General features: G+C 43.5%; 44 protein-coding genes and 1 tRNA gene (2 of these 45 cut by a window edge). 6 read left to right on the top strand and 39 right to left on the bottom strand.

Annotation, left to right across the window (positions count from 1 at the left end; genetic code table 11):
• The 10 genes from rdgB to HMPREF9625_RS07575 all read right to left on the bottom strand — a co-directional run.
• Positions 1 to 901: the 5' portion of an RdgB/HAM1 family non-canonical purine NTP pyrophosphatase gene (rdgB, locus tag HMPREF9625_RS07620; protein WP_009534119.1), read on the bottom strand. Its footprint begins 296 nt before the window's first position; only the first 901 of its 1,197 coding nucleotides appear in the window; its start codon is at positions 899 to 901; the stop codon falls past the left edge of the window.
• 9 nt (positions 902 to 910) lie between these two features.
• Complete coding sequence (locus tag HMPREF9625_RS07615) at positions 911 to 2,065, bottom strand: THUMP domain-containing class I SAM-dependent RNA methyltransferase (protein ID WP_009534118.1); 1,155 nt, start codon at positions 2,063 to 2,065, stop codon at positions 911 to 913.
• 73 nt (positions 2,066 to 2,138) lie between these two features.
• A complete protein-coding gene (locus HMPREF9625_RS07610) occupies positions 2,139 to 2,735 on the bottom strand; it encodes a DUF1700 domain-containing protein (protein ID WP_009534117.1) in 597 nt (198 codons plus the stop codon).
• Entirely contained in the window at positions 2,728 to 4,533 is a 1,806-nt protein-coding gene (aspS, locus tag HMPREF9625_RS07605; protein WP_009534116.1) for an aspartate--tRNA ligase, read from the bottom strand. The genes HMPREF9625_RS07610 and aspS overlap by 8 nt, the downstream gene beginning before the upstream one ends.
• A gap of 177 nt (positions 4,534 to 4,710) precedes the next feature.
• Positions 4,711 to 6,051 carry a histidine--tRNA ligase gene (gene hisS, locus HMPREF9625_RS07600; protein ID WP_009538263.1) on the bottom strand — a complete coding sequence of 447 codons (1,341 nt, stop codon included), beginning with the start codon at positions 6,049 to 6,051 and terminating at the stop codon, positions 4,711 to 4,713.
• Between the two features lie 18 nt (positions 6,052 to 6,069).
• Positions 6,070 to 7,347 carry a diaminopimelate decarboxylase gene (locus HMPREF9625_RS07595; RefSeq protein ID WP_009534114.1) on the bottom strand — a complete coding sequence of 426 codons (1,278 nt, stop codon included), beginning with the start codon at positions 7,345 to 7,347 and terminating at the stop codon, positions 6,070 to 6,072.
• A gap of 156 nt (positions 7,348 to 7,503) precedes the next feature.
• Positions 7,504 to 8,937: a pyruvate kinase gene (gene pyk / locus HMPREF9625_RS07590; RefSeq protein WP_009534113.1), complete on the bottom strand. Its 1,434-nt coding sequence runs from the start codon at positions 8,935 to 8,937 to the stop codon at positions 7,504 to 7,506.
• Between the two features lie 112 nt (positions 8,938 to 9,049).
• On the bottom strand, positions 9,050 to 9,706 hold the full coding sequence (locus HMPREF9625_RS07585; protein ID WP_009534112.1) for a DUF1751 domain-containing protein: 657 nt from the start codon (positions 9,704 to 9,706) through the stop codon (positions 9,050 to 9,052).
• Positions 9,707 to 9,924: 218 nt separating this feature from the next.
• Positions 9,925 to 10,320 carry a helix-turn-helix domain-containing protein gene (locus tag HMPREF9625_RS07580; protein WP_009534111.1) on the bottom strand — a complete coding sequence of 132 codons (396 nt, stop codon included), beginning with the start codon at positions 10,318 to 10,320 and terminating at the stop codon, positions 9,925 to 9,927.
• 167 nt (positions 10,321 to 10,487) lie between these two features.
• Positions 10,488 to 10,865 carry a hypothetical protein gene (locus HMPREF9625_RS07575; protein WP_009534110.1) on the bottom strand — a complete coding sequence of 126 codons (378 nt, stop codon included), beginning with the start codon at positions 10,863 to 10,865 and terminating at the stop codon, positions 10,488 to 10,490.
• A 291-nt stretch (positions 10,866 to 11,156) separates the two neighbouring features.
• Between HMPREF9625_RS07575 and HMPREF9625_RS07570 the strand changes: the two genes are divergently transcribed.
• A complete protein-coding gene (locus HMPREF9625_RS07570) occupies positions 11,157 to 15,542 on the top strand; it encodes a 2-hydroxyacyl-CoA dehydratase (protein WP_051019841.1) in 4,386 nt (1,461 codons plus the stop codon).
• A gap of 381 nt (positions 15,543 to 15,923) precedes the next feature.
• Positions 15,924 to 16,559 (top strand): deoxyribose-phosphate aldolase, encoded by a 636-nt coding sequence (gene deoC, locus HMPREF9625_RS07565; protein WP_009534108.1) that lies wholly within the window; start codon positions 15,924 to 15,926, stop codon positions 16,557 to 16,559.
• A 254-nt stretch (positions 16,560 to 16,813) separates the two neighbouring features.
• On the opposite strand, the gene dapF is transcribed toward deoC, so the two are convergent.
• From dapF to HMPREF9625_RS07490, 15 genes are all read right to left on the bottom strand, one after another.
• Positions 16,814 to 17,641, bottom strand: a complete 828-nt coding sequence (dapF, locus tag HMPREF9625_RS07560; RefSeq protein ID WP_009534107.1) for a diaminopimelate epimerase — start codon at positions 17,639 to 17,641, stop codon at positions 16,814 to 16,816.
• A 125-nt stretch (positions 17,642 to 17,766) separates the two neighbouring features.
• Positions 17,767 to 19,146 carry a type 1 periplasmic-binding domain-containing protein gene (locus HMPREF9625_RS07555; protein ID WP_242822692.1) on the bottom strand — a complete coding sequence of 460 codons (1,380 nt, stop codon included), beginning with the start codon at positions 19,144 to 19,146 and terminating at the stop codon, positions 17,767 to 17,769.
• On the bottom strand, positions 19,047 to 20,534 hold the full coding sequence (locus tag HMPREF9625_RS07550) for a D-alanyl-D-alanine carboxypeptidase family protein (RefSeq protein WP_009534105.1): 1,488 nt from the start codon (positions 20,532 to 20,534) through the stop codon (positions 19,047 to 19,049). The genes HMPREF9625_RS07555 and HMPREF9625_RS07550 overlap by 100 nt, the downstream gene beginning before the upstream one ends.
• 51 nt (positions 20,535 to 20,585) lie before the next feature.
• Positions 20,586 to 21,362: a hypothetical protein gene (locus HMPREF9625_RS07545; RefSeq protein ID WP_009538262.1), complete on the bottom strand. Its 777-nt coding sequence runs from the start codon at positions 21,360 to 21,362 to the stop codon at positions 20,586 to 20,588.
• Positions 21,363 to 21,428: 66 nt separating this feature from the next.
• A complete protein-coding gene (locus HMPREF9625_RS07540; RefSeq protein WP_009534101.1) occupies positions 21,429 to 21,749 on the bottom strand; it encodes a hypothetical protein in 321 nt (106 codons plus the stop codon).
• A gap of 28 nt (positions 21,750 to 21,777) precedes the next feature.
• The gene (locus tag HMPREF9625_RS07535; RefSeq protein ID WP_009534100.1) at positions 21,778 to 22,257 is read right to left on the bottom strand and encodes a VanZ family protein; all 480 of its coding nucleotides are present in this window, start codon (positions 22,255 to 22,257) and stop codon (positions 21,778 to 21,780) included.
• A 12-nt stretch (positions 22,258 to 22,269) separates the two neighbouring features.
• Complete coding sequence (locus tag HMPREF9625_RS11375; protein WP_009534099.1) at positions 22,270 to 22,419, bottom strand: hypothetical protein; 150 nt, start codon at positions 22,417 to 22,419, stop codon at positions 22,270 to 22,272.
• Positions 22,403 to 23,131 carry a GNAT family N-acetyltransferase gene (locus tag HMPREF9625_RS07525; RefSeq protein WP_009534098.1) on the bottom strand — a complete coding sequence of 243 codons (729 nt, stop codon included), beginning with the start codon at positions 23,129 to 23,131 and terminating at the stop codon, positions 22,403 to 22,405. The genes HMPREF9625_RS11375 and HMPREF9625_RS07525 overlap by 17 nt, the downstream gene beginning before the upstream one ends.
• A gap of 139 nt (positions 23,132 to 23,270) precedes the next feature.
• A complete protein-coding gene (locus HMPREF9625_RS07520) occupies positions 23,271 to 25,724 on the bottom strand; it encodes a glycogen/starch/alpha-glucan phosphorylase (protein ID WP_009534097.1) in 2,454 nt (817 codons plus the stop codon).
• Positions 25,725 to 25,893: 169 nt separating this feature from the next.
• Complete coding sequence (ileS, locus tag HMPREF9625_RS07515) at positions 25,894 to 29,142, bottom strand: isoleucine--tRNA ligase (protein ID WP_009534096.1); 3,249 nt, start codon at positions 29,140 to 29,142, stop codon at positions 25,894 to 25,896.
• A 149-nt stretch (positions 29,143 to 29,291) separates the two neighbouring features.
• Complete coding sequence (locus tag HMPREF9625_RS07510; protein ID WP_009534095.1) at positions 29,292 to 30,734, bottom strand: nicotinate phosphoribosyltransferase; 1,443 nt, start codon at positions 30,732 to 30,734, stop codon at positions 29,292 to 29,294.
• 182 nt (positions 30,735 to 30,916) lie between these two features.
• On the bottom strand, positions 30,917 to 32,320 hold the full coding sequence (locus HMPREF9625_RS07505; protein ID WP_009534094.1) for an MATE family efflux transporter: 1,404 nt from the start codon (positions 32,318 to 32,320) through the stop codon (positions 30,917 to 30,919).
• A gap of 153 nt (positions 32,321 to 32,473) precedes the next feature.
• Positions 32,474 to 32,971 (bottom strand): PTS sugar transporter subunit IIB, encoded by a 498-nt coding sequence (locus HMPREF9625_RS07500; RefSeq protein WP_009534093.1) that lies wholly within the window; start codon positions 32,969 to 32,971, stop codon positions 32,474 to 32,476.
• Positions 32,972 to 33,072: 101 nt separating this feature from the next.
• Positions 33,073 to 34,011 (bottom strand): LysR family transcriptional regulator, encoded by a 939-nt coding sequence (locus HMPREF9625_RS07495; RefSeq protein WP_009534092.1) that lies wholly within the window; start codon positions 34,009 to 34,011, stop codon positions 33,073 to 33,075.
• On the bottom strand, positions 34,008 to 34,820 hold the full coding sequence (locus HMPREF9625_RS07490; RefSeq protein ID WP_009534091.1) for a hypothetical protein: 813 nt from the start codon (positions 34,818 to 34,820) through the stop codon (positions 34,008 to 34,010). The genes HMPREF9625_RS07495 and HMPREF9625_RS07490 overlap by 4 nt, the downstream gene beginning before the upstream one ends.
• Positions 34,821 to 35,107: 287 nt before the next feature.
• Between HMPREF9625_RS07490 and nagB the strand changes: the two genes are divergently transcribed.
• Positions 35,108 to 35,845 carry a glucosamine-6-phosphate deaminase gene (gene nagB, locus HMPREF9625_RS07485; RefSeq protein ID WP_009534090.1) on the top strand — a complete coding sequence of 246 codons (738 nt, stop codon included), beginning with the start codon at positions 35,108 to 35,110 and terminating at the stop codon, positions 35,843 to 35,845.
• A gap of 44 nt (positions 35,846 to 35,889) precedes the next feature.
• Here the strand turns inward: nagB and HMPREF9625_RS07480 are convergent.
• From HMPREF9625_RS07480 to mtaB, 9 genes are all read right to left on the bottom strand, one after another.
• Positions 35,890 to 35,961 (bottom strand) — tRNA-Gln (locus tag HMPREF9625_RS07480).
• Between the two features lie 59 nt (positions 35,962 to 36,020).
• Positions 36,021 to 37,493, bottom strand: coding sequence for an LCP family protein (locus HMPREF9625_RS07475; RefSeq protein ID WP_009534089.1), 1,473 nt, complete (start codon positions 37,491 to 37,493; stop codon positions 36,021 to 36,023).
• Between the two features lie 304 nt (positions 37,494 to 37,797).
• Positions 37,798 to 39,402 (bottom strand): phosphoenolpyruvate carboxykinase (ATP), encoded by a 1,605-nt coding sequence (gene pckA / locus HMPREF9625_RS07465; protein ID WP_009534088.1) that lies wholly within the window; start codon positions 39,400 to 39,402, stop codon positions 37,798 to 37,800.
• Positions 39,403 to 39,676: 274 nt separating this feature from the next.
• Positions 39,677 to 41,908: a methyl-accepting chemotaxis protein gene (locus tag HMPREF9625_RS07460; protein ID WP_009534087.1), complete on the bottom strand. Its 2,232-nt coding sequence runs from the start codon at positions 41,906 to 41,908 to the stop codon at positions 39,677 to 39,679.
• A 213-nt stretch (positions 41,909 to 42,121) separates the two neighbouring features.
• Positions 42,122 to 43,249, bottom strand: coding sequence for a molecular chaperone DnaJ (gene dnaJ / locus HMPREF9625_RS07455; RefSeq protein ID WP_009534086.1), 1,128 nt, complete (start codon positions 43,247 to 43,249; stop codon positions 42,122 to 42,124).
• 175 nt (positions 43,250 to 43,424) lie between these two features.
• A complete protein-coding gene (dnaK, locus tag HMPREF9625_RS07450) occupies positions 43,425 to 45,305 on the bottom strand; it encodes a molecular chaperone DnaK (RefSeq protein WP_009534085.1) in 1,881 nt (626 codons plus the stop codon).
• Positions 45,306 to 45,465: 160 nt separating this feature from the next.
• A complete protein-coding gene (grpE, locus tag HMPREF9625_RS07445; protein WP_009534084.1) occupies positions 45,466 to 46,089 on the bottom strand; it encodes a nucleotide exchange factor GrpE in 624 nt (207 codons plus the stop codon).
• A 15-nt stretch (positions 46,090 to 46,104) separates the two neighbouring features.
• On the bottom strand, positions 46,105 to 47,160 hold the full coding sequence (gene hrcA / locus HMPREF9625_RS07440) for a heat-inducible transcriptional repressor HrcA (protein ID WP_051019840.1): 1,056 nt from the start codon (positions 47,158 to 47,160) through the stop codon (positions 46,105 to 46,107).
• A gap of 98 nt (positions 47,161 to 47,258) precedes the next feature.
• A complete protein-coding gene (gene mtaB, locus HMPREF9625_RS07435; protein ID WP_009534082.1) occupies positions 47,259 to 48,740 on the bottom strand; it encodes a tRNA (N(6)-L-threonylcarbamoyladenosine(37)-C(2))-methylthiotransferase MtaB in 1,482 nt (493 codons plus the stop codon).
• A gap of 126 nt (positions 48,741 to 48,866) precedes the next feature.
• Between mtaB and HMPREF9625_RS07430 the strand changes: the two genes are divergently transcribed.
• From HMPREF9625_RS07430 to HMPREF9625_RS07420, 3 genes are all read left to right on the top strand, one after another.
• Entirely contained in the window at positions 48,867 to 49,109 is a 243-nt protein-coding gene (locus tag HMPREF9625_RS07430) for an HPr family phosphocarrier protein (protein WP_009534081.1), read from the top strand.
• 255 nt (positions 49,110 to 49,364) lie between these two features.
• Entirely contained in the window at positions 49,365 to 50,567 is a 1,203-nt protein-coding gene (thiI, locus tag HMPREF9625_RS07425) for a tRNA uracil 4-sulfurtransferase ThiI (RefSeq protein ID WP_009534080.1), read from the top strand.
• A 145-nt stretch (positions 50,568 to 50,712) separates the two neighbouring features.
• Positions 50,713 to 51,990, top strand: a complete 1,278-nt coding sequence (locus HMPREF9625_RS07420) for an ATP-binding protein (protein WP_009534079.1) — start codon at positions 50,713 to 50,715, stop codon at positions 51,988 to 51,990.
• 27 nt (positions 51,991 to 52,017) lie between these two features.
• Here the strand turns inward: HMPREF9625_RS07420 and prmA are convergent, their stop codons facing one another.
• The 5 genes from prmA to HMPREF9625_RS07395 form a co-directional block, all read right to left on the bottom strand.
• The gene (gene prmA / locus HMPREF9625_RS07415; RefSeq protein ID WP_009534078.1) at positions 52,018 to 53,091 is read right to left on the bottom strand and encodes a 50S ribosomal protein L11 methyltransferase; all 1,074 of its coding nucleotides are present in this window, start codon (positions 53,089 to 53,091) and stop codon (positions 52,018 to 52,020) included.
• Between the two features lie 336 nt (positions 53,092 to 53,427).
• On the bottom strand, positions 53,428 to 54,585 hold the full coding sequence (locus HMPREF9625_RS07410) for a cysteine desulfurase family protein (RefSeq protein ID WP_009534077.1): 1,158 nt from the start codon (positions 54,583 to 54,585) through the stop codon (positions 53,428 to 53,430).
• A 102-nt stretch (positions 54,586 to 54,687) separates the two neighbouring features.
• Complete coding sequence (locus HMPREF9625_RS07405; RefSeq protein WP_009534076.1) at positions 54,688 to 55,458, bottom strand: 16S rRNA (uracil(1498)-N(3))-methyltransferase; 771 nt, start codon at positions 55,456 to 55,458, stop codon at positions 54,688 to 54,690.
• A gap of 314 nt (positions 55,459 to 55,772) precedes the next feature.
• Positions 55,773 to 56,183, bottom strand: a complete 411-nt coding sequence (locus HMPREF9625_RS07400) for a hypothetical protein (RefSeq protein ID WP_009534075.1) — start codon at positions 56,181 to 56,183, stop codon at positions 55,773 to 55,775.
• A gap of 333 nt (positions 56,184 to 56,516) precedes the next feature.
• Positions 56,517 to 57,671, bottom strand: partial view of an O-acetylhomoserine aminocarboxypropyltransferase/cysteine synthase family protein gene (locus HMPREF9625_RS07395; protein ID WP_009534074.1) — the 3' portion only. It continues 150 nt past the right edge of the window; only the last 1,155 of its 1,305 coding nucleotides appear in the window; the start codon falls outside the window, past its right edge; it ends in the stop codon at positions 56,517 to 56,519.

The following is a 57,671-nucleotide window of genomic DNA, read 5'->3' as shown; positions in this document are numbered from 1 at the left end:
AAGCAAAGAAATCATTATTTCCCTGCACAAAGTAGCTTTCACAGCCCTTTGGAAGATGGGTCCGAATTGCATCCTCAGATCCTTCGCTATCACCCAAATGAATAAAATAGGAAATATCCGGATTCTCTTCCAAGAGCTGATAAATATTATCCAGCTTTCTATGATTATCGGAAACCACAAGTATTTTTTTCTCTCCTTTAAAATCACTTGCCGAATGTTCTTCTTTTTTCCGTTCAGCAGAATTTTTTGATTTCGATTTTTTCTCCTCTGCTGTCTTTTTAGACTTGGCTATCTCTTCTTTCAGGATGCGTTCCATCTTGCGGAGTGCCTTTCCTCTATGAGATACCTTGTTCTTCTCTTCTTCAGAAAGCTCTGCCGCAGTTTTGCCGCATTCCGGAATAAAAAAGATCGGATCATAGCCAAAACCCGCCTCACCTCTTATTTCCTTCGCGATTTCCCCCTCACAGCGAGCTTCCGTTTTTAAAGATCTGCCGTCGGAAAGAACCGCAACAATGGCACAGGTAAAATAAGCATAACGGCTTTTGCTGGAAGCTTCCTTCATCATTTCAAGAATTCGCTTGTTTTTCTCAGGGTAAGGTGTGTTTTCCCCTAAAAAGCGCGCGGAATAAATCCCCGGGCCAAAGGAAAGTGCCTCAATAGACAGACCGGAATCATCTGCCATAATGATGTCTCCATCCTGCAAAAGTTCCTTCTTTTTCAGTCTTACATATAAGTCATAGGCCTTTATTTCGGCATTTTCCAAAAAGGAGCTGCCGTCTTCCACGGCATCCTCCCATTCTCCTATTTCTTTTTTACTTATGATTTCTCCGGGAAACTCCCGCAGTATCTCTCGAATTTCCCGTAATTTATCTTCATTATGCGTTGCAAATATAATTCGCATCTCACGCTCCTATTTACCTTTATACTGGTAAAAATATGTCTTCATCATTCCGTTGTAGATTTTTCTATTCTTATCCGCCTTACCGAGGTACTTTTCCGCCTGTTCATAGGCCGTAATCAGGCAAAGCTGCCACTCGGAAAGTCCTTCGAAAGCCTCTCTTAGCTCCGTATAGAGCAGGGGAAGATTTCGCTTGTCCTCGATTCTCTCTCCATAGGGCGGATTCGTAAGAATATAGCCATGCTTCTTGCTATGGGACATTTTCGCCACTTCCCTTTCCTGAAAATGGATAATGTTTGCAACGCCCGCTCTTTCCGCATTCTCTCTACATACGGGAATCATCGCGGGATCAATGTCATAGCCTTGGATATCCACCATTTTTCCAAATCTGTTTTCCTTTGTTTCCAGTAGATGTCGGTCAATGTTGTCTTCCGCTTCTTCCAGCGCGCTGTACCATTCTTTCTTCGGGATGAGATTCACCCATTCCTCCGCCGTGAAGCTTCGTTCCATCCCCGGTGCAATATTTGCCGCAATCATGGCAGCCTCAATCGGAAAGGTTCCTGCACCGCACATCGGGTCCACGAGAGGGGCATCGTCTCTCCACTTACTGAGGAGAATGAGGGCTGCGGCAAGTGTTTCTTTAATGGGCGCCTTTCCCATTTTCAAACGATATCCTCTCTTATGAAGAGACTCTCCGCTAGTATCCAGGCAGACCAAAACTTCATCCTTATAGAGCGAAACACGGAAGGGATACTTTGCTCCGTGCTCCGAAAAAGTACTCTGATGATAAACCGAGGAAAGCCTGTCTACCATTGCTTTCTTCATCACCGCCTGAATATCTCTCGGAGAAAAGAGCTTGGACTTTACGGAGCTGGCCTTTGTTACCCAAAAGGAGGCATCGACAGGAAGGTAGTCCTCTAGGGGAAGCGCCATTGTTCCTTGAAATAAATCCTCATAGCTTTCCGCATGAAAGGAGCCGACTTTCAAAAGTACCCTTTCTCCGGTGCGCAGGAAAATATTGGCCCGCACGATAGCTTCCGCATCCCCGATAAATTGTACCTTCCCATCGCTCACGGAAGAAACCTCATAGCCGAGGTCGTGAATTTCTTTTTTGCAAATAGACTCCAAGCCGAAGTGGCAGGGCACAATCAATTCAAATCTTTGCATTTTTCTCCTTTATTGCTTCACACCGACAAAACCTGCCGGGCAAAAACATTTTTTCCATGAATTGAAGAGAGCTTTATCGATTGAATATTCCGGAAAGCAACCATAATATCACGGCAATACTGAGAACGGGAAAAAGCACAGGGGCAAGGAAGGATAGAATCCCTACGAACACCAAGGCCACCAGTACCAAAAGTGCAATCACAACAATGGCAAAAAGTAGACATCCGGCACTGCTTACCGGGACATAAGGTCTGTAGCCGCGGTTTTCCCCGCTATTTCCATAAGTACCATTACCGCTTCCGCTCGAACTACTCTCTCGTCTTTCGTAACGAGGGCTTTCCGCTCTATCATAAGAAGCTCTTTCCTCCGAAGATGTTCCCTTGTACTTAAGGTCTTCTTCATCGGAAGCATAATTAATGTCCTTCTCCTCATAACGGAAGGGTGTGGTTCTTGCCACACGGTCCCCTCCTGCCTCTGCCGCTTCAATAATACTTCGCGCTAAAAGGTTCGGAGCGGAGAGCTCGGCTACTACCTCCTCCTCTCTTCTTCCTTTAGCTATTTCCGTGTTAATGTAGTCGCTATAAAAACGGAGCTGTTCCTCTATTACTTCTCCTGAAACGGAGTTTGTGAGTTCTCCTTTTAAGGCCTGTAAAAATTCGTTTTTATTCACTCTTTTCTTCCTCGGCTATCACAGCAATATTCAAATCCAGAAGCTGCTGCGGGTCAAATACTTCTGCAGGGGCATCCATCATGGCATCCGATCCGTCTTTCCCCTTCGGGAAGGCAATCACATCACGAATCGTTTCCGCACCGACCATCCACATCGCCAATCTGTCCAAGCCGTAGGCAAGACCTGCGTGTGGAGGAACTCCGTAGCGGAAAGCCTGCATTAAGAATCCAAACTGCTCATTCGCTCTCTCCGGTGTAAAACCAAGCTTCTCGAGCATCTTCTCCTGCACATCACTCTGATGAATACGCACGGACCCGCCTCCAAGCTCTGTTCCGTTTAAAACAATGTCATAAGCCTTGGCGCGAACACGGGAAAGGTCAGTATCTAAATAGTGCAAGTCTTCTTCCATCGGCATGGTGAAGGGATGGTGCATAGCCTGATAGCGTCCCAGCTCCTCGGAATACTCGAACATCGGGAACTCCGTAATCCAAAGGAACTTCCACTGTGTCTTATCGATTAAGTCGAGTTCCTTTCCAAGCGCAAGCCTCAGTGCTCCCAAAGAATCCCAAACCACATTTCTCTTTAAGTCGGAAACGAGGAGAAGAATGTCTCCCTTTTCCAGTCCCGATACTTCCACAAGTCTCTTTGCATCTTCTTCCGAAAGAAACTTTGCAAAAGAGGACTTTACCGTACCGTCCTCATTTAAACCGTACCAGGCAAGCCCCTTTGCATGATAGCCCTTAACCAGCTCCACATAGGAATCGAGCTTCTTTCTCGGCATCTCCGCCTGTCCTTTAACTAACAGTCCTTTCACGGTTCCGCCTGCTTTTGCACAGTCGGAAAACACGGAAAATCCGCAGTCCCTTACGGCATCCGTAAGTTCAATAAGAGGCATGTCAAAGCGAAGATCCGGTTTGTCAGATCCGTAGTGATTCATCGCATAGTCCCAGGTCATCCTCTGTAAGGGAAGGGCAATATCCACATTGCAAACTTCCTTAAAGACATACTTTAACAGACGCTCATTTACGGTAAGAACATCCTCGATATCCACGAAAGAAAGCTCCATATCCACCTGGGTGAACTCCGGCTGTCTGTCCGCTCTTAAATCCTCATCTCTATAGCATCTTGCGAGCTGAAAATAACGGTCCATACCGGAAACCATAAGAAGCTGCTTTAAAAGCTGCGGAGACTGGGGAAGCGCATAGAAAGCGCCTCTATGGAGTCTCGACGGCACAAGGAAGTCTCTTGCTCCCTCCGGTGTGGACTTAATGAGTGTCGGAGTTTCAATCTCCAAAAATCCTTCCTCGGAAAGAAAATGACGAATCAACTGGGAAAGTCTGGCACGCGTCATGATTTTCTTCGCAAGATCCGGTCTTCTTAAGTCCAGATAACGATACTTTAAGCGAAGATCCTCTTTTGTCTTGGAATCCGCCTCAATCGGGAAGGGAGGGGTCTCCGCTTCGGCAAGGATACGAAGGCTTTTTGCCACAAGCTCAATGGAGCCGGTAGAAAGTGCCGCATTACTGTCTTTGCCGCGGCTTCTCACTTCTCCTTCTACGGCAATGACATACTCCTGCTTTAACTCGCTTGCCTTCTGAAAGACCTCGGTACCGCATTCCTGCTCTTCAAAAAGAATCTGCAGAATACCGGAACGGTCACGAAGGTCTGTAAAAATAAGACCGCCCTTATTTCTGGACTTCTGTACCCAGCCCATCATGCAAACCGTTTTTCCGATATAGCTTTCTCCCAGCTCGGCACATCTGGCCGTTCTATGTAAACCCTTCATTGACTCTGCCATAATTTCCCTCTTTTCTTTTCCGTTTTATATTGTCTTTTTATTCTAAAATTCTATTTTATTCTTTTGTCAATAATAAAGTAGCGCTTGCTTATCTTTGGCTTTTTCTTAAGCTAAGCACTTGCTTATCGTGCACAGTTCTTTCACTCTCTATTTACTGAAGGAATTTGTAATGCAGCTTTAGTCTCCGTAGATTTCTACAAATTCCTTATAGCCTTCCACACTGAGCTTTTCCTTTTGGAACTTCTTATTCTTATTCATCTGCGTAAGAAGCACGGTTTCTCCCTTGGCTCTTCTTTCCATAACTTCGGAAAGACAGACGGAAAGCTTCTCTTCGGAAACTTTCTTCTCTACCAAATAAGCAATCTTTCCTTCCGACTGCTCCTCCTCTTCTCCCTCCAAAAGGATGCCGATGATTCTTTCAAAACCTATGGAAAATCCTACTGCAGGAGTATCCACACCGATAAACTTTCCTACCATCTTATCATATCGCCCTCCACCTCCGATAGAGCCGGAGAACAGGGTGGAACACACTTCGAAGATGGGGCCCGTGTAGTATCCCATTCCGCGAACCAAAGTGGGATCAAAGCGAAGGGGGATAGAACCCTTTCCACTCTCCTCCACCATTTTCATAATCCGATACAGATTCTTTCCGACCTCTTCGTGAAGATGCGCGCCGAGCTTTTCCTGCAATTTCAGAATATCTTCCTTATCGCCCTTCACGAGATTTAAGCAGTCCTCATATCGGGAAATCTGCTCCTCCGTGTAGGAAAGGGAAAGCAATTCCTCGCGAACGCCCTCTCTTCCGATTTTATCCTCTTTATCTAGAACGATGGAAATCTCCGAAAAATCCTTCTCCGGAAAGCCCGCATAGCTCTGCATGGCCTTTAAGATAGCGCGGTCATTTAATACGATATAAAAGGGATACTTTTCTCCGAAACCGATTTCCTGTAAGACAGTCCCCATAGCAAGAAGCAGATCAATCTCTGAAAGATAGCTTGCGTCCCCGAAAATATCGATGTCACACTGCCAAAACTCTCGAAAGCGTCCCTTCTGCGGACGATCCGCACGGAAAACCGGTCCGATTTGTAAAGCCTTAAAGGGGGAAGGAAGATTCCCTTGATTTTCCGCATAAAAACGGGAAAGCGGAAGGGTTAGGTCATAGCGCAGTCCGGAATCGGAAAGATTCTCAAAATCGCCTTTTTCCAAAGCCTCTTTCAGCTTCTCTCCTCTTTTTTCCACCTTGAAAATGAGCTTCTCATTATCTCCTCCCTGCTTACTGAGGAGATTGGAAAGATGCTCCACAATGGGAGTCTCAATCTCGGTAAAACCAAAGCCCCCGTACACCCTTCGAATTGTGGATAATACCCTTTGTCTCACTGCCATTTCTCTCGGTAAAATGTCCTTCATGCCGGTAACGGCCTTTTTCTTTAATGCCATACTGCCTCTCTTTACTTTTTCAATATCACTTTTATTAACCGAATAACATGCATAAAGCCACAGCATTTCTTCTGAAAACAAATTGCAATCTTCCGGATTCTATTTCCTGCTTTGTAAATACTTGCTCAGTCCTTCGTCAATATCCAAGGTGGCAAAGTAATCCGTATCCCTCTCTGCCCGGCGAATCATCTTCACGCTTCCATCCCTTTGCAGGAGAAGCTCGGAAGACCAAAGTTTTCCGTTATAGTTGTAGCCCATAGCAAAGCCGTGTGCCCCGGTATCATGAATAAAGAGCAGGTCTCCCTTTTCCAGCTTCGGAAGCTCCCTTTCTTTCGCAAACTTATCATTGTTTTCACAAAGAGAACCGACAACGTCGTAAACTTCCTTCTCCTTCGCATCTTCCTTTCCAAGAACCGTAATATGATGATATGCATTGTACATAGCCGGGCGCATAAGATTCGCTGCGCAGGCATCCACTCCTGCATAATGCCGATAGGTATTCTTAAAATGAATAACCTTCGTAATCAATGCCCCGTGCGGCCCTAAAACATAGCGCCCCAGCTCCGAGCAAAGACGAATATGACCGAGTCCATTCTTTACAAGGATTTCCTCATAAACCTCTCTCACCTTTTCTCCGATCAGGAAAATGTCGGTCGCCTCCTGCTCCGGACGGTAAGGAATTCCCACGCCGCCGGAAAGGTTCACAAATTCGAGAGCAATACCGCATTCTTCCTTGATTTTCACAACCAAGGAAAATAGCTGTCTTGCAAGCTCCGGATAATAGCCATTGCTAATGGTATTGGATGCAAGGAAAGCATGAATACCGAAATGCTCTACCCCTCTCTCCTTTAAAATACGGTAGCCTTCCAAAATCTGTGCCTCAGTCATCCCGTATTTAGCTTCCTCGGGATTGTCCATAATGGTGTTTCCGATGCTGAAATAACCGCCCGGATTAAAGCGAAGACTCATGGTCTTTGGAAGAGTGGTAAGAATCTCCGTTACTTCATCAATATTTGTAAAATCATCAAGATTGATGATTCCGCCTAAGCGATTCGCAAATCCATACTCTTCATCCGGTGTATCATTGGAAGAAAACATGATTTCCGATCCGGAGAAACCGCAAGCCTCTGCAAGACTGAGTTCCGCTGCGGAAGAGCAATCCACCCCGCAGCCCTCTTCCTTCAGTATCCTAAGAATAGCCGGATTCGGTGTGGCCTTAATCGCAAAATACTCTCTGTAGCCTTCATTCCAAGAAAAGGCCTTATAGAGATTTCTAACCGTCTCCCGAATTCCCTCCTCATCGTAAAGATAGAAGGGAGTCGGATAATTTTCTGCAATTTCCTTTGCTTTCCGATAATCCACAAATGCTTTCTTCATTTCTTCTCCTTCGATTTTATCACCTTATAAACCCACTCTACAGTTTTTAAAAATATTAAAAAAAGTCCACTCTATCTTAAACAAGCCAGAGGGACTTTTCAAGTAAAATCCTAGTCTACTTCAATAACAATTCCTAATCCACTTCTATCACAAATCTTAATCTACTTCGATAACACGCATGATGTTTGTGCCGGTCGGAGCCTGTTTTCTCTGTAAACGAGACAAAACGCCTGCCGTAATGACGCAGATATCCTTACTTTTCACCAATTTCCGGTCCTTTAACTCCTCAATGGAGCTTTCAAAAAGCTCATCCGTGGTCTCCGCCCTTCTTGCCCAAATAGGAGTCACACCCCAGAACAGCATCATCTGTCTCGTCACAACCTGACTCGGAGAAAGTGCATAGATCGGAGTAATCGGACGGTACTTCGAAATCATGGATGCCGTAATCCCGGAAAGAGTGGATGCCACAATCGCTGCCGCCTTCAGTTCGGAAGCCGTTGTTACGGAAGCCGCACACATGGCATTTCCGATGCTCTCGTAAACAGTCTTCTCCACCATTCTGGTCTTGAACTGCTTATAGTCCAAGAACTGCTCCGTATACTCCACAATAGAAGCCATGGTCTTTGCCGCTTCCACCGGATATTTTCCGTTTGCGGATTCTCCGGAAAGCATCACTGCATCCGTTCCGTTATACACTGCATTCGCCACATCGGTCACCTCCGCCCTTGTCGGACGGGGATTTCTAATCATGGAATCCAGCATCTGTGTTGCAGTAATAACCAGTTTTCCATGATAATTACACTTATGAATGATTTCCTTCTGCAACTGCGGAATCCGCTTTGCCTCGATTTCCACACCGAGGTCTCCTCTTGCCAGCATAATTCCGTCGGAAGCCTCTATAATCGCATCAATATTGTCAAGTGCTTCCTGAGACTCAATCTTGGAGATAATCTTCATTTGAGAACCGGCTTCATCAATAATGGCCCGAATCTGTCTTACCGCATCTGCGGAACGAATGAAGGAAGCCGCCACAAAGTCAAAGTCCTCCGTGATACCGAACTTGATGTCCTCAATATCCTTGTCGGTAATGGACGGAAGCTGAATGGGCACACCGGGTACATTCACACCCTTTCTCTCTCCAAGCTCTCCTCCATTTGTTACCTTACATAAAATCTCTACACCCTTTACAGTTTCTACCTCTAAACCAATAAGACCGTCATCAATCAAAATAACATTACCGGGTTTTACATCCTCATGAAGCTTATCATAATTGATGAAAATCTTATCCTTTGTACCGACAACTTCTTCCGTAGTCAGGATAATCTTCTCTCCCTCTACTAGGGTAATCTTCTGTCCGCCCTCTAAAAGGCCTGTTCTGATTTCCGGTCCCTTGGTGTCAAGAAGCGCTGCAATCGGTCTTCCCACTTCTTTTCTCGCCTTTCGAAGAAGCTCCAATCTTCCAAGGTGCTCCTCATGGTCTCCGTGAGAAAAATTAAAGCGGGCAACATCCATAATCTCCGCCAAAGTCTTCATTAACTCATAATCATTCTCATTCGGTCCCATTGTGCATACCATTTTTGTTCTTCTCATATTCATCTCCTTAAATCATCTAAACTCTGTATTAAACCATATAAAACATCGTCCCAAAAAATCTATCGAATTAACTATCACAAGTACCCTTACTCTTATGAAGTGCTCATTCTTACCTGTAATTTCTGATATTGAAAATGTTCTTTCTCTTCCCCTGGTTCATCAGGATGAAAAACAGGAGAACATTCGCAAAAGACAAAACAATCGACAGCTTTCCACCCAAACTCGGGCTCACCACTAATAAGTAGAGATACAGTAAAGTCTCCAAAACTGCCAGATATTTTGCCTTAATCGGAATAAAGAAATAGAGGTAAAATACCGTATCCGGCAGAGTCAACGCATAAGCTAGGAATATACTGAAGCCCATATAGGTGGGATTCAACTGAAGAGAAACTCCCGTTACAAGGTAAATGAGGATTCCTGCCACATTGTAAAGAAGCACACCGGAGAAAAAGAAGAAATTATAACGAAAATTCCCCCAAAGGTACTCCAAGGTCCTTCCTATACTATAGTAAACCATGATTCCGATAACTGCCCAGAAAATAGAGCCGAAGCCAGTTGACGCGGGATAAAAAATAAGGAAGGTCAAAATCCTCCAAATATGCCCGTGGAGAATCGCTTCCGGATCCAAATCAAGATAGTAATAGTAAAACTCCGGTGCGGAAATCTGAATCATAAAGCCCAAAGCATACATCACACAGATATATTTCATTAAATTTGGAACAGCAAAACGTCCCAGCTTTCTTTCCAATCGTTCTAAAATGCTCATTTTCCACCTTTCTTAATATCCGACTATTAAGATAAAATCACAGTGTATTTTCTTGCAAACACGCTGAAAGTATACTTGTACTCTCCTTGTTTTTCAAGAGTTGCCCCGGGGTTTTTATTCTTGTTTAAGGATTTTTTATTCTGTTTTCGACATAAAAAAGACCGCCGATACATTTCAAAACTATCGGCGGTCCGCATTTCCCTATTCCGTTTCAAACTTTAGTCTTTGGATCTAAGTTGGTAAATCCCCATAGAAGTAAGACCGATGCCAAGCATGGTAAAAGCGGATTTCCGGTCAAGTTCGCCCAATATAGAAATTACAACAACAGCAATACCCATTGCCGTAGGTAATGCTTTTAAGATGATATTGATCAAGAAAGAAGCACCCTTGTGTCCGGTTTCGGGAATGGACTTCGCGTTCATCAGTTCTTCGACGGATATACCAAGCATTTCAGCCAGCTTAGGGATCGTTGCCGTGTCCGGGAAAGCAAGATTTCGTTCCCATTTGGAAACAGCTTTATCGGTTATATTTAGTCTATCCGCCAAGTCTTTTTGGGTCATTCCTTTTTCTTTTCTTAGTGTACTGATCATATCACCCATCGATTGATTATTCATAGCCTAATCTCCTTTTTTAATTAATTCTTGCCTATATTATAGCTATGTTCTGAAAAAGAGGGAACCGAAGCGTGGTAGAGTTTAGTAAACCGGAGGTTTACAGAGAATTATTTACACCTACTAAGGTGAGAAGAGAAGACTTTAAATAAAATGAGGAAATAACCATGTTATTTTTGATCATTCTTAATTAACGAGATAATATACCGTACGCAAAATCGTTCAATAAGTGTGCAAATACCCAGTAAAATGACTATGATAATACCAGTTCGCCAATCTCTCGAAAAAAAGAACGCAGACATTCCGGCAATAAAACCACTATTTACAATACCGTATCCATTCCAATTCTCTGCATAGCCATAGAAAAAATCGAGACCTTTCATAATCTCAAATACAGTCAAAGCTACACTAATGAGACATAACCCAACACCAACCGCAAGTCCTAATATCTGGGGGAACGAAGGTGATGTTGCCATTCTGAAAACTATACAAGCACAGCCAACCACTAATACATATAAAGTCATCTTATAATCAATTGAAAATCTCATAAATTCTCTCCTCCTTCTGGAAATCTTCAATAACTTTCTATGTGGATTTGCTGAGCTGTATATCCCTATTTTAATGCTTAGTCTTTGGATCTAAGTTGGTAAATCCCCATAGATTGACGTTCATAGCGTAATATCCTTTTTTAGCGGTAATGTAGCTCAAGTAAACTTTTATTCTTTTTTTAGAAAGCCTTTCTTGTTGCTCCCCCCTATCTGTGCTAGAGTTACAAACTGTTGGTTATTAAAATTATACAGTATTTGTTAAGACTTAGAAAGTATATATTGGGTGTATTTATGACAGAAACTTACAGACTGGGCATTGACATCGGTTCTACTACCGTAAAGGTAGCTATCCTTGATCAGGATAATCATCTTATTTTTTCAGACTATCGCAGGCATTTCGCCAATATCCAAGAAACCTTAGCAGATCTTTTAGAAGAAGCCAGAGAGGCACATGGTGAGCTCTCTTGTCGTATTGTTGTGACCGGTTCCGGCGGTTTAACCCTCGCAAAGCACATGGGACAGCCCTTCTGTCAGGAAGTGGTTGCCGTGGCGGCGGCCTTAAAGGAAAACTATCCCATGACGGATGTTGCCATTGAGCTTGGCGGAGAAGATGCAAAAATTATTTATTTTAAGGGCGGAATCGACCAGAGAATGAACGGCATCTGTGCCGGCGGTACAGGTTCTTTTATCGACCAGATGGCATCTCTTCTCGATACCGATGCAGCCGGCTTAAATGAGCTCGCAAAGAACTACCAGATGATTTATCCTATCGCAGCGCGTTGCGGTGTTTTTGCGAAGACCGACATTCAGCCTTTGATTAACGAGGGTGCGGCTCGTGAAGACCTTGCCGCTTCCATTTTCCAGGCAGTATGCAACCAGACCATTTCCGGTTTGGCACAAGGAAAGCCCATCCGCGGTCATGTTGCCTTCCTCGGCGGTCCGCTTCACTTCATGCCTGAGCTTCGGAACAGCTTTATCCGCACCTTAAAGCTCACAGACGAGGAAATTATCAATCCGGAAAATTCCCACCTCTACGCAGCTATGGGATCCGCCTTGAATGCAGAGGAAAAAAATGCGCCTATCCGCCTCTCCGAAATGATTCCCCGCCTTCGAGCAGGAATTCAGATGGATAGTGAGATTAAAAGAATGCACTCTCTCTTCTCTTCCGAAGAGGAATATGCGGAATTTGTAAAAAGGCACGAAAAAGCAAAGGTTAAGAGAAGAGATTTAAAGGATTATCATGGAAAAGCCTTCTTCGGAATCGATGCAGGCTCTACCACTACAAAGCTCGCTTTAATCTCCGAAGACGGAGAACTGCTCTATACCTTTTATTCCGGAAATGAGGGTTCTCCCATTAAGACAGCCATGAGAGCGGTAGCCGAGATTAAGGAACAGCTTCCCCCCGATGCGGAAATTGCTTACTCCTGCTCCACCGGTTATGGAGAAGCTCTTCTTAAGTCCGCCTTTCAGCTGGATGAGGGTGAGGTAGAGACCATTGCCCACTACTATGCGGCTTCGTTCTTTGAGCCCGATGTGGACTGTATCCTGGACATCGGCGGACAGGACATGAAGTGCATTCATATTAAGGACGGCACGGTAGACAATGTGCAGTTAAATGAGGCCTGCTCCTCCGGATGCGGTTCTTTCTTAGAGACCTTTGCCAAGTCCTTAAGCTATTCCGTAGAAGACTTTGCCAAAGAGGCACTCTTTGCGGAAAATCCGACAGACCTCGGATCCCGCTGTACCGTTTTCATGAATTCCAATGTAAAGCAGGCCCAAAAGGAAGGTGCTACCGTTGCCGACATTTCCTCCGGTCTTGCTTACTCCGTGATTAAGAATGCCTTATATAAGGTCATTAAGGTGACCAATCCCAAGGACCTCGGAAAGCATATCGTGGTACAGGGCGGAACCTTCTACAATAATGCCGTGCTTCGTGCCTTGGAGGAAACCCTCGGGCAGGATGTAATCCGTCCGGATATTGCCGGTATCATGGGGGCCTTCGGTGCCGCTCTTATTGCAAGAGAGCGTTACTATATCGAAACGGAAAAGCTGGAAGACGAGATTCTTGCCGGTGAAGAAGATAAGGCTCTTCTTGATGCGGCAGGCTACAAAAAAACTTCCATGCTTCCTTTGGATGAAATCTTAGACTTACAGTATGAGAACACCATGAGTCGCTGCGGGCTTTGCAGTAACAAGTGTGTGCTGACAATAAACGATTTCGGTCACGGCAGAAAGTTTATCTCCGGAAACCGCTGTGAACGCGGTGCGGGACTTCCGAAAGCAAAGTCCGAAATTCCAAATCTCTTTAAGTATAAGGTAAAGAGAATCTTCGGTTATGAGCCGCTTTCTCCGGAAGAAGCCAAAAGAGGCGAGGTCGGCATTCCGAGAGTATTAAACATGTACGAAAATTATCCCTTCTGGGCCATTTTCTTTAAGGAACTCGGCTTCCGTACAGTGCTCTCCCCCTCTTCCAACAAGAAGATTTACGAAATGGGTATCGAGTCCATTCCCTCCGAGTCCGAGTGTTATCCCGCAAAGCTTGTTCACGGACATATCGAGTGGCTGATTAACAAGGGACAGAAGTTCATTTTCTATCCCTGTATTCCTTATGAAAGAAACGAAACTCCAAGTGCGGGCAATCACTACAACTGCCCCATGGTGACTTCCTATGCGGAGAATATTAAGAATAATGTGGAAAACCTTGAGGAAAAGAGCATTTTCTTTATGAAGCCCTTCCTCGCCTTTACCAATGAGAAGATTCTAACAGATCAGCTGACCAAGGTTTTTGTTCACCCGAAGCAGATTAAAGATTCCGTGAAACCTGCCGGAGACTGGACGATGGAGAAAATCGGCGAACAGTTTAAGGAATGGAATTTTACGGAAAAGGAAATCCGAAATGCCGCTCACCTTGCTTGGGAAGAGCTTCTTCAATCGAGAAGAGATATAGAGGAAAAGGGAGAAGAAACCCTACTATGGATGGAGCAGACCGGGCACAGAGGGATTGTCCTTGCCGGTCGTCCTTATCACGCCGATCCGGAAATTCACCACGGTATCCCGGAGCTGATTAGCTCCTACAATTTTGCCGTGCTGACAGAAGATTCCATTTCCCACCTTGCGGAAGTGGAGCGTCCGATTATTGTAACCGACCAGTGGATGTATCACTCCCGTCTTTACCGCGCGGCAGCCTTTACGAAAACACAGGAAAATCTGGACTTTATCCAGTTAAACTCCTTCGGCTGCGGCTTGGACGCCGTAACAGTGGATCAGGCAAAAGACATCTTGAACGGCTCCGATAAGATTTTCACCGTATTAAAGATTGACGAGGTCAATAACCTCGGTGCCGCAAGAATCCGTATCCGTTCTCTCCTCGCCGCTATCCGCGTGCGTTCCGAGAAGAAATACAGAAGAAAGATTCGTTCCGAGCAATATAAGAGAACCCTCTTTACCAAGGATATGAAGGAAGAAGGCTACACCATCCTTTGTCCGCAGATGTCTCCGCTGCACTTCGAGCTTATTGAGCCGGCAATTCGTGCGGAGGGCTACAATCTTGTGGTGCTGGATAACGATAACCGCTCCGCTATCGACACGGGACTGCAGTATGTAAACAACGATTCCTGCTACCCTTCCATCATTGTGGTAGGACAGGTTATGGAAGCGCTTCTTTCCGGAAAATATGACTTAAATAAGACTGCTGTCATCATGTCGCAAACCGGAGGCGGTTGCCGTGCCTCAAACTATATCGGCTTTATTCGTAGAGCCTTGGATAAGGCGGAAATGGGACAAATCCCCGTTATTTCCTTAAATGCCAACGGCATGGAATCCACTCCGGGCTTTAAAATGACGATTCCGCTTCTTACAAGAGCTTTGCAAGGTGTAGTTTACGGAGACCTCTTTATGCGTCTTCTCTATGCCACAAGACCTTATGAATTGCAGGCCGGTGCCGCGGAAGCGGTACATCAGAAATGGAAGAAAATCTGTCAGGAAAGCCTTTCCAAGAAGAGCATCCCGCTCTTCGAGTTTGGTAAAAATGTAAAGGGCATTATCCGTGACTTTGACAATATTCCGCTCTCCTCGGAAGAAAAGCCGAAGGTTGGAATCGTAGGAGAAATCCTTGTAAAATTCTCTCCGCTTGCCAACAACCATATTGTGGAGCTTCTGGAAAAAGAGGGGGCTGAAGCCGTGATGCCGGATCTTATGGACTTCCTACTCTACTGCTTCTATAACCAGAACTTTAAGCACGAGAACTTAGGGGCTTCCTGGAAGGGAAAAACCCTTTGCAATATTGCAATCAGCTTACTGGAGTCTTTCCGAAAGACGGCGAAGAAGGAATTACAGAAATCCAAGCACTTTACCGCACCAAGCGATATCCGAGAGCTTGCTTCCCTTGCCAGAGAATATGTCTCTCTCGGAAACCAGACCGGAGAAGGTTGGTTCTTAACCGGAGAAATGCTTGAACTTTTGTCTGAAGGGGTAGATAATATCGTATGTACCCAGCCTTTCGGATGTCTCCCGAACCACATTGTCGGAAAGGGTGTCATCAAAGAGCTGAAGCGGCATAATCCCACAGCGAACATCATTGCCGTGGACTATGATGCCGGCGCATCGGAAGTAAACCAGTTAAATCGAATCAAGTTAATGCTGACCGTAGCCCAAAACAAGATACGGGATAAGGCCTAAGGACGAACTTTCCATCAGGAAAGTCGTCCTGTACAAGACCAAGGCCTGCAGGGACTTGCTTTGCGGAGCAAAGTGAGCGGTGGACTACAAGTCCACGCTCAGTCAACGAAGTGAAAAGGACGAACCTTCCATCAGGAAAGTCGTCCTCATTCAATTGAATATAGTTAAATTCTCCCGATATTGACTCTTCCAAAGGCGCTCTCGCTCGGTTACGACGCAGCGGTACTAAGCATCTTTCTTCGCTTTGCTCGAAAGCTGCAAGTGCCGGCGTCTCCACACGCTTTGTCTGAGTTAATATCGGGAGAATTTTTCTTTAGGAAATATTGCTTTCATTTTTACTGCATTTTGTTAAAACAAAAGTATCATTTATAAGGAGGAGCTATGGATATTGCAAAAAAAATTGACCACACGATGTTAAAGGCGGAGGCAGGGAAAGACAGTATTCTCCGCTACTGCGAGGAAGCAAAGGCAAATCATTTTGCTTCGGTTTGCGTTAACACTTCTTATGTTCCGCTCGTTGCGAAGGCTCTTTCCGGCTCCGGTGTAAAGACCTGCTGTGTGGTGGGCTTTCCTTTGGGAGCGATGTCTACAAAGGCAAAGGCTTTTGAAGCAAAACAGGCTGTAGCGGACGGTGCCGACGAAGTGGATATGGTTATTCAGATTGGAGCCTTGAAGGACAAGGACTATGACTATGTAAGAGAAGATATCAAAGCTGTGGTAGAAGCTTCCAAGCCGGCTATCGTAAAGGTTATTATCGAAACCTGCCTCCTTACAAAAGAAGAAATCAAAAAAGCCTCCGCGCTTTCCGAAGAAGCCGGTGCAGACTTTGTAAAAACCTCTACCGGATTTTCTACAGGAGGAGCCACTGTGGAAGATGTGAAGCTCATGAAAGAATCCGTTTCAGATAAGATGCAGATTAAGGCAAGCGGTGGAATCAGAAGCAGGGAGTTTGCGGAAGAACTTCTCGCTGCCGGTGCGGACAGACTGGGAGTCGGAAACGGACTGCTTCTGCTCTAAGCTTGAAATATGTATGAAATTTAATTCAAGCGAGACTCTTACATAGAAAAAGGGCGTTAGCAGAAAAGGGGCTGTAAAAAAATCAAAGATACCATTTTTATACTGTGGAGGTCCGTTGCAGGGTAATCTGAGCCCGTGGGTACTTGCGAAAAACAAATGAAATGCTGTTTTTCGCTTAGTATCCCCTACGTGGCGAGGTTAGCGAGAGCGTGCCCTGCAACGGACCTTCACAGTATAAAGAAGTTTTGATTTTATTATTCCTCCCAAATTCCGCTAAAAACCTCTCTCGCTTCTCCGGTCATAAAGGCGTGTTTACTTTCTTTATCGTAGAAAATCTTGAGCTCACCGCCTAAAAGGTGCACAAGTACCTCTTCATCCAGTTTTCCTAAGAGATTTCCCGCAACAACCGCGGCAGTCGCTCCCGTTCCGCAGGCAAATGTTTCTCCTGAACCTCTTTCATAAACCCGGAAATTGATTTCCTTTCTATTCTTTATCTCAATAAACTCGCTGTTTACTCTGTTCGGAAAGCGGGAATGGGTTTCAAAGTCCTTTCCGTAGCGTGCAAAATCAATTTCATAAATACTCTCACCCAACACGGCATTATCCTCTAAGAAATAGACTGCATGCGGATTTCCGACATCGATTCCCACAAAGGATAATTTAAAATCAGCAATCTCAATCATCTCCGGTAAAGTACTATCCAACTTTACCTCGCCCATATCGACAGTTGCCTTAAAGAGCTTCCCGTCTTTTACTTCATAACGGATTTCTTTTACTCCGGACTTTGTTTCTATTTTCATCATAGGAATATCCGGTTTCACCATACCATGGTCATAAATATACTTTGCTGTGCAGCGAATACCGTTGCCACACATGGCTCCCTCGGAACCGTCCGCATTGAACATATGCATAAAGGCATCCGCTTTATCACTCGGCTCAATCAGGATAATGCCATCTCCTCCGACACCAAAATGACGGTCGGACATTTTCATTGCCAGCTCTTCCGGATTCTCTACCTTCTCTTTAAAACAATTGATGTAAATATAGTCGTTTCCTGCACCTTCCATCTTGGTAAATTGCATATCCTCTCCTTCTTTTTATATCCAGTCTACTCTAAGCTAGAAGTAGATTTTCACTAGATTTGCAAACGATTTCGGATTCCAAAGTGACGCCTGTAAAAGTAAATCTACTTATAGAAATCCAAGCTTTAAGATAGTTCTACTCGCTTATTGTCTATAATCTCATAGAATACAGCCTTTCCTTTCAGAGCGTAGTCTCCGGCTTTTAACTCATATGTTCCGTCTATTCCCTGATACTGTAAATCGGAAAGCTTTTCCATCAGACTTTTTCCTTTGTTTTTTAAGGCTATCTGGAGGATTGCTATGGCATCCTTTTCTCTTCCGACTTGCTCATCTTCCACAATCGATAAAACAGAATCTGCACTGCTTGTTGCTTCCGACTCTTCCTCCACTTGTGTCGAGCTTATGCTTTCCTGTTCGGGAGAAGATGTTTCCATCTCACTTATTTCACTATCTGAAACTGTTTCATTCTTTGTATTCTTTCCATACAAAAGACAATTGGTCTTCCGTTCCGTATCTCCCGGAAAATCAGCCCTATCCCAGTCATTCCCAAGTAAAGCGGTAAAATTATGTTCTTCTGCCAGAATAGTATTTGCTTCTTCATTGTAATATTCCAAAAAAAGAATATCGATTCCTGCCGTTTCCAGCTCACTCAACTTTGCCCTAAAATCATCTTCGGAAGTATAGCTATAAACTGTCACAACTCCTCCCAACTCCTGAAAGGCTTCCGTTATTTCCTTTGATAAGAGATCCGCCTTCCCTTCAGGCAGCAAAATTCCCATGGAACGAAATGCCTCGTTGTAGGCAAAGAAGGAGAGATCCACCGCTTGATCCTCCGCCGACCTGCTTAAACAAAAACTGTGCTCCCGCAAAGAATCTTTGGGAACAAATGTAGTAGCAAGGTAAGGAATCTTCTCTTCTTCACTTAACTTAGAAAGGAAGTTCACGTTTTGCTCTTCCCCTCCAAGAATCAAGTCCGTTTTCAGGCTTAGAATCTCGCTTTTTATTTTTTCCTCTCCTATTTCCGGATTTAAGAAATGCAGTTCTATCCCGCCCTCTTCTTTTGCATAGCTTTCAAGCTTTGTCTTCTCTTCTTCGGACAATTGCTTTACGAGGGTAAGCTGTACACTTTCTGCTGTAGTATTCTCATTCTGTTTCAGAATACGATTTGGAGAAGCGGCTTTGAAACGAATTAGGCACAATAAAGAGAGTAGAAGAATGGCTATTCCTCCACAGGCAATATAGAGCTTTTTCCGAAATTCTTTTTTTCTCTTTTCCAGTCGTTTTGTAGAACGATCCTTTCTTTCCTTACGAAGCCTCTCCCTTTCCTTCATAAGTTCCGCATCATCATCGGATAGTTCCGTTTTTTCAAAGTTGTTTTGGATTTTTTTCTGTGCGGCTTCTTTTTTTAATGTTTCTTTCTCTTCTTTCGTTCTTCCATGAGCTTTCGGAATTCTTCCTCCGAAATCTTCATCTCTTCCAATCTCTTCTTTCTCCGTTCCTTCCACTTCTTTCTCCTTTTTCGTTCATCCACGATATTCTTTGCACCGTAGAGAGCTCCCCCTCCAAAAAGAAAGGCCAGAATTGCAATAATCACAGTAACTCCACTAATCGTCACTGCAAAAAAAGCAGCTTTTGTTTTAGGACTCGCCTCTTCGAACATCACACGAATATTTTGTTCCTTATATAGACTCGCCTTACCAACCATTCTTCCGTCTAGAAGAAATACCAGTTCGGGTAAAGCATTTTCCTTTAGACGACGTATAGAGCTGCCGCTACTTACGGAAGCATCCGCTCCCGTAGTTGGACTTTCTTCATTGGCAGTCATATCATCCGCAGACGTATCTTCCGTTTCTTCCGTCTTAGGCAATAAAAATTGAAATTCAAGCCCCTCCTGACTTGCCTCCTTCGGTAAAGAAAGAAGTACCTTTCCGGAAAAATGCAACTTATCCTCGACCGTAATATAGCCCTGCTTCACTGCTTCCAGACGGATTCTTTCCAGATAATTAGCGGAATCTTCCAATTCCTGCTGTTCTGTTTCCAAAAATCCCAAATCCAAAAGCGCTTTTGTGTCTATATAATGATAAGGTGTTTTATCCCCTAACACAACCGTAACCAGTCTTCTGTCGCCCTCTTTTGCAAGAGTAAGGAGAGTATTTCCGCTATTCTTCGTAAATCCTGTTTTCCCTGCTACGACACGCTTATCATAAAAACGGGAATCAGGAAGCATCATCTTATGCTCCATATAAATGGTATTTCCCTCGGGAAGTCTCTGGAGTCCGTTTAAAGTATGGCGAAGATTCTTTTCTATATCCAAAAACTTTTCATTGTGAAAGGCGGCTACTGCGATAAGAGCCATATCCTTTGCCGTAGTGTAATGATTTTCCGAAAAAAGTCCGGAGGGATTATCAAAATGACTTCCTGTGCATCCCAGCTCCTTTGCTTTATCATTCATCATTTCCGCAAAGGCTTCTCTTGAGCCTGCCACATGTTCTGCCAGAGCATTTGCAGACTCATTTGCAGACTTTAGCAGTAAAGCATGCAAGCAATCATTGACCGTTAGTACATCTCCTGCCTCAATCTGCGCATTGGATGAACCTGCGTCCACATTGTAGACAGCATCATGAGAAAAAGTTACTTTCTCATCTAGATTACAATGATCCAGTACCACAAGTGCCGTTAGCACTTTGGTAATACTCGCAGGGTATCCCTTCTCTTCCCCATTTTTAGAAAAGAGGATTGCTCCTGTATCGGCATCCATCAGAACAGCCGATTCTCCGGTAAGTTCTACACTTCCCCATGTAGCTGCATAAACTTTTATGCTGTCAGAAAGTGGAAGCAAGAAAAATAGAAGGAAGCAAAGGATGCTATATACTATTCTTCCCTTATTACGCAAACTTTCCTCCTAGTCTAAACAAATACATAATAAACATCTCGTTTTATTACTCTATAGTTCTTTCAAAAAAATCTTTAAAATTTTTTTCTGATGCTCATGAAAGGACAACGCATGTGGAGAAGACTTCCACGTCACTTCTCCCGTCTCTCTTTCTTTTTCCGACTCACCCAAGCCTTCCGACACCGGAGAATGATTTCCAAAAAGACAGTGCTTTTTACTGTCCAGACGTCTCCACTCCCGTTCTATATGAGAAAGTAAGCGATTCCCCAAAATGAGCGCAATATCGTTTCGATGTGCATCTTCGTACTCCTCCGAGAAATAAGAAGAAGCCGGGCTTCCTAAAAAGAAAAGGGGGAAAAGCAAATTATGCCTTCCGGGAATATCGCTTTCTTTGCAGGATACTCCTTGAATATAGTCCTTCCATTCCTCCAAGAACTCTCCGGTATAATCATAAAAATGAGCGTAGAGAATATCTTTTAGGCACTTCCTGTCCGGTGCGGAACTGTTTTTAAACTGTAAATACAGCTCGATAAAAAGCTCCAACACCCGACAGATTGCTCTTTCTTCCTGCTCATATACTAGTCCAAGGGAAGTATACAGTAGAACAGAAAGAATATCTCCCAGCTCATCCTTTTCCAACGCTTCCTTTGGAAATAAATATTTATCACAGAACTCCATACATTCCTGAAGAAGCGAAGGCATTTCTCTTTTATTTCCGCAAAAAAACTTACTTAAGGACGCAAAAAAAATGCCGTAAGAGCTGTTTTGATCCACTTCATCCGGAATCGCTTTGATTCGTTCTAATGAAAGCTGTAATCTCTCTCCCATATGCTCCTCATTATAGCAAAATCACATTAAACAAGCCTTACGAAAAAAAGTTTTTTTTCGTAAGAATCAGCCTCTGATTCCCAAAAATAAGAAAAACAGCCAACAGAACAGAAGAAGGATATCCAATCCTATCGCAAGATATATCGGTCGTTTTTCTAAAAATTTTCCCCTCTCCAAAGGAATAGCAAAGCGAAGTGAAAAGGCGGAAAAATGAACAGAAAGGAGCGCAATCGCAGCAATCACCATACCTGCCTCTCCATGTCTGTAAAAAGAATAGGAAATACAGAATAAAAAAAGAAGGAGAGCCAATCCGGAAAGGATACAAGCTCCCACAGTACCTCTTGCCAATTTCTTTCTGATATAGGAATATCTCTTTTCTTTCTCCAATGTCTTTCTCCCGATTGTGAAGTCCGGACTACAGTTCTCTTTTCTGCCTTCTCTTCTTCCTTTTTCTTTGCACCAAACGGAAGCAACAATACCCGAGCAAGGTTCCCGTTGTGTTCAAGATAACGTCATCTATATCACAGCTGCCCGCTCTTAAAAGCAGTTGAACCAGCTCTACCCCAAAAGATAAGAGATATCCTGCCATAACCGTATTATACCAATACTTCCTGCAACGTCCGGAGAAGGATGGAAGCAAAAAGCCCAAAGGCGCAAAACCGATGATATTTCCAAAAAGATTCAAAAACGAGCTGAGCAAACCAATCTGCTTCCAGTGAAAAATATAACGTTTGATTTCTCGAAACGGATAGAGATTATAGCTCATGTGCTCCCTGTTTAAGAGACCTCTTCCATTCAACTCGGAAAAGAACAGCAAATAAAAAAGGAGAAGAATATAGAGCGCAAAAAACAACACAGCTGCCCATCTGTTCCTGGTCATTTCCCTTGCACGCATACTCTCTTCTTCCTAAAATGTCAAATCTTCTTTTCTTCTAAGGAGAATTGCTCCTTCAATAATAGACAAAATACCGGTAACAAGTCCGATTGTGATAAGCACCACACCCATAGCAATAGAAGCTCCACCTGCATTTCTCATAACCTTATATATCTTTTCCATCTCTTCTCCTCTTTCTTTCCACGCTGTAATAAGATAGACAATCCTGCACAGCAAAGCCCATTTTTGTATAAAGCTTCATAGCCGGCATATTCCGGGAATCAACCTGTAAAATGACCTTCTCGTACTGCCCGTACTCTCCCTGTTCCAGGCAATCTCTAAGTATTTCTTCTCCCTTTCCCTGTCCTCTGAACCTATTCTCTACCATAAGCCCGTAAAGGTAAAGTGTTTTTTCATTGTAAGCAGAAAAAAATACCTCTCCAAAAGGATAACTCTTTCTCTCTCCCGGAAAAACAACAGGATGCTCCAGCGTTTTTTCCAGAAAATATTCAGAATAGAGGTAAGGAAAATGAAGAAAGGACTCTTCTTTGGTCTTCCTAATAAAACGAATTCTCTTCTCCCGAAAGTCATCGTAAAGACTTTCGCTAAGCATGGTAAAAAGTCCTTGCCCTCGCATAAAGGGATGTATAAACACAGTACAAAGCAGAATATCCTTCCCCTCCTCCTGTTCCCCAAGCTTATATCCCATGAGGATTGCAAGATAGTCTTCCTTTAAGCCGCTTTCCTTCTTCTCTTCATTCCGAATACTATAGAAAAAGTCATAATCCAGCGCTGTATCATAGTTTGTTTTATCTTCTTGATTACAGAGGAGAATCAGGTCTTTAAATCCCCTTTCCTCCTCTTCGTTTAAATCCAGTTGCAGCTGAACATCCATACCTTCTCCATTGTGAAACGAGCTACTTTCTCATTTTGCATATAAGACTGTAGGCAAAGTCATATTTCCGCTTTCAAAAAACTGCCCCTTTTCTTTTGTAAAAGAAAACAACTTCGGATTGCAAACTTATATTTCCACCTTACATTTCAATCTTATCCAGATGCCAAATATCCTTAACATACTCTTCAATCGTTCTGTCCGAAGAGAACTTTCCGGCATGTGCGGTGTTTAGGATGGCGGCTCTTGCCCACCATTCTCTATCTTGGAAATGCTTTACCGCCTCTTCTTGCGCCTGCATATACGCGCGAAGATCCTTTAAGATGAAATAACGATCTGCCACGTCAGACTCCTTGGTATTCAGTAAGGAATCGTAAAGAGGGCGGAAAAGCTCCGGATCCTCCGGACTGTAGAAGCCGTTCACAAGCTGCATAAGTACTCTTCTGATTTCCTGGTCATTGTTGAAAATGTCCATGGGCTTATAGCTTCTGTTGTGCTCCAGCTCTATTACTTCATCACTGCTCATTCCGAAGATAAAGGCATTTTCCACGCCGACTTCTTTGACAATCTCCACATTCGCCCCATCCATCGTACCGATGGTTAAAGCACCGTTTAACATCAGCTTCATGTTGGAAGTACCGGAAGCCTCTTTCGAGGCGGTGGAAATCTGCTCGGAGAAGTCCGCTGCCGGGATGATAACCTCTGCGGAAGAAACCTTGTAATCCTCAATAAATACGACCTTAATCTTGTCCTTAATCGAAGCATCGTTATTGATGACCTCGGCTACACTATTGATCAACTTAATCGTAAGCTTCGCCGTCTTATATCCTGCTGCCGCCTTTGCTCCGAAGATAAAGGTATGCGGATAGAACTCTCTCTCCGGGTGATCCTTGATCTGGTTGTAAAGGTACATCACATGCAGGATATTCATAAGCTGTCTCTTATACTCGTGGAGACGCTTTACCATTACATCAAAGACAGAGTCTACATTCACCTTAATGCCGTTATGCTCAAAGATATAACGAGCAAGCCTTTCCTTGTTATGGCGCTTAATCGCCATAAACTCCGACTGCGCCTTTTTATCCTCTGCATAGACTGCGAGTTTCTCAATTTGAGATAAGTCGGTAATCCACCGGTCTCCGATTTTCTCCGTTACCCACTCGGCAAGCTCCGGATTCGCATGAAGCAGCCATCTTCTCTGGGTAATACCGTTGGTCTTATTGGAGAACTTCTCCGGGTACATTTCATAAAAATCCTTCAATTCCTGCTTTTTCAGAATTTCCGTATGAAGGGCTGCAACACCGTTTACCGCATGGCTCCCGATAATCGCAAGATGCGCCATCTTAACCTGTCCATCGTAGATGATTGCCATCTTGGCAATCTTTGCTTCGGCGTTTCCTTCATACTTCTTTCGTACATCTTCACAGAAACGACGATTAATCTCTTCCACAATCTGATAGATTCGGGGAAGAAGCTTGGAGAACAGCTCAATCGGCCACTTCTCTAAAGCCTCCGCCATAATGGTATGGTTCGTGTAAGCACAGGTATTTACAGTAATCTCCCATGCCTCATCCCAAGTCAGATGATAATCGTCCATCAAAACACGCATAAGCTCTGCAACCGCCACAGTGGGATGGGTGTCATTTAACTGGAAAGCAAGCTTATCCGCAAGATGCTTGACATCACCGTCGTGCTTTTTCACATAGGAATCCACCGCAGTCTGGACGGACGCGGAAATAAAGAAATACTGCTGACGAAGTCTTAATTCCTTACCCGCATAGTGGTTGTCGTTCGGATAAAGCACTTCTACGATATTTCTTGCCATATTGGCGGATTCCACCGCCTTCTGATAATTTCCCTTATCAAACTCATCGAGGCTAAAGGTTTCCTTTGCCTTGGCATCCCATACGCGAAGAGTGTCTACAATATGATTGTCATAGCCGACTACCGGTGTATCATAAGGTATAGCTTCTACAGACTGATAGCCCTTATGTACGAAGCGAAGTCTTCCGTCCGCCTCCTGTACGGTTTCTACCCATCCGCCAAAGCGCACTTCCTTGGCAAGCTCCGCTCTACGGATTTCAAAGGGATTTCCGTCCTTTAACCAGTCATCGGCAACTTCCTTCTGGTATCCGTCTACGATTTGCTGTTTAAAAAAACCGTACTTATAACGGATACCGCAGCCACACGCCCAATATCCGAGAGTTGCAAGACTATCTAAGAAGCAGGCAGCCAGTCTTCCAAGGCCTCCATTTCCAAGAGCCCAGTCCGGCTCCGCATCTTCCAATGCGGAAAGATTCAATCCAAGCTCCTCAATGACCTCCTTTATTTCTTCGTGAGCGGAAAGATTTAAGATATTATTTCCAAGAGCTCTTCCCATCAAAAACTCCATCGAAAGATAGTAAACTCTTTTTCGATCTTCCTCTTCCGCACGCTTTGTGGTAAGAATCCAGTCATCAATAATCTGATTCTGTATTGCTGCAGCTACAGCATGAAAAGCTTCTTTCTCATTTAGTTCTGTAAGTTCTCGTCTGAAAAGCTTTCTGGCATTGTTTTCTATTTCCTTTTTCAACATGGCTTTATCAAACTTTTGCATTGCGCCTCCTTAAACTCCCTCTACCATTTTTTATAGCTGTTTTTATATGCCTTCCTCGGTCCCCAACTTTTTTCTGTTATGTTTTTCTTTTTTCTAAGACCCATCAACAAAACAGCTTCTTCTTTATAAAGCGACAAAATGTCTCTTTAAATTATATTAAAAAAGCGTTTTAGCATTTTTCCACGGAAAGACTTAAAGTTTCTCCGTTAATATCCCAGTCCTTTACATAGCCCTTTAATTCCTCAAAGGAAAGCGCATCAGCAAGAACAGTCTTGCAAAGCTCCTTCTCAAACTTCTGCATAAGAGCAATCAGCTTTTCATTGCCCTTCGCAGAAAGATGAATACGGTCCATAACCTCGAAACCGGCTTCCTTTCTCATGGTCTGTACCTTGGAAATAATTTCTCTTAAGAAGCCCTCTTCCTTCAGTTCATCACTAAGGTTTGTATCCAATACCACGGTATGCTTTCCGTCCTCTTCCGTGATAAAACCGTCCTTCTTCGTGGACTCAATCAATAAATCCTCTCTGGAAAGTTCTATCGCAGTACCGTCCTTTGCTGTAAAGCGGATAGCCCCTTCTTCGAGAGCCTTGACTCCCGCCTTGCTGTCCAGCTCTGAAAGATAAGTACGAATTTCCTGTAAATGCTTACCGTACTTCGGTCCTACCGTCTTTAACTGCGGCTTAAAGATATAAGCAGTAAAGTCGGATAAGTCTTCCTTAAATGCAATGGACTTTAAGTTAAGCTCTTCCCTAACAATACTCTCATACTGTTTTTCCAGCGCCTTTCCACCGGAAATATACATTACGGAAAGCGGCTGACGGTTCTTTACCTGTGCCTTTTCTCTCGCTGCTCTTCCAAGCTTTACAAGAGCCAGCACTTCGTCCATATTTTCCTCCAAATCCTGAATGATGTAAGCAGGATTCGAAACAGGGTATTTACAAAGGTGTACCGACTTTGGAGCAGATGCATCCACGGAGCAAACAAGGTTACGATAGATGGACTCCGTAATAAAGGGCACTAGCGGTGCCGCAAGCTTTGTGAAAGTCACCAGTGTTTCATAAAGCGTCATATAGGCATTGACCTTATCTTCTTCCATGCCCTTTGCCCAGAAACGCTCTCTGGAACGTCTTACATACCAGTTGGACAGCTCATCACAGAACTCCTCAAGAGCATTGGCCGCCTCAGGAATCTTAAACTGCGCTAAATTATTGTCTACCGTAGCAATCAAAGTATTCAACTTACTGAGCAGCCACTTATCCATCGGAGACAGACTCTCGTAATTTAAGCTGTATTTTGTCGGATCAAAATCATCAATATTGGCATATAAAACGAAGAAAGCATAGCTGTTCCAAAGAGTGGAAAGGAACTTTCTCTGTCCCTCCACTACCGCTCCGTCATGGAAACGGTTCGGAAGCCAGGGCGCGGAGTTCGTATAGAAGAACCAGCGAATCGCATCGGCACCGTGCTTCTGTAAAGCCTCCATCGGGTCTACGGCATTGCCCTTTGATTTACTCATCTTCTGCCCGTTTTCGTCCTGCACATGGCCGAGAACAAGAACATTTTCAAAAGGAGCCTTATGGAACAGTAAGGTAGACTCCGCAAGTAGGGAATAGAACCAACCTCTGGTCTGGTCTACCGCTTCACAGATAAACTGCGCCGGGAATTGAGACTCAAAGAGCTCCTTGTTTTCAAAAGGATAATGGTGCTGCGCATAAGGCATGGCACCGCTGTCAAACCAGCAGTCAATTACTTCCGGTACTCTCTTCATCCTCTTTCCGCAGTGCGGGCAAGGAATCGTAAGCATATCCACATAGGGCTTATGGAGCTCAATATGCTCATAGCCGACATAGTCGGAAGAATAGCCCTTATCGCCCTCCGCCTTTAACTTGTTTAAAACGTCCTGATAATTTTCTGCTCTTTCCTGTAATTCGGAAATGGAACCGACTGCATCCTGGTGTCCGCAACCCTCGCACTCCCAGATATTTAACGGAGTTCCCCAATAACGGTCACGGGAAAGGCTCCAGTCCTGCACGTTCTCAATCCAGTCACCGAATCGTCCCTTTCCGATAGACTCCGGAATCCAGTTGATTGTGTTGTTATTGGCAACCAGTTCATCCTTTACGGCAGACATCTTGATGAACCAGCTCTCTCTTGCGTAGTAAATAAGCGGTGTTCCGCAGCGCCAGCAATGCGGGTAGCTGTGCGTCATCTTCGGTGCATCAAAAAGCAGGCCTCTCTTATCAAGGTCCTTTAAAACCTCGGGATCGGCACTGATTGCTCCCTCTTCCACTTCCTTCTCCGTCGGCTTACAACGCATACCGAAGAAAGGCGTTTCCTCCGTGAGTTTTCCTTCACTGTCTACGAACTTCACGAGAGCCAAATCATTCTCTCTTCCGATACGACCGTCGTCTTCACCGAATGCAGGTGCAATATGCACGATACCGGTACCGTCTTCCGCACTGACATAGTGGTCGGAAACCACAATGCAAGCCTTCTTGTGCTGCTTCTCCGCTTCTTTCTCTGCACCGGCGTAAAGAGGCTCATAGCTAAGTCCTACAAGGTCTTTCCCCTTACAGGTTTCCAAAACGGAGTAGGCTTCTTCGCCCTCTTTCGAAAGGCCGGAAAGTACAGCGTCAAGACGTGCTACGGCAAGGATATAGAGATTCCCGTCCGAAGCCTTGACCTTCGCATAGTCCAGGTCCGGATGCACACAAAGTGCCACATTGGAGGGAAGTGTCCAAGGCGTAGTTGTCCAAGCCAGGAAATAGCCCTCTTCACCCTTTATTTTAAAACGCACCACAGCGGAGCGCTCTGTAAGCTCCTTATAGCCCTGCGCTACCTCATGGGAGGAAAGCGGGGTTCCGCAACGGGGACAGTAGGGCACAACCTTAAAGCCCTTATATAAGAGCTTTCTCTTCCAAATCTCCTTTAAGGCCCACCACTCCGACTCTATAAAGTCGTCGTGATAAGTCACATAAGGATCTTCCATATTTGCCCAGAATCCTACCTTGTAGGAGAAGTCCTCCCACATTCCCTTGTACTTCCAAACATTTTTCTTACATAAATCAATGAAAGGAGCGACACCGTAGGCCTCAATCTGCTCTTTCCCGTTGATGCCGATTTCCTTCTCGATTTCCAGCTCTACCGGAAGTCCGTGGGTATCCCAACCGGCTTTTCTCGGAACCATATTTCCCTTCATGGCATGGTAACGGGGAATCATGTCCTTAAATGCTCTGGTCTCCACGTGACCGATATGCGGTTTTCCGTTTGCAGTAGGAGGACCGTCATAGAAGACATAGGACTGATCGCCCTTATGCTCCTCGATGGATTTTTCGAAAATATCTTCCCTTTTCCAAAACTCCTCGACTTCTTTCTCCCTTTCCACAAAGTTCATATTGGTATCTACTTTTTTAAACATGATTCACTCCTTCGTTAAGCATTATCCGTCCTATTATAATAATTTAGAACATATAAAGCAAGAAATCCTAAGATGCATTACGCAGCAATAAGAGAAAGTTAAAACACTTTCTCTTATTCTTCTAAGCTCTATGCATATTTAAATAGCGTCTATCTATACTCATTTAAAAGCTTAATCTTCATATCGTATAGCTTATCCGATAAATCCACATGCACATTATGCGGATTCTTCAGACGCTTACACTCATCCCAGAGTCTGTTCAGCTCCTCTTTGGCATGTTTTGTAATTTCTTCCACACTCGGGCAACTGTATACAAGCTTTCCTCCCTCGAAAATAGGCTTGAGCAGAGGCTCCATCGTATAGCTTCCGCCTTCCAGGGTGCTCTTCTTCCAGGTTTCCACCGGATCAAACAAAGTTAAATCCTCATCAGTGGAAAACTTCTCCTCCGCGAGGCAAATATAATCCGCAAAAACCTTTCCGCTATCTTTCTGCACAATACGATAAATCTGCTTGTCTCCCGGGTTGGTAATCTTCTCGGAATTCTCGGAAAGCTTAATCTTCGGAATCCACTCTCCATGCTCACCCATAATCGCCGCAAGCTTATACACACCGCCAAAGCTGGGCTGGTTTTCGGAAGTAATGAGCTTCGTTCCGACACCCCATGCATTGATGGTCGCACCTTGCAGTTTCAAAGAGCTGATTAAGTCTTCATCGAGATCATTGGACGCAGAGATAATCGCATCCGTATAGCCTGCATCATCCAGCATTTTTTTTGCCTTCTTGGAAAGATAAGCCAAGTCCCCCGAATCCATACGGATTCCATAACGCTTTAACTTAATCCCTTCCGCCTTTAAAGTATCAAAACAGCGAATGGCATTTTTCACTCCGCTCTTTAAGGTATCATAAGTGTCTACCAAAAGAATACAGCTTTCCGGATAAAGCCTTCCGTAAGTGATAAAGGCCTCCAGCTCTGTCGGAAAAGACATAATCCAGGAGTGCGCATGAGTCCCCATCACAGGTACTCCGAATTTCTTTCCGGAAAATACATTGGACGTCCCTATACAGCCGGCAATAATGGCAGCTCTCGCCCCGTAAATTCCGGCATCAGGCCCCTGTGCTCTCCGAAGTCCGAACTCCATGACCGTATCTCCATTTGCCGCATGGACTACACGGCTTGCCTTCGTTGCAATAAGAGACTGGTGATTGATAATATTCAGTAAAGCACTCTCGATAAGCTGCGCCTCTATAACCGGCGCAATGACCTTGACGAGAGGCTCCCTCGGAAATACCACGGTTCCCTCCGTAATGGCATATACATCTCCCGTAAAGTGAAAACCGCGGAGATAGTCAATGAAATCCTCATCAAAAATTTTCAAGCTTCTGAGATAATCAATGTCCTCTTCATTGAAGTTTAAATTTCGGATATACTCCACCACCTGTTCCAGTCCACAGCAAATAGAAAAGCCGTTTCCACAGGGGTTTTGCCGATAAAACATATCAAAAATCACTCTTTCCTGTGCTTTTCCGCTTTTAAAATATCCCTGCATCATCGTCAGTTCATAAAAGTCTGTTAGTAAAGTTAAATTTCTCATGCTACTCCTTTTCTTCTGGATACGATTTCGTATTCTTGTGTATTAGATGTTGTTTATAAAATGTTGTTTGTTCAATGCTATTTGTTCAATGCTGTTTGTTCAATGCTATTTGTTCAATATTATTTATTCAATATTATTTATTCAATTTTATTTATTCAATGTTGTTTATTCAATTTTATTTTTTATTTTAATCCTATCTCTCCTATCCTACTGTTTTCCACAGGATGCAAAACTTCATTGCCATCGGGAAATTGACTTCTAATCTTTTTATACATTATCCCCAAGCATAGAACGCTCAGTGTCCAGCTTACCGGATAACTGATATAAAGCTGCTTCAGTCCGTGAAAGGCAGGAATCGGGAAAAGTACAAAAACATAAAAAACTCTGGTGAGGCAGATTCCGATTAAACTGATAATCATTGGCTGAAAACTATATCCAAATCCACGTAAGCCTCCCACAAAAATATCCATTAGTCCAAAGAGACAATAGGGTACCACAATGATAAACAGCCTTTCTCTTGCAAAACGCACAACTTCTTCCGAATCCGTAAAAAGGAAAGCAAGATTTTTGGAGAACAGGAAAACCAAGATATTGCTGATTACCGCAATCATAGCCAAGGCCAAAATGCAGTTCTTCAGTATCTCATTAATTCTTTTATACTGCTTTGCACCCAAATTTTGACTGGTAAAGGAAAGCATAGCCTGAGAAATCGAGTTCATGGCGATGTAAACAAATCCTTCAATATTTCCGGAAATGGTCGCTCCCGCCATGGCTGTGGATCCAAAGGAATTTAACGCCGATTGAATCACCAAATTGGAAATGGAAAAGAGTATCCCCTGTACTCCTGCAGGAATACCAATCTGAAAAATCCGGTACAACTTCTTCGGATAAATCTTTAATTTACTCAATCTTAACTTTAGAGCTCCCTCTTCTTTTAAAAGTAAAACAAAAAGCACTACAGCAGAAAAGCTCTCGGAAATGCTGGTTGCAATCGCGACTCCCTTTACCCCAAGCCCCAATTGAATCACAAAAAGTAGATTTAAAATAACATTGATAACACCGGCTACAATCTGGGTATAAAGCGGTCTTTTTGTATCTCCCACAGCCCGAAAAACAGCCGCCAAAAAATCATAGAGAATGAGAAAAGGAACTCCCCAAAAATAGTAGCGGAGATAAGTCTCCGCGTCCAAAAAAACATCGTCCGGAATCTTTATCATGACGAGTAAGGGACGAATGACAATATTTCCCAAAAGCAAAACAAAAATACCGGATAGAATTGCGGCTGAAAACGCAGTAGACAGAACCTCTTCCGTATCCTTCCGCTTTCCCGCTCCGATGCTTTGGGCAATACAAACATTTACCCCAAGAGCCAATCCCAAAAACAGGTTCACCAAAAGATAAACAATTGTCCCTGTAGATCCCACCGCAGCCATTGCCTTAGGACCGACAAAACGTCCCACCACAACTACATCAGCAGCATTAAAAAGCAGCTGAAGCATTCCGGTAAACATAAGAGGCAGGCTAAAGCTTAAGATTTTAGGAAAAATAACGCCACGCGTCATATCAATTTCATAGCTTTTTTTCATTCCGCCTCCTATTCTTTCTGGATTTTCAGTCCTTCGAAAAAGCCGAGCAGAATACTGCTCGTTTTATGCAGGACATCTACTTATTGAATGCCTTTATTGAATGCCTTTATTGAATGCCTGTATTGAATCTCCACCTGAATCTGTTTTTTCTTACTACAAGTTTAAATTCTGCAATGCCTCACAAAGCCCTCCTGCCTCGTCTCCGACAAGAAGATGTACTTCATCCTTACTGGGGCGAACAATACCGGGAAAACCCGCCATACGTAAAATATTTTCCTGTACTAACGCATACTCCACAATTTTTACCTTGAGCTTTTTTGCATCGAAACGGACAGACTTTATATTGTCTTTTCCTCCAAGTCCCTCTATAAGAAGGGAAACAAGGCTCGATAAATCTTTTTTTTCCATACTGATATGATACTTATCCTTTTCCTCAATATGGTATTCCAAAGCCTTCTTTTGTTTTACCTTCTTGATTCTTCCTCTTATAAAAAGAAGGAAAAGCAAGACAAGGATAAAAAGAGCAAGCAGCACAATTTCCTCTCTACCACCGCTAAGCTCCGAAAGCTTTTCAAGTATTCGATCTATAAAAGGAATATTCGTCTGCAAACGTAAAAAAAAGATTGTCAGTATAATATTATCCAATACCATAGTACTCCTATCTTTAAAGAAGAATCATTCCATCTTCGACCGTCTTATGCAATTTCGTCCCAATCGGAATGATTTATAAAAGGATACAGCCTTTTCACAATCTAGATTCGATCCGAACTGCTAATCGGTCCGGGCTCCTGCATCTCGTATTTCTTCAGTTCCTCTACATATTTCTTTCCAAGCTCCGAAAGACGCATTTTTTTGTGTTTAATATAGCCTATACGCATCATTTCCTTCGTATCCAGAGGAATCGCAATATACTCCGGACCGTTTAACTCCTGACAGATGATACCGGAGCAAAGTGTATAACCATTTAAGCCGACCATGAGATTTAAAATCGTGGCACGATCGTTTACTTTGATGAATTTCCTGTATGAATAAGTGCTGAGAACCTCCTCTGCAAAATAGAAGGAATTTCGTTCTCCTTGATCAAAGGTACAGCAGGGATAGTCCATAAGGTCTTCCATTTTGATTATTTCTTTCTTTGCCAAAGGGTTCGACTTTGCCATAAATACATAAATATTACAGGAGAAAAGAGGGATGAATTCCAGATCCCCCTCTCGCAAAATCTTTCCAATCACATTTTCATTGAAATCATTTTCATAGATAATGCCCAGCTCGCTGACCTGCTTTCGCACATTCTCTATAACATCTATGGTCCTTCCTTCAAAAATGGAAAACTCATAGAGATTGTCTTCTTCGTATTGCCGAATCAGGTGAATAAAGGCCTCTACCGCAAAGGTATAATGCTGCATGGAGACACCGAATTTCTTCTTATACGGTGTTCCTGTAAGATATTTATCCTCCATAAGCTGATACTGCTCGGATACCTGCCTTGCATAGCCTAAAAATTCCTCTCCCTCCGCTGTCGCAATAATCCCTCTGTTGGAACGATTAAAGATTTCGATTCCGGTCTCATTTTCCACTGTTTTTATGGTTGCGCTTAAACTCGGTTGTGTAATAAAAAGACGCTTTGCGGCCTCATTAATAGAACCGGAATCAGCCACCATGATAATCTGCCTAAGTTGTTGTAAGGTCATCGTTTATCCCCCGCAACATAGGTTATAAAGCCTGCAGGATCAATAAATACCTGCTTTCCGGAGATACTTCGAATCTGCATCAAATCCATTGCCCGAATATAGTCCGTTGTCGTTCCGTTGTAATACTCCAGCACAGCATAATTATGAAATCCGGCATCTCCTTCATAAAGAAGGGCAGAGGTTTTCGGATCATAGAGACTCATTTTTTTAAATATAATGAACGGGTAATTATTCCCTTTTTCCAAAGTCAGTTGACTCGGGCTATCGAAAATAGCTCGTGCATCCGGATGCTCCATAAGCACCTTAATATAACGAGCCGTTTTCTCGTTCAATTCCTGAACCGGCTTTCCCTTAAAGAGATAGGATCCGTTTGCAGAAAGCTTCCAACCGTCCGGAGACTCCCTGTCTGTAAGAACAGCTCCGTCCTCTCCTACATAAAAGTTTCCAACCCACTGCTTTTCCGCCATACCGCCGTCTGCATTGAGGAAGTACCACTTTCCCTTCCATGACATCCAGCCGGTCTGCATCTTTCCTTCTTTGATAAAATACCAGCGCGCAGACTCCGGGCTCTGTACCCAACCGGTAAAGCTATGCTCTTCCTCTGTCGGATAATAATACCAGACATTGTCTTTGTTCTCCCATCTCCCTTCCGCTTCTACCGAAAAGGAAAGAGCAAGAAGATTCATACAAATAAAAAAGAACAGGATGAGGGCTCCGAAGATTTTGTATCCCCTCATTTTCAAGTTCCGCAACTTTCTCATTTCTAAAATATAATTCGGTTTCATTTCCCTCTTTTCTTTGTAAAACACTTTACTAACCTCCTATACAATTTCGTCCACTAGTATAGCATAAAATCTTCTTTTTACCATCTTTCGACTTCTTGTACTTTTTCTTGCTTTTTGCTACTATATACGAGATATTTAGGAATAATGAACACACAAAAGATATATAATAAATCCGAATATACAAGCGCATATAAACTATTCAAAAACTATTAGTTGAACGGCATACGAGAAACTTTTGTTCTAAATGAGATTCCGCCCGCTACTCGAGCGATACTCGTCAAGCATAAAATGTCTTATTAGGAGGAAATGACATGATTCAGATTGAAAAAGTAAAGGATTACTCCGCTTTAAGTAAAAAAGCAGCTATGTTTATTGCAGCAGAAATTGTGCAAAGAAAGCTTCCTGTACTGGGACTGGCAACCGGTTCCACCCCCATCGGAACCTATAAAGTATTAAGAGAACTTTATCAGGAAGGGAGACTGGACTTCTCTTCTGTTCGTTCCGTAAATCTCGACGAGTATAGAGGGCTCTCTCCGGAGGACTCCCACAGCTATCGCTATTTTATGAATGAGGAACTGTTTAACCATGTAAATATCAAAATATCCAACACCCATGTACCGGACGGTACCCTTAAAGAGGCTAAAGAGGCTTGTGAAAGCTATGAGGAATTGATTCAAAGCTTGGGTGGAATCCATTTACAGATTCTCGGCTTGGGGCATGACGGACATATCGGATTCAACGAGCCGAGCAATCACTTCCCCGCAAAGACGCACTGTGTAAAATTAACGGAAGAAACCATCAATGCGAACCAACGTTTCTTTGCAAAAAAAGAAGACGTACCGACAGAAGCTTACACCATGGGAATCGGCACCATCATGCATGCAGAAAAAATTCTTCTTTTGGTTTCCGGAAAAGATAAGGCTTCTATTCTGCAAAAGGTTCTGGAAGGCCCGGTTACGCCGGATGTTCCCGCATCCATCCTACAGTTCCATCCGAATGTCATTTTGATTGCGGATGAAGAAGCTCTGTCTCTTTGTAAAACTGTCTGATTGAAGCCACAAAAAAGACTCCTGAAAACAGGAGTCTTTTTTAGCAGGGCTACAAGGATTCGAACCTTGAAATGACGGAGTCAGAGTCCGTTGCCTTACCGTTTGGCGATAGCCCTAAATCTTTGAGTCGCCAAAAAAGGCGACTCAGTTATACTACATAATTTTTCACAAATTGTCAAGGATTTTCTACATTTTCTTCAGGGCCTTCTTCCTGATTGTTTCCGATATCTCCGGCAGGCCCGAAGGAGCTGTTTCCGCCTGTATTCTTATCTTCTTCCTCTGTCTTTGACTCTTTCGATTCTTTCTTGACTTCTATGGAAGATTCTTCTTCTCGTGAAGAGCTTTCCTCTTCCGTTTCAAGTTTGGATTCTTTCGTTTGCTCAGTGGATGATTCTTGCTTCTCTCCCTCTTTTTTCTTTTCCGAATTTCCTTCCTGCTTCTTATCCTTTTTCCTTACCGTTCCGCCCCCGGTTCCCGCTTCTTCAGCATTTTCCATAGGCTTCGTTACTCCGGACACCTCTGCAATATGCGCACTGATATTTTTAACCGTACTGCTAGGCTGATAATTTTCTTCACCGTACAAAAAGGTATGGAGGCTGACAACATTGCTTTCCAAGGTAGCCGGAATAACCACATCCATTTTCCTAAGCTTCATTGTAGTCCTTGCAAAGGGGAAGCCCGAGGTCTCTCCAAGATGCAGACGACCAAGTTGTGTTGCCAAATCTGTAAAGTCGGCCATACTCATACTTGTGGAGATTTCCGGTAAAACCTGCGTTGCTACGGAGACCATTTTCACCGGTCCGGCCTTTTTCGCCTTATCCATCGCAAGACTTAAAACCTTTCTCTGTCTTGCCGTACGATTAAAATCCGTATCCATCAGACGAAGTCGTCCATACGCCACAGCCTGAATCCCATCCAGATGATTTTCCCCCGCATGCTCTAAATGAACGGAAGGAATCCCTGTGGACTGTACTGTTTCCGTGATAAAGGCATTGATGTAATAAAACTCCGCATCGGAAAGTTCTAGATCCACTCCCCCCAACGCAGAAATGCCTTTGGCAACAGCAGACCAAGTAAAGCTTACATAATCGTCAATATGAATATCCAGATTCCGTTCCAATGCCGCTATCGCTTGCTCATGTCCGCCCAGGAAATAAGCTTCATTCATCTTATGATACTTTCCATTTCCATTGATTTCCGCATAGGTATCTCTATATACGGAGCATAACTTTATCTCACCGCTTCTTTTGTTAATTGTGGCAAGCATAATCACATCGGAAAGGGCACCCGCCTCTTTTGTTCCGTCACGACTATCCAAACCGAAGATGGCAATAGTACGATATTGGCTTCCGATATATGGAGAAATAAAGCGCCATAAAAAGAAGATTCCGCATAAAAATAAAACTAAGAAAAGAGCTCCTTTTAAAAGATTGCTTTTCTTCCTTTTCCCCCTTTTGCTTTCACTTCCCCTCTGTCTTCTCGGATGATGGTAGGCTTCTTCCTCATAAGTATCAGCCCTACCGTTTCCTTTCTCTACAGTTCTTCTCTGCTCTTCCCCTCTGCTAATGGGGATATCCAAATCCGAGTACTCTTCCCTCTCTCTGCTAAAACTTCTGCTTCTTGCGGTTCGCCTCTTTCTACTTTCCAATTTTCTTCCTCCCGTTTTTTTCTTTCTGCATTATAGCAAAGCTCTTTTCGCTAGGAAAGACGCCTTAAGAATATTTACATGGATTCGCAATGAAAAATGTAATTTTTACAGTTTTCCTGCCTTCTTATCAAAAAACACGAATCTTTAAGATGAAAAAATGCATTTATATCTCTTTTCTGTGCAAAAAAGAAATGGACAGATGCGAAGCATCTTATCCATTTCTCACAATCGCTTTTCTGCTTTTCATTCTTAATCTTAAGTACATGCACTCACAATTAAAAATGTCTTTATTTTAAATTTACAATTAGCACTTCGGACCGGCATTCTTTAAACTCTTGCCAAGCTCGGAATTCTCATACTTCTTAAAGTTCTTCACAAATCTTCCTGCAAGATCCTTTGCCTTGTCTTCCCACTCTTTAACATCACTATAGGTATCTCTCGGATCCAGAATCTTCGGATCTACACCGGGAAGTGCGGTCGGAACCTCAAAATCAAAGAACGGAATGTTCTTGGTCTCCGCCTTTGCTACATCGCCGTTTAAGATAGCATCGATGATTCCTCTGGTATCCTTAATGGAAATTCTCTTTCCGGAACCGTTCCAACCTGTGTTTACAAGGTATGCCTTAGCGCCGGTCTTCTTCATCTTCTTAACAAGCTCCTCAGCGTACTTTGTGGGGGGAAGCTCGAGGAATGCCTGTCCGAAACAAGCGGAGAAGGTCGGTGTCGGCTCGGTAATACCTCTCTCTGTTCCTGCAAGCTTAGCAGTAAAGCCGGAAAGGAAGTAATACTCAGTCTGCTCCGGAGTAAGGATGGAAATCGGAGGCAGTACGCCGAACGCATCTGCAGAAAGGAAAATAACATTTTCCGCATCAGGTGCTGCAGAAACAGGGCGTACAATCTTCTCAATATGGTTAATCGGATAGGATACACGAGTATTCTCCGTGGTGCTTCCGTCTTTAAAATCAATCTTTCCGTTAGCATCTACGGTTACATTCTCTAAAAGAGCATCTCTTCTTATCGCACGGTAAATATCCGGCTCAGAATCCTTATCCAGGTTAATGACCTTGGCATAGCATCCGCCTTCAAAGTTGAATACCCCGTTATCATCCCAGCCATGCTCGTCATCCCCGATTAAGAGTCTCTTCGGATCGGTGGAAAGGGTTGTCTTTCCTGTTCCGGAGAGGCCGAAGAAAATAGCGGTGTGCTTTCCGTCCAAATCGGTATTGGCAGAACAGTGCATGGAAGCAATACCCTTAAGAGGCAGATAGTAGTTCATCATAGAGAACATCCCCTTCTTCATCTCTCCGCCGTACCAGGTATTCAAGATAATCTGCTCCTTACTTGTAATATTAAACATCACGGCAGTCTCGGAATGCAGTCCAAGCTCCTTATAGTTCTCTACCTTCGCCTTGGAAGCGTTATATACGATAAAGTCCGGCTCAAAGTTCTCTAATTCCTCTTTTGAGGGCTTAATGAACATATTGGTCACAAAGTGTGCCTGCCAAGCCACCTCCACGATGAAACGAACTGCCATTCTGGTATCTTTGTTTGCACCGCAGAAAGCATCCACTACAAAAAGACGCTTATTGGAAAGCTCCTTCTTAGCGAGCTCTTTACAGCAAGCCCATGCTTCTTCCGATGCAGGATGGTTATCATTCGGATACTCTTCACTGGTCCACCAAACCGTGTCCTTGGAATTCTGATCCATTACAATATATTTATCCTTGGGAGAACGCCCGGTATAAATGCCGGTCATTACATTTACAGCACCTAATTCACTAACTGTACCCTTCTCATACCCCACTAAGGAATCCGCCGTCTCCTCTTTGAATAAGGTTTCATAAGAGGGATTGTGTACAATTTCCGTTGTTCCTGTAATGCCATACTTTGTTAAATCCAAATTTGCCATATTCTTCTCCTTCTTTCTTTAATACTCTTCCCATCGCTCTTTATTATACATATTTCTTTAAGAAAGTCACTTAGTTTTTTTTTTAACAATCCTAAAAATTTCCTTTGATTTTCTTTGACTTCTTCTAGTCCAAAGGAATTCTCCTCGCTTTGCGTTCGGTGTTCACATAGGGTGAGAAACCGCACGCTGCATAAACTATAGCGGTTAAGAATAAAAAAGGGGCGGAAAGTATAGCCTCCCGCCTCTCCGTTTTCCCAATATGAATTACTGCTTTTTATCTTAACTTAAAGCTGTCTACAAGATCATTCATCATGTTGGCCTGCGCTGACAGTTCTTGTGAGGTTGCCGCACTCTCCTCTGCCGTTGCGGAATTTTCCTGTACTACAGCAGAAATCTCTTCGACGACCTTACTGATTTTGTTGATGCCTTCAGACTCTTCTTCAGAGGCTCTAGAGATTTCCAATATCAAATTATTAACCTGCTCTGTACTTTGAGAAACCGAATTCAAAGCTGTGGCAGTTTCCTCCGTGAACTTTGCTCCTTTTTGCACTGCCTCTATCGTTTCCTCAATAAGAATAGATGTATTCTGTGCTGCTTCCTGCGATTTCTTTGCCAAATTTCCTACTTCATCTGCAACTACCGCAAAACCCTTTCCTGCCTCTCCTGCGCGTGCGGCCTCAATAGCCGCATTTAAAGACAGAATATTGGTTTGGAAAGCAATATCATCGATTGTCTTAATAATCTTCCCGATTTCTTTGGATTTTTCCGTGATGTCTTGCATTGCACCCTGCATATCCAGCATCTTTTGGTTGCTGGTTTCTACATGATTTCCACTCAGTCCTCCCAACTCTTGCGCTTTTTCTGCCTGCTTGGTCGTATGGTGAATCTGTTCGGAGATACCCTGCATCGTTTCGGAAAGTTCCGAAATGGAAGACGCCTGCTTGGAAGTTCCTGCAGAAATCCTTTGCGCCATACTGCTCACCTGTCCTGCACTGTTGCTTACTTCAGCAGAAGATCCCTGTACATCTTTTAAAGCACTGTTCAGTCCTCTGGATATTTCCTGTAAAGAGAGAAGTATGGGATGGAAATCCCCCTTATAATTCTCATCTTCATTGATTTCGACCGAGAAGTCTCCTAACGAAAATGCTCCAAGCTTTCCCTGCAAATCCGATACAACATAGGTAAGGCGTTCAATAATGTGACCAAAACTCTTAATCAAACGGCCGATTTCATCCTGATAGGGATAGGATATCGCAATGCTAAAATTACCGTCCGCAATTTTATCACTTTCCTTTGCCAGTTCTCCGAGCGGATTCAGTGCACGCCTTATTATTATGAAAATAATAATCTGAATTACAATATATATTAAAAGTTCCGCAAAACTCAAAGTATAAAGCAACTGTATCTTTGCAGCATTATAGGTTTTTATCTGCATAGCCGACTGAACATACCAGTCGGTTCCCGCGATGGAAAGCGGCGAAAAATAGCGCACACGAAACTTATCTTTTACGTGGAAAACCTCTCTTTTATCAAACTCGGATTGAATTGTATTTTTAAAAACATCCTCTCCGACATATTCCGCAATATTCTTTCCTACCGCTTCAGGGTTAGAACTGTACACAAATTTTCCGTCATGATTGATCACATCAAAGAACGTCTTTGCATTCTCTCCGGAATCATCTTTTCCCAAAGAGTTAAACATAGTAATATTTAAATCAACTACAACTGCTCCTTTGAATTCATCCTGATGTAAGATGGGAACTACCAAAACAAAAATAGTTTCTCCTGTAATACTGGAAACAAATGGATCCACAACATGGCTCTTTTTTTCTTTGGAAACTTTTGTATAGTACTCCTCGGCACCATCTCCATAAAATTTATAATCCAAAAACTTAAAGAAGCGTTTATTCTCATCTCCATTATCCCGTCCAAGGTACATGGCATATTCCGGAACATCACTCTGAAAAGCATTCGGCTCAAAAAAGACTCCGGCACCAATAATGTGCTCATCATGCCGAATCATTTCCCAGACAGAATCCAAAATATAATGCTCTTCAAAGGCACGATGGGGAGTCAGTAAAATCGAATCCTTTAAGGCGCTGGGTTCTGAAGGACTTTCCGTATCCTTTTCTTTATACATTTCCTCCAGATGGTCCGTAATTGCTTTTGCCGTGTTCTCGGCAAGCGTAATTGATTTCTTTGCTCTTTCTACATTTAAGGAAGTGGTCGTGCTTAAATACTCGGAATTAATCTTTTCAAAAGAACGACCTGCCACTTTAATGAGGAAATAGTTCATTACAACAAAAACCAATAACATAGAAATGAAGAGGACCATGGATATACGTCCCGCAAGACTGAGATTCTTCCATCCTCTCCACTCTTTCAATGTTCTTTTTTCCTTCTTCTCTTTATTTGAACCCTTTTTTCCGGCAAATGATTTCATCTTTCCTAAGATACTTCCTAAAGAACCATCATTTTTCGAAATACTCTCCGACTGCTTATTCATGACTCCTCCTTTATCCACTACCTCCATTGGAGTATCGTCATAATAAAGAGATTATATTAGTGAAAGTGCTTTGCTTTTATAAATATAGTCTACTATGCATTTTTCTTTACTTTATTTTTCTCTTTGAGTCTATACACAAAAAAAGAGTGCGGAAAAACTACATTCCACACTCCCTATTCAATTTTTATAAAAAACACAACAATACAATGTTTTTTATGCTTCTACTGTTTCTCCACAGCTTTCGGCATACGCTTTCAGTGCTTCCTTCTGCTTTTTATTCAGTTTTTTCGGAGTTTCCACCACCAAAGTCACATAATGGTCACCTCTTACATTTGGATTCTGTAAAGATGGTACTCCCTTTCCTCTTAAACGAGTACGAGTCTCCGACTGCGTTCCGGCAGCAATCTTCAGCTCAACCGGTCCGTCTACTGTCTTCACAATCGTTGTTCCTCCAAGAGCAGCTTTTGGAAAGCTGATTGCTTCCGTAGAGTAAATATTGATTCCCTGTCTCTTAAAGAAGGGATGGTCACTTACGGAAACCTCTACAAGGAGATCTCCTCTCGGACCTCCATTTCTTCCGGGGTCTCCTCCGCCGCTTCTCCTGATTGCCTGTCCGTCATCAATACCTGCCGGAATCGAAATCTCCATCGTTTTTTCAGTATTGATATAACCGGCACCCTTGCAATCCGGACATTTCTCCTTGATAACAGAGCCGGTTCCGTGACACTCCGGACAGGTCGTTACCTGCTGAATCATACCGAATAAACTTTGCTGTGTCATTCTGACCTGTCCTGCACCGTTACATCTTGGGCAAGTCGTCTTCTCTGTTCCGGGCTTTGCACCGGAACCGTTACAGGTCTTACAGGTCTCCTTATACCGAATCTTAATATTCTTCTTTACGCCCTTTATTGCTTCATCAAAAGAAATCCGTATTCCTACGCGGATATTGTCTCCTTTTTCCGGCATATTGGCACGACGACCGTAAGTTCTTCCTCCTGAGAACCCTCCACCGGAAAATCCGCCGCCGAAAAACTCCGAAAAGATATCCGACATATCCATTCCGCTAAAGTCAAATCCTCCGAAGCCGGAGCTTGCTCCTGCAGCGGAATTGGCATCAAATGCCGCATGACCATAGGTGTCATACGCCTTTCTCTTATCCGGATCAGACAGAACCGCATAGGCCTCCGAAGCTTCCCGGAACTTTGTAGCGGCAGTCTCATCTCCGGGATTTGCATCCGGGTGGTATTTTTTTGCAAGCTGACGATACGCCTTCTTTATAGCACTGTCATCGGCATTTTTCTCTACCCCCAGCACCTCATAATAATCACGCTTTTCTGCCATTCTTATATATCCTCTTCTCTTCCTCTCCCCTAAAGGGGACTCTTATCCAATTCTTTTTTCCCCGAAGGGGAATCCTTATCATACACAAGATTCGTAGGCACCGAATCCGGCACCTACGAAATATTGCATGCTTATTTTACTTATAACAGAATCTTAAGGAAATCCGTTTTATAGATTAAACCTCTTTAAAGTCTCCGTCTACAACATTGTCATCTGCATTGCCCGTTCCGGTACTCTGTCCGGCATTTGCGCTGCCACCCGCTTCAGCTCCTGCACCTGCTGCACCGGCTGCCTGTGCCTGCTCATACACCTTGGTGAACAGTGCCTGAGAAGACTGCATGAGCTTCTCCTGGGCTGCCTTAATCTGCTCTGCGCCATCCTTTGTGATGCTTTCGAGCGGATGTGCGGAGAGGATATCTTCCAAAGCCTTTAAATCAGCTTCCACACCGGACTTTTCGCTGTCGGAAATCTTATCTCCTACTTCGTTAAGAGCCTTCTTGGTCTGGAATACGATGGAATCCGCTCCGTTTCTTACCTCAATCGCTTCCTTCTTTTCCTTATCGGCAGCCTCGAACTGTGCGGCTTCATTGACAGCCTTATCGATATCTTCCTTAGACATGTTGGATCCGGAAGTGATCGTGATATGCTGCTCCTTACCGGTTCCCTTATCCTTAGCGGAAACATTTACGATACCGTTCGCATCAATGTCAAAGGTAACCTCAATCTGCGGAACACCTCGCTGTGCGGGGAGAATACCGTCCAGTCTGAACTGACCAAGGCTCTTGTTGTCTCTTGCAAATTCTCTCTCACCCTGTACTACATTGATATCAACAGCAGTCTGATTATCCGCCGCGGTAGAGAAGACCTGAGAAGCTCTGGTCGGAATAGTTGTATTTCTCTTAATAAGAGGTGTTGCCACACCGCCGAGTGTCTCTATAGAAAGGGTAAGCGGCGTAACATCAAGAAGAAGAACATCGCCTGCTCCTGCTTCTCCGCTAAGCTTTCCACCCTGTACTGCAGCACCGAGTGCCACACACTCATCCGGATTTAAGTTCTTGGAAGGCTCTTTTCCGGTTAACTGCTTTACCTTCTCCTGTGCTACCGGCATTCTGGTGGAACCGCCGACAAGAAGCACCTTACCAAGCTCGGAAGAATTTAAGCCTGCGTCACGAAGAGAGTTCTGTACCGGGATAGCGGTTCTCTCCGTTAAATCTGCAGTAAGCTCTTCAAACTTAGCACGACTAAGCTTCATATCGAGATGCTTCGGGCCCTCAGCTGTCGCGGTAATGAACGGAAGGTTGATATCGGTTGTCGTTGCGGAAGAAAGCTCCTTCTTTGCCTTTTCAGCCGCTTCCTTTAAACGCTGTAAAGCCATCTTATCCTGAGAAAGGTCTACACCCTCCGCTGCTTTAAATTCATCTACAAGCCACTTGGTAATACGATCATCATAATCATCACCCCCAAGGTGCGTATCACCGTTTGTGGAAAGCACTTCAATCACACCGTCACCAATATCGATGATGGAAACATCGAAGGTACCGCCTCCAAGGTCATAAACCATAACCTTCTGCTCGGACTCATCCTCCAAACCGTAAGCAAGTGCTGCCGCTGTCGGCTCATTGATGATTCTTTCTACGGAAAGTCCGGCAATCTTACCGGCATCCTTTGTTGCCTGTCTCTGTGCGTCATTAAAGTAAGCCGGAACGGTAATAACCGCCTGGGTTACCTTCTCTCCCAAATAGCTTTCCGCATCGGTCTTTAACTTCTGCAGAATCATAGCGGAAATCTCCTGCGGAGTATAATCCTTTCCGTCAATGGAAACCTTATAATCGGTACCCATATGTCTCTTAATGGAAGAAATGGTACGGTCCGCATTGGTTACCGCCTGTCTCTTTGCAGGTTCTCCCACAAGTCTCTCTCCGTTCTTGGTAAATGCCACAACGGACGGGGTGGTTCTCATCCCTTCCGCATTCGGGATAACAACGGGCTTTCCGCCTTCCATAACGGCTACACAGCTGTTGGTTGTTCCTAAGTCAATTCCTATAATCTTTCCCATATTCTTACTCTCCTTTTTCTATTCTAAATTTGATTTCTTGCTTTACTTTATGGAAAAAGCTCTTTTAAAAGCTTATTCGTCTGTTTATATGCTGCTTTTTTACTTTTGCCCTATTTCTTTATCTTATTTCTTTATCTTATACTACTTCTTTATCTTTGGGCTACTTCTTTACTTTCACCATGGAGTGGCGAACCACATTTCCCCGGTAGGTATAGCCCTTTTGCAAATCGGCAGTGACGGTATCTTCCTCCGCATCTCCCTCTTCTTCCGTCATAACGGCATTGTGGAGCGCCGGATCAAACTTCTGCCCGACTGCCTCAATGGCCTGTATGTCACAGTCCGAAAACATTTTCTGAATCTGCTTATAAATCCCTTCCACACCCTTAACAAAAGAGTTTTCTTTCTCCTCCTCTGAGATGTGTTCCAGGGCTCTCTCAAAGTTATCGACTACGGGAAGAAGCTGCTCGATAATGCTCTTTGCTCCAAGCTCAAACATCTGTGCCTTTTCCTTCTCAGAACGCTTACGGAAGTTCTCGTATTCTGCCAGAGTACGAAGATACTTATCTTTCAGCTGTACAAGCTCCGCATTCTCTTCCTTTCTGGAAGAAGTTTCTTCCTCCATACTCTCTCCGGAAGCATCTTGAGAAGAAGTCTGCTCTTCACTAGGAACTTCCTGCTCCCCGGCATTCCCGGAGTCATTCTCCGTACTGCGTTCCCCCGCAGTTTCTATATCTTCGGCTGACTGCCTCTTTACATCCTCGTCTTTATAATGCTTCTTTGACACAAGCTCTCCTTCCTATCACAAGGGGATATTTCCCATCTGCTGTATTAATCTACTCAAAGTATCGAGTACCTTTTCGTAGTCCATTCGTTTCGGGCCGATAACGCCGATTGTTCCGTGCATCCCGTTTCCAAGCTGGTACTTTGCCGTAACCAAAGCACAATCCGCCATATCCTGCAAAGGGCTTTCCTTTCCTATATAAACTTGAATGCTTCGGTCTTCCTTCTGCTCTTCTGCTTCCTGCAAAAGGCCGGCAAGCTCTTCCTTGGACTCCAAGGCAAAAATCAGCTTGGAGGCATTTTCCGAATCCATCAGCTCCGGATACTTGAAAATATTGGTCGCGCCCGAGGTGTAAATTTCTACATCCTGCTCATCAGTACGAAGCATACTTTCCAAGCTCCGAAGAAGTGTTTCCATCGTTTTCTTGTGCTGACTCCTATCAACCAGTGCCCGGATATCTTCTTTCGTAATCTCTTCCACACAGTGTCCGCCCAGAATGTCGTTTAAAAGAAGGTTGACGGAGAGAATCGCATTTTGCTCTAAGTCCTCATCCACATCTACGGTCATCGTCTTAATGATATTTCCCTCAAACATCAGAAGAAATAAAAGCTTTCCTTTCTCCACAAGAGAAATCTGTAGGAACTTGATTCTGTTCTTCTCCATCCTGGGACCGGAAACGAGTGCTGTATAATGAGTGTCACTCGCTATGTTTCTGACCAGAGACTGTAAAGCGGATTCGAGCTTCTCAATCCTGTCAAACATCGAACTTCGGACATCCGATAAATCTCTCTCCTGCTTCGCCATCAGCTGATCCACATAAAAGCGATAACCCTTATCGGAAGGAACTCTACCCGCTGAAGTATGAGGCTGTAATATGTAGCCCATTTCTTCCAGATCACTCATCTCATTCCGAATCGTCGCAGAACTTAAATTCAGACCGGAGTACTTGCTAATGGTTCGGGATCCCACCGGCTCACCGGTTTCCAAGTAATTCTTAATTATGGTTGTCAATATAATAAGCTTTCTCTGATCCACAAAACCACCCTCCTTCTTCTCGGATTTGTTGGCACTCATATATATCGAGTGCTAACACATGTTCATAATATACCCCCGGGGAAAGAGAATGTCAAGAATTTTCCCGAGGGATTTGTGAATTTCCTATGAACTTTACTTTATTCGGAAAGAAACTCTCCGAGCAGGCTTTCTTCCATGGCTTTTATTGCGAGAACAGGATAAATCTGTCCTATTTCCACTCTGCCCTGTTTATCTTTTTCTCTTACGCTCTCTTTCCTTAAAAAACTATTTTCAGTAATAGAGGCAGTTTCCGGAAGGGAAGTGCCTTCATATATAGAATTATTTTTCTGAACAGGGATATAAAATCGAATGTATTCTTTATTAAAACCGGTGTAATAGGACCTGCCCTCCAGCTCACGGATTTCCTCTATCAAGACCTCCGTTGTTTTTCCTATGAACTGCTCCCGAAACTTTTCCGAATCCGTAAGAGCCAAGTCTAAGAGGATCTTCGAGCGTTCCTTCTTCACTTTTTCCGTAATCTGCTCCTTCATCTCATCCGCACGGGTTCCCTTTCTACGGGAATATTTGAAAATGTGCATATCATAGAAGCCTACTTCCGAAATGAAGTTCTTCGACTCCTGAAAATCCGCTTCCGTCTCTCCGGGGAAGCCCACGATAACATCCGTAGTAATCGCCGCAAGCGGAAAGGCTCTTCTTATGCAGTCTACCGCTTCCTTAAATTCTTCCTTTGTATAGTGCCGATTCATTTCCTTTAAAGTCTTAGCCGCTCCGCTTTGCAGGGAAAGATGAAAATGAGGGCAAATCTCCTCAACCGCTTTCAAGCGGGAAACGAAGCTTTCCGTAATGACTCTCGGCTCCAAACTGCCTAAACGTATCCGCTTAATAGAAGGGATTTCTCCAATTCTTTCGATGAGAGAAAGGAGGGCCTCTCCACTTTCCGCTATTTTATTTGCATACTCATAGGAAAGATTTTGAAAGTCCAGGCCGTAAGAAGAAAGGTGTATTCCCGTAAGCACGATTTCGGAAATGCCTTCCTGCCCAAGTCTCTCGATTTCCGTAAGGCAGTCCTCTATCTTTCTACTCCGAATTCTTCCTCTTACATAGGGGATAATACAGTAAGAACAAAACTGATTACAACCGTCCTGAATCTTTACAAAGGCGCGGCTTCTGTCCAGAGGTTTCGAAAGAAAAAGATTTTCATATTCTCCCTCTTCTTTAACAGGGGGCAAATACTCTTCGATTCTCCCGTCATTTTCCAGCATTGCTTTCCGATAAGAAATAATGAGCTCTACAATTTTCCCTTTTCCGCTGTTTCCAATCAGGATATCGATTCCCTTATCCTCTTTCAGCTCCTCCTTCTTTCCTTCCACATAGCAACCTGTCGCAATGACGAGGGCATCCGGATTCCGCTCCTTTGCCTGATGAATCATCTGCCTCGACTTCCTATCCGCAATGTTCGTTACGGAGCAGGTATTGATTAAGTAAATATCCGCTTCCTCATGGAAGGGTACAAGAGTTGCTCCTTCCTTAAGAATTGCCTCACTCATCGCCTCCGCCTCATAAGAATTTACCTTACAGCCTAAATTATGCATGGCAAATCGCAGACCTTTTAATTCCATCTTATCTTTCTCCCTTATCTATTTGGCTTTCTCTCTTATCTATTTGGCTTTCTCCCTTATCTTTACTTGACTTTGAAATGCTTCCTCACTACAATAAAATCATCATTGCAAAAGGAGGATTATCTAATGAAAACTGTTCGCATTTCCCTGAACTCAATTGATAAAGTAAAGTCCTTCGTAAACGACTTGGTTCGTTTCACGGATGTGGATTTTGATCTTGTTTCCGGTCGTTATGTTATTGACGCTAAGTCTATTATGGGTATCTTCTCTCTGGATTTATCCAAGCCCATCGATTTAAACATTCATGCGGATGAAGATAAGCTGGATGAAATCGTAAATACGCTGAAGCCCTATATCATAGAAGCATAACTTCCTGTATCTTAACGGAAAGACGGAAGCCTTACAAGGTTTTTAAAAAGTGCATGGATTCATGCACTTTATTTTTTGCAATAGATATTATATATAGAGAACGATAAATAAGTTATGGAATGGTATATGCAGGAGAACGATAAGTAATTTATGGATTAGTATATTAGTATATGCAGGAGAACGATGGCTCGTTTATCGGGCATTATGCATAAGAGTAAATTATCTTATTTTGTAAAGTAGTAAAAAAGGAGCAGTATGGACTATCAAGCATTTTTAATCAAATACGCTGAAATCGGCACAAAAGGAAAAAACCGCTATGTCTTTGAGGACGCCCTCGCAAAAGACATCCGCATGAAGTTACAGCGCGCTACGGGAGACTATTATGTAGCCAGGGAACGCGGTAGAATCTATGTGCATGTAAAGTCGGAGACTTATGACTATGAAGAGTGTATCGATGCCCTTTTACATGTTTTCGGCATCGCCGGCATTGCCCCTATGGTGCAGATTCCCTATTCCGCAGAATATGCCGATCTGGAAAAGGCTGTACTCTCCTACTTCCGCGCCGCTTACAGGGATAGTCCCGTAAGCTTTAAGGTCGAGTCCAGACGCGCGGAGAAGTCCTATCCAATGACTTCTCCGGAGATTGAAATGGAACTTGGACACAGCATTTTGGAGAACTTCCCGAATGCTCGAGTGGATGTCCATAATCCCGATGTAAAACTTCGCATAGAAATCAGACAGTTCATCAATATTTACGGAAAAATCATTCCGGGGCTTTTCGGTATGCCTCTTGGCACAAACGGAAAAGCCATGCTCCTTCTTTCCGGCGGAATCGATTCTCCGGTTGCCGGCTTTAAGGTTGCAAAAAGAGGAGCTCTCATTGACGCGACCTACTTCCATGCACCGCCCTATACCAGCGAAAGAGCAAAGATCAAGGTCATGGATCTTGCCAGACAGCTTGCAGGATACACCGGCCCCATTATGCTGCATGTCGTAAACTTCACAGAAATTCAGCTCGCCATCTATGACCGCTGTCCGCACGATGAGCTGACAATTATCATGCGCCGCTATATGATGCGGATTGCTGAAGCCTTAGCCTATAAAAATAAATGTATCGGCTTAATTACCGGAGAGTCCATCGGCCAGGTGGCTTCTCAGACCTTACAGAGCCTTGTCTGCACAAACGAAGTCTGCACCCTTCCGGTTTACCGCCCCTTGATTGCCTTTGACAAGCAGGAAATCGTGGATGTTGCGGAACAAATCGGCACCTATGAGACTTCCATTGAGCCCTATGAGGACTGCTGTACTATCTTTGTGGCTAAACACCCCGTAACAAAGCCCATCGTGGAAAAAATCAGAAAGTCCGAAGAAAGACTCTTCCCGGAAATTGACGCCATGGTGGAAAAGGCAATCAATGAGGTGGAGTCGATTCTGATTCGGAAAGAGAAGAATGCATAAAAATCTCCGGACTTGAAATTCGTTAATCTATCGAGTTGAAATATTAAAATCTCTCGAGTTGAAACTTATGAATCTCTCGAGTTGAAATTTACAAATCTCTCGAACTGTACTATAATATCTAAATAAAATCTTGAGAGGATAGTAAATGGACAGAGAGTTATATAAGCCGAGAATCATCGATGCTTCTGTTGAAAAATACTTAAAGACCTTCGGTGCTGTATGCATTGAAGGTCCAAAGTGGTGCGGAAAAACCTGGACTTCTGCCTATCATAGTAAAAGCGAGTATTATTTGGCAGATCCAAGGGGGAATTTTCAGAATAGAAATCTTGCACAGATAGATCCTTCTTTGGTTTTAGATGGAGATTCTCCTCGCCTGTTAGACGAATGGCAGGAGGTACCCGCTCTATGGGACGCTGTTCGCTTTGCGGTAGATTCTTCTAAGGAGAAAGGGAGATTTATCTTAACAGGATCCGCAACTCCACATCACAAAGGAATTCTTCACAGCGGAGCAGGAAGAATTGCGCGTCTTCGAATGCGCCCAATGTCATTATTCGAAGCGGGAAAATCCAGTGGAAAAGTGTCTTTAAAGGATCTATGCAACGGAATTCTTAAAACTCAGCTCACCGGAGAAGTAGCACTTACCGATCTTATTGGTTATATTGTTCGAGGCGGATGGCCGAGCAGCCTGGAACTTCCTATCGAAGAAGCTGCTCTACTTCCAAAGGAATATATTTCTGCGATACTGTCTGATGATATAGAACGTATAGATGGCATAAAAAGAGACCGTCACAAAATGGAACTCTTGCTTCGTTCCCTTGCGCGAAATGAATCCACTACCGTCACAAATAAAAGATTAAAAGAAGATATGAAAGAGATTGATCATGAGGATATTGTGGTGGAGACGGTCGCAAGCTATTTAGATGTCTTAAACAGACTATTCCTTACAGACAATCAAAAGCCTTACGGTACGCAACTGCGTTCTACTGTTCGAGTAAAACAAGCAGAAAAAAGACATCTCTCCGACCCTTCCTTAGCCTGTGCTCTTTTGAATGCCACTCCTGAAATCTTGATGAGAGATTTGAATACCTTAGGATTTTTGTTTGAAGCTTTATGCGAAAGAGATCTAAAAATATATGCAGAAGCATTTGGTGCCTCTTTATACCATTATCAGGATTATCATAATCAAGAAATGGATGCGGTAATTGTTCTGCCTGATGGGGAATGGTGTGGGATAGAAATCAAGCTGGGAGCCAATCAAATTGAAGATGCCGCCAAAAATCTGTTGAAAATAAAACAGAAAATCTTGGAGGAAAAAAATGGAAAAGCACCCAAAAGCCTCTCTGTGATTTGCGGTCTTTCCAATGCCGCTTATCAAAGAGAGGATGGAGTTTTCGTTGTGCCGTTAACTGCACTGGGAGTCTAATACATGTTATGTCTTTCTCTCCCTTTTTTATTTCTTCCTCGCGGTGAAGGCATGCCACTCGCCCTCTACACACTCTTCGAGGATTTCCAGACTTTCCTCCGATTCCAATGCCTTCCGTACTTCCTCTGCCTTATCACGGATGATTCCGGAGGAGATAAAGATACCGTCCTTTTTTAGGAAAGAAGGGACAAGCGGAGTTAAGGAAACAATTACGGGGGCCAGAATATTGGCACAAACAACTTCGAAGGGCTCTTTCTGAAAAGCAGCCTTAAGGCTTTTCGCACTATCCTCTTCTCCTAAGATATTTTCAATGAAGAGTTGAAAGTCTTTTTCTGCAATTCCATTTTCTTTAAGATTGCCTGCTACAGCTTCCTTGGTAATCGGGTCTAAGTCTGTTGCCTGAACCTCTTTTGCTCCCATTTTTAAAGCGGCAATGCCGAGAATTCCGGAGCCTGTGCCTAAGTCCAGAACGCGGTCTCCCTCTTTCAAATATTTTTCCAAAGAAAGAAGACAGAGCTTCGTCGTTTCATGCTGTCCCGTTCCAAAGCTTGTTCCGGGATCCAGAGAAATTGCAAATTCTCCCTCCTTCGGCTCTTCCTCTTCCCAGCTTGGCTTAATGAGAATCTTCCCCACGCGGAAGCTGTGAAAGAAATCCTTCCAGGCATTCATCCAGTCCTTGTCTTCCGTCTCGGAAACGGAGATCTCTCCCTTCCCGATTTCCGTGTACTCCGCCATTTCACTAAGCTCTCTCTTCAAATCGGAAAGAATCTCCCGGCATTCTTCTTCCGTAAAAATGTTACTGCTGTTTAAAGTGTAAGAGTGGTCCACAGTTTCATCCAAGAACTCCTTTTCCACAAGAGCTTTTCTCGCTTTTTTCTCTTCTTCCGGTAAAATTTCGAGATAAAAAGACAAGCTTGCCTCTCCGTTCCCGGCATTTTCCGCGGGAAGAATATCTGCAAAGATTTGCTTTGCTTCCTCCTCCGTAAGTCCTTTACCGTCCTCTATTTCTACGCCCTCAATTTCCCAACGGTCAAATAAATAAGCCGCCAAAATCTCCACGGCTTCTTCCTTTGTTTTGACTGATATTTTTCTCCAAATCATTTCCAACTCCTTTTCTATCCTTGCACGGTTTATCTTTGTCGTTTCTTCTCTGTTGTTCCTTTTACCTCTGTCATTTATTTTATTTTTTTATTTTTTATCTTCTTTGTTTTTCGTTTTTTATCTTCTTTGTTTTTTTATCTTCTTTGTTTTTTTATTTTAATCTTCTGTACTATATACGAAAAGGACTCTGCTTAGCAAGTAATATGCTAACGCAGAATCCTTTAGCTGTTTTTTTATCATCGTTTATGCACTATTCCATATCGTTCATAAATAAAACACTTTACGTAAAGGAAGAAAAGCAGCATATCTGAACCGTTCTTCCTTTCTTTGACCCCCTTATGCCTTATAAAACTTCCGTAACATAGGAAGCAGTTCTTTTAAGGCATCAATTGTATCCGTAAGCTCATATTTCTCCGTAAGGAAGGAGAAGGAAAAACGGAGGGTAGAGTCCAGTTCCTTGTCCGTAAGGCCGATTGCTTTCAAGGTTCCGGAAATGCCCGGGTGGTTGGAAGAGCAGGCTGAACCGCTGCTGACATAAATCCCCTTTTCTTCCAAAGCATGAAGCAGAACTTCCGATTTTATGCCATAGAAGGATGCGGAAACGATCTGCGGAGCGGAAGCCTTTCCCTTTTCGGAATTGACCTTCACCTCCGGAAGCTTCTCCAGTTCCTCAATAAAATAGTCCTTTAGTTCATAAAGCTTCTCTATCTTTTTCGGAAAATCCTGATACACCATCTTTGCAGCGAGTCCCATGCCGGCAATTCCCGGAATATTTAAAGTGCCGGAGCGAAGTCCTCCCTGCTGTCCACCGCCAAAAAGAATCGGGTTTATTTTTACCTTTTCATCAATAAAAAGGAAGCCGATTCCCTTCGGACCGTGCAGCTTATGTCCGCTCACAGAAAGCAAGTCCACAAAATCCTTCTTCGGATGAAGAATCATTTTCCCATAGGCCTGTATGGCATCGGTATGGAAAAGACAGTTCGGATTCTTTTTCTTAATCAGCTCTCCAATCGCGTGAATGTCCTCTACCGCTCCCATCTCATTGTTCACGGTCATGATGCTTACCATAACGGTATCGTCACGGATCGTTTTTTCCAGTTCGTTAAGGGAGATGTGCCCCTTCTCATCCACCGGTAAAATACTGATTTCAAAGCCGTGGCTCTCCAAAAATTCCAAAGCCTTATAAATAGCAGGGTGCTCAATCGCAGAGCTGATGATGTGCTTTCCTTGTCTCATTTTTGCAAAGCAGCCCCCGATAAGCGCCATATTGTCGGACTCCGTACCGCCCGATGTAAAGAGGATTTCCTTTGCCTTCACCTTTAAGGTCTCCGCAATCTCTTCCCTGCTTTCCCTGTAATACTTCTCCGCCTCTACACCCATGATATGCTTCGCGGACGGATTTCCGTAATCTGCAAGCATAGTCTTACACATCAGTTCCGCAACATCGGGATACACCTTTGTTGATGCCGAGTTGTCCAAATAAATGCTTCTCATTTTGCCTCCTTACTAATTCCAAAATAATCCCTGTTTTTTTTCGAATCGCAACCCGTTTTGATCATTTTCATTCATCATTTTTTACTTGGCTTGCTTTTCTTTCTACTCTTTTGCTCTGTTTTCGCCAAACTCTAGGTGCATCATAATCAGACTTAAAGTCGTTATTGCCGCCGTTTCCGTACGTAGAATTCTCTTTCCGAGGCTAATGGGAAGAAATCCTTCTTTTTTCGCCTCTTCCACCTCTTCTTTGGAAAATCCGCCCTCCGGTCCGATGCAAAGAGCAATCGTACCACCCGACTTTTGCCCCAGTTCTTCTACCCGTAGAAGTTCTTCCTTCGTAAAGCCGACTCCCTTTGCATTTTCATAAGGTATCAGTTTTATTTCCGCATTCTTAACTAAGGAAAACGCTTCCTTCCATGTAGAAACCGAAGAAACCGCAGGAATGACGGAGCGCTTCGACTGCTTTGCCGCAGCTTCCGAAATCCCCTGCCAGCGCAGTCTTTTCTTCTCCGCCTTATCTCCTTTTAGTTGTACAATGCAGTTTTCACTCTCCAAGGGAATCATCTCCGATACACCCAGTTCCACCGCCTTTTGGATGATAAGCTCCATCTTCTCTCCCTTGGGAAGAGCCTGTAAAAGAATGACTTTCGTTCGAAGTTCATGCGCTTCCTCCAAAAAAGAGACGGAAAGAACGGCATGGTCTTCTCCATACCCTTGAATCCTACAGTGATAATCGACAGTTTCCCCGGAGGAGATAATAATTTCTTCCCCGATTTTTCCCCGAAGAACCTTCTGTAAATGGTGAAAATTCTCGCCGTAAAGCCGAATTTCCTCTCCTATAATTTCCCTTTTATCTACAAAAAAATGATGCATAGTTTCCCTTTTTTTCAAATAACAATATTCTCTAAATATTCTTCGTTATCTTACTTCTTTCTTCTCAAAGTGACAAGAAAAAAGCAGGGATGCGGAATGAAAATTCACGCAAAGCCCTGCTTTTGATCCTTTTAAATATTTATTTCTAGTGCTTCTATGAATAAAGCAAATATACCTTTTAACCTATGAAGGACTCTATACCGAAAAGCTAAAACCTTTTTCTTGTCGCTCTTTAGTAAGCACTTCTCTTAGATGGGTAGGATCATAGGGAAGACCAGGCCTATAATCCGGCTGTGTCTCACTGATAATATTCCTTATTTTTTTCTAACTTCTTTTTCATAAACATTGACCGAGTATATGAAATTCAATCTATCCGGCCCTTTAACACGAGGATAAAAACTTTGAATTTGCTTTCCCAATCTTTGTGCATCATACCAATGTTCTCCTGCTTGATGGTTGAGGTAAATGTCTGCATAGTAATCTTCAACCACTTTTTTCACTTCATCGAAAATAGGTATCAATTTATCCTCTTCACCATGTCGATTAGTCCCATCCAACCACTTGTCAGTATAAACATCATACGGCCCATCTTCCGGACCATTCCAATATTTTGCTTGTGATTGGACGTCTGTATATCCATTTTTTTCTTTTTCTCCTCGCAAATATCTATTTAATTTTTCTCTTGCAAGTGCATGAAAAGCCATCTCTGACACTGTATTGCTCATATTACATCACCTCCACGTACTACTCACATTATAATTTACCTTAATACTAATGCCACTTCCATTATTTATTAATCAAAAAACTTATTTGCTTATATATCGACAACTCAGCACAAATTTATTATTCAATTTAACAATTTAAAAGCAGGACAAAGAATTATATTGAACACAAGTACAATCCCCACTACGAATGAACTCCAAAAAAGAGGCTTTCCACATTACGGAAGCCCCTTTTGATAAAAGCTATATATTAGATTCATTGGGGCTGTGAAAAATCAAAATAATAAATAAATTTTCAGCAATATATTTTGATTTTCACAGTCTCCTTTTATTTCTCTAAATCTCCTTAAATGCCTCTTCCAAATCTTCAATAAGATCCTCTACATTTTCTATTCCTACAGAGAGGCGAACCGTATTTTCCTGAATCCCCTGCTTTAGAAGCTCTTCTGTTGTGCTTTCCGAGTGGGTGGTACTTGCCGGATGAATAACAAGAGACTTCACATCGGCAACATTTGCCAGCAGGGAGAAAAGCGCAAGATGATCGATAAACTTCTTTGTTTTTTCCGCATTGCCTTTTATATTAAAGGTAAATATAGAGCCTCCTCCACTTGAAAGATACTTCTTGTATAGTTCTTTTTGCAGGGCATCTTTTGATACAGAAGGGTGGGAAACAGACTCCACCTTCGGATGATTTTCCAAATACTCTGCAATCTTAACCGCATTTTCTCCATGTCTTTCCACACGAAGGGGAAGTGTTTCCGTGCCTTGCAGAAGAAGCCAGGCATTAAATGGCGAAATAGTAGCACCCTCGTCACGAAGAAGTATTGCGCGAATATAAGTTGCAATCACCGCCGGTGCCGTATCTCTTGCAAAGCTTACTCCGTGATAGGAAGGGTTCGGCTCGGTAAGCCAAGGCCACTTATTCCCCTTCGTCCAATCAAAGCGTCCCGCATCGACCACGATTCCTCCCATCGTGGAGCCCTGTCCTCCGATAAACTTTGTTGCGGAATGTACCACGATGTCCGCACCATACTCAATCGGACGAATGAGATAAGGGCTTGCAAAAGTATTGTCTATAATTAAGGGAAGCCCGTGCTTATGGGCTACATCAGCCCAAGCCTCAATATCCACTACATCTCCGTTCGGATTCCCGAGGGATTCAATATAAAGCGCTTTTGTATTTTCCTTTATCGCCTGCTCCGCTTCGGACAAATCATAGGGGTCCACAAAGCTTGTTTCCACACCGAAGTCCCGGAAAGTATGCTTTAAGAAATTGTAGGTTCCGCCATAGATATTTCTTGCGCTGACGATATGATCTCCCTGATGTGCCACCGCCTTAAAAGCGTAAGTAACTGCCGCGGCCCCTGAGGAAAGCGCCAGTGCGGCCACTCCGCCTTCCAGACTTGCGATTCTCTCTTCCAGCACGCCTTGTGTCGGGTTGGTTAATCTGGTGTAAATGTTTCCCGCTTCTTTTAAAGCAAATCGTGCCGC

The sequence above is a fragment of the Oribacterium parvum ACB1 genome (genome assembly GCF_000238055.2).
In the GTDB taxonomy this organism is placed as follows: domain Bacteria; phylum Bacillota; class Clostridia; order Lachnospirales; family Lachnospiraceae; genus Oribacterium; species Oribacterium parvum.
The sequence above is the reverse complement of the archived record's forward strand: the minus strand, read 5'-3'. Positions and strand labels throughout refer to the sequence as shown.

What these genes read in the sequence shown, in the direction of transcription:
- HMPREF9625_RS07615 (WP_009534118.1), bottom strand. Translation starts at nt 2,065, where the DNA reads ATGCAAAGATTTGAATTGATTGTGCCCTGCCACTTCGGCTTGGAGTCT.
- aspS (WP_009534116.1), bottom strand. Translation starts at nt 4,533, where the DNA reads ATGGCAGAGTCAATGAAGGGTTTACATAGAACGGCCAGATGTGCCGAG.
- HMPREF9625_RS07595 (WP_009534114.1), bottom strand. Translation starts at nt 7,347, where the DNA reads ATGAAGAAAGCATTTGTGGATTATCGGAAAGCAAAGGAAATTGCAGAA.
- pyk (WP_009534113.1), bottom strand. Translation starts at nt 8,937, where the DNA reads ATGAGAAGAACAAAAATGGTATGCACAATGGGACCGAATGAGAATGAT.
- HMPREF9625_RS07585 (WP_009534112.1), bottom strand. Translation starts at nt 9,706, where the DNA reads ATGAGCATTTTAGAACGATTGGAAAGAAAGCTGGGACGTTTTGCTGTT.
- HMPREF9625_RS07580 (WP_009534111.1), bottom strand. Translation starts at nt 10,320, where the DNA reads ATGAATAATCAATCGATGGGTGATATGATCAGTACACTAAGAAAAGAA.
- HMPREF9625_RS07575 (WP_009534110.1), bottom strand. Translation starts at nt 10,865, where the DNA reads ATGAGATTTTCAATTGATTATAAGATGACTTTATATGTATTAGTGGTT.
- HMPREF9625_RS07570 (WP_051019841.1), top strand. Translation starts at nt 11,157, where the DNA reads ATGACAGAAACTTACAGACTGGGCATTGACATCGGTTCTACTACCGTA.
- deoC (WP_009534108.1), top strand. Translation starts at nt 15,924, where the DNA reads ATGGATATTGCAAAAAAAATTGACCACACGATGTTAAAGGCGGAGGCA.
- dapF (WP_009534107.1), bottom strand. Translation starts at nt 17,641, where the DNA reads ATGCAATTTACCAAGATGGAAGGTGCAGGAAACGACTATATTTACATC.
- HMPREF9625_RS07545 (WP_009538262.1), bottom strand. Translation starts at nt 21,362, where the DNA reads ATGGGAGAGAGATTACAGCTTTCATTAGAACGAATCAAAGCGATTCCG.
- HMPREF9625_RS07535 (WP_009534100.1), bottom strand. Translation starts at nt 22,257, where the DNA reads ATGCGTGCAAGGGAAATGACCAGGAACAGATGGGCAGCTGTGTTGTTT.
- HMPREF9625_RS11375 (WP_009534099.1), bottom strand. Translation starts at nt 22,419, where the DNA reads ATGGAAAAGATATATAAGGTTATGAGAAATGCAGGTGGAGCTTCTATT.
- HMPREF9625_RS07525 (WP_009534098.1), bottom strand. Translation starts at nt 23,131, where the DNA reads ATGGATGTTCAGCTGCAACTGGATTTAAACGAAGAGGAGGAAAGGGGA.
- HMPREF9625_RS07520 (WP_009534097.1), bottom strand. Translation starts at nt 25,724, where the DNA reads ATGCAAAAGTTTGATAAAGCCATGTTGAAAAAGGAAATAGAAAACAAT.
- ileS (WP_009534096.1), bottom strand. Translation starts at nt 29,142, where the DNA reads ATGTTTAAAAAAGTAGATACCAATATGAACTTTGTGGAAAGGGAGAAA.
- HMPREF9625_RS07510 (WP_009534095.1), bottom strand. Translation starts at nt 30,734, where the DNA reads ATGAGAAATTTAACTTTACTAACAGACTTTTATGAACTGACGATGATG.
- HMPREF9625_RS07505 (WP_009534094.1), bottom strand. Translation starts at nt 32,320, where the DNA reads ATGAAAAAAAGCTATGAAATTGATATGACGCGTGGCGTTATTTTTCCT.
- HMPREF9625_RS07500 (WP_009534093.1), bottom strand. Translation starts at nt 32,971, where the DNA reads ATGGTATTGGATAATATTATACTGACAATCTTTTTTTTACGTTTGCAG.
- HMPREF9625_RS07495 (WP_009534092.1), bottom strand. Translation starts at nt 34,011, where the DNA reads ATGACCTTACAACAACTTAGGCAGATTATCATGGTGGCTGATTCCGGT.
- nagB (WP_009534090.1), top strand. Translation starts at nt 35,108, where the DNA reads ATGATTCAGATTGAAAAAGTAAAGGATTACTCCGCTTTAAGTAAAAAA.
- pckA (WP_009534088.1), bottom strand. Translation starts at nt 39,402, where the DNA reads ATGGCAAATTTGGATTTAACAAAGTATGGCATTACAGGAACAACGGAA.
- HMPREF9625_RS07460 (WP_009534087.1), bottom strand. Translation starts at nt 41,908, where the DNA reads ATGAATAAGCAGTCGGAGAGTATTTCGAAAAATGATGGTTCTTTAGGA.
- dnaJ (WP_009534086.1), bottom strand. Translation starts at nt 43,249, where the DNA reads ATGGCAGAAAAGCGTGATTATTATGAGGTGCTGGGGGTAGAGAAAAAT.
- dnaK (WP_009534085.1), bottom strand. Translation starts at nt 45,305, where the DNA reads ATGGGAAAGATTATAGGAATTGACTTAGGAACAACCAACAGCTGTGTA.
- hrcA (WP_051019840.1), bottom strand. Translation starts at nt 47,160, where the DNA reads ATGAGTGCCAACAAATCCGAGAAGAAGGAGGGTGGTTTTGTGGATCAG.
- mtaB (WP_009534082.1), bottom strand. Translation starts at nt 48,740, where the DNA reads ATGGAATTAAAAGGTCTGCGATTTGCCATGCATAATTTAGGCTGTAAG.
- HMPREF9625_RS07430 (WP_009534081.1), top strand. Translation starts at nt 48,867, where the DNA reads ATGAAAACTGTTCGCATTTCCCTGAACTCAATTGATAAAGTAAAGTCC.
- thiI (WP_009534080.1), top strand. Translation starts at nt 49,365, where the DNA reads ATGGACTATCAAGCATTTTTAATCAAATACGCTGAAATCGGCACAAAA.
- HMPREF9625_RS07420 (WP_009534079.1), top strand. Translation starts at nt 50,713, where the DNA reads ATGGACAGAGAGTTATATAAGCCGAGAATCATCGATGCTTCTGTTGAA.
- prmA (WP_009534078.1), bottom strand. Translation starts at nt 53,091, where the DNA reads ATGATTTGGAGAAAAATATCAGTCAAAACAAAGGAAGAAGCCGTGGAG.
- HMPREF9625_RS07410 (WP_009534077.1), bottom strand. Translation starts at nt 54,585, where the DNA reads ATGAGAAGCATTTATTTGGACAACTCGGCATCAACAAAGGTGTATCCC.
- HMPREF9625_RS07405 (WP_009534076.1), bottom strand. Translation starts at nt 55,458, where the DNA reads ATGCATCATTTTTTTGTAGATAAAAGGGAAATTATAGGAGAGGAAATT.
- HMPREF9625_RS07400 (WP_009534075.1), bottom strand. Translation starts at nt 56,183, where the DNA reads ATGAGCAATACAGTGTCAGAGATGGCTTTTCATGCACTTGCAAGAGAA.